At 69.2% G+C, this 43160-nt stretch carries 33 protein-coding genes and 1 pseudogene; 19 read left to right on the plus strand and 15 right to left on the minus strand.

Annotated elements, in window-relative coordinates; translation table 11 throughout:
- Positions 1-567 (minus strand): annotated as a pseudogene (locus tag RN743_RS15115) (hypothetical protein); the annotation flags it as partial.
- Between the two features lie 78 nt (positions 568-645).
- Entirely contained in the window at positions 646-4365 is a 3720-nt protein-coding gene (locus RN743_RS15120) for an FG-GAP-like repeat-containing protein (RefSeq protein WP_310781042.1), read from the minus strand.
- A gap of 135 nt (positions 4366-4500) precedes the next feature.
- Between RN743_RS15120 and RN743_RS15125 the strand changes: the two genes are divergently transcribed.
- From RN743_RS15125 to RN743_RS15135, 3 genes are read left to right on the plus strand one after another with little or no spacing between them, the layout of a single operon-like run.
- Positions 4501-4980, plus strand: a complete 480-nt coding sequence (locus tag RN743_RS15125) for a hypothetical protein (protein WP_310781043.1) — start codon at positions 4501-4503, stop codon at positions 4978-4980.
- Positions 4981-5026: 46 nt separating this feature from the next.
- Positions 5027-5383: a hypothetical protein gene (locus RN743_RS15130; protein ID WP_310781045.1), complete on the plus strand. Its 357-nt coding sequence runs from the start codon at positions 5027-5029 to the stop codon at positions 5381-5383.
- A 19-nt stretch (positions 5384-5402) separates the two neighbouring features.
- Positions 5403-6878: an SDR family oxidoreductase gene (locus tag RN743_RS15135; RefSeq protein ID WP_310781047.1), complete on the plus strand. Its 1476-nt coding sequence runs from the start codon at positions 5403-5405 to the stop codon at positions 6876-6878.
- Positions 6879-6900: 22 nt separating this feature from the next.
- Here the strand turns inward: RN743_RS15135 and RN743_RS15140 are convergent, their stop codons facing one another.
- Both RN743_RS15140 and RN743_RS15145 read right to left on the minus strand, forming a co-directional pair.
- Positions 6901-7287: a type II toxin-antitoxin system VapC family toxin gene (locus RN743_RS15140; protein WP_310781048.1), complete on the minus strand. Its 387-nt coding sequence runs from the start codon at positions 7285-7287 to the stop codon at positions 6901-6903.
- A gap of 2 nt (positions 7288-7289) precedes the next feature.
- Positions 7290-7526 carry a type II toxin-antitoxin system prevent-host-death family antitoxin gene (locus tag RN743_RS15145; protein WP_310781050.1) on the minus strand — a complete coding sequence of 79 codons (237 nt, stop codon included), beginning with the start codon at positions 7524-7526 and terminating at the stop codon, positions 7290-7292.
- Positions 7527-7734: 208 nt separating this feature from the next.
- On the opposite strand from RN743_RS15145, the gene RN743_RS15150 reads away from it, so the two are divergent.
- Complete coding sequence (locus tag RN743_RS15150; protein ID WP_310781052.1) at positions 7735-8241, plus strand: DinB family protein; 507 nt, start codon at positions 7735-7737, stop codon at positions 8239-8241.
- A gap of 21 nt (positions 8242-8262) precedes the next feature.
- Here the strand turns inward: RN743_RS15150 and RN743_RS15155 are convergent, their stop codons facing one another.
- The 3 genes from RN743_RS15155 to RN743_RS15165 are packed head-to-tail and all read right to left on the minus strand — an operon-like array spanning position 8263 to position 10568.
- Positions 8263-8619: a hypothetical protein gene (locus RN743_RS15155; RefSeq protein ID WP_310781053.1), complete on the minus strand. Its 357-nt coding sequence runs from the start codon at positions 8617-8619 to the stop codon at positions 8263-8265.
- Positions 8616-9764: an amidohydrolase family protein gene (locus tag RN743_RS15160; RefSeq protein ID WP_310781055.1), complete on the minus strand. Its 1149-nt coding sequence runs from the start codon at positions 9762-9764 to the stop codon at positions 8616-8618. The genes RN743_RS15155 and RN743_RS15160 overlap by 4 nt, the downstream gene beginning before the upstream one ends.
- Before the next feature lie 45 nt (positions 9765-9809).
- A complete protein-coding gene (locus RN743_RS15165) occupies positions 9810-10568 on the minus strand; it encodes a creatininase family protein (protein WP_310781057.1) in 759 nt (252 codons plus the stop codon).
- A gap of 377 nt (positions 10569-10945) precedes the next feature.
- Here RN743_RS15165 and RN743_RS15170 point away from each other — a divergent pair, with 377 nt between their 5' ends.
- From RN743_RS15170 to RN743_RS15180, 3 genes are all read left to right on the plus strand, one after another.
- Positions 10946-14197 carry a hypothetical protein gene (locus tag RN743_RS15170; RefSeq protein ID WP_310781058.1) on the plus strand — a complete coding sequence of 1084 codons (3252 nt, stop codon included), beginning with the start codon at positions 10946-10948 and terminating at the stop codon, positions 14195-14197.
- Between the two features lie 191 nt (positions 14198-14388).
- Entirely contained in the window at positions 14389-17199 is a 2811-nt protein-coding gene (locus RN743_RS15175) for a M14 family metallopeptidase (protein WP_310781060.1), read from the plus strand.
- A 29-nt stretch (positions 17200-17228) separates the two neighbouring features.
- On the plus strand, positions 17229-18086 hold the full coding sequence (locus RN743_RS15180; protein WP_310781061.1) for a glycosyltransferase family 2 protein: 858 nt from the start codon (positions 17229-17231) through the stop codon (positions 18084-18086).
- Here the strand turns inward: RN743_RS15180 and RN743_RS15185 are convergent.
- The 3 genes from RN743_RS15185 to RN743_RS15195 are packed head-to-tail and all read right to left on the minus strand — an operon-like array spanning position 18083 to position 21578.
- Positions 18083-18898 carry a glycosyltransferase gene (locus RN743_RS15185; RefSeq protein ID WP_310781062.1) on the minus strand — a complete coding sequence of 272 codons (816 nt, stop codon included), beginning with the start codon at positions 18896-18898 and terminating at the stop codon, positions 18083-18085. The genes RN743_RS15180 and RN743_RS15185 overlap by 4 nt on opposite strands.
- Positions 18895-19845 (minus strand): sulfotransferase domain-containing protein, encoded by a 951-nt coding sequence (locus RN743_RS15190; protein WP_310781064.1) that lies wholly within the window; start codon positions 19843-19845, stop codon positions 18895-18897. Before RN743_RS15190 ends, RN743_RS15185 begins: the two co-directional genes overlap by 4 nt.
- Positions 19842-21578 (minus strand): glycosyltransferase, encoded by a 1737-nt coding sequence (locus RN743_RS15195; RefSeq protein WP_310781065.1) that lies wholly within the window; start codon positions 21576-21578, stop codon positions 19842-19844. Before RN743_RS15195 ends, RN743_RS15190 begins: the two co-directional genes overlap by 4 nt.
- 85 nt (positions 21579-21663) lie before the next feature.
- Between RN743_RS15195 and RN743_RS15200 the strand changes: the two genes are divergently transcribed.
- The 5 genes from RN743_RS15200 to RN743_RS15220 all read left to right on the plus strand — a co-directional run bounded on the left by RN743_RS15200 (position 21664) and on the right by RN743_RS15220 (position 27213).
- A complete protein-coding gene (locus RN743_RS15200) occupies positions 21664-22578 on the plus strand; it encodes a rhodanese-like domain-containing protein (protein WP_310781067.1) in 915 nt (304 codons plus the stop codon).
- An 84-nt stretch (positions 22579-22662) separates the two neighbouring features.
- A complete protein-coding gene (locus RN743_RS15205; RefSeq protein ID WP_310781068.1) occupies positions 22663-24204 on the plus strand; it encodes a VCBS repeat-containing protein in 1542 nt (513 codons plus the stop codon).
- 24 nt (positions 24205-24228) lie between these two features.
- Positions 24229-24645, plus strand: coding sequence for a peptide-methionine (R)-S-oxide reductase MsrB (gene msrB / locus RN743_RS15210; protein WP_310781070.1), 417 nt, complete (start codon positions 24229-24231; stop codon positions 24643-24645).
- Positions 24646-24685: 40 nt separating this feature from the next.
- Entirely contained in the window at positions 24686-26968 is a 2283-nt protein-coding gene (locus RN743_RS15215) for a multicopper oxidase family protein (protein ID WP_310781071.1), read from the plus strand.
- 11 nt (positions 26969-26979) lie between these two features.
- Positions 26980-27213 carry a CopG family transcriptional regulator gene (locus RN743_RS15220; protein ID WP_310781072.1) on the plus strand — a complete coding sequence of 78 codons (234 nt, stop codon included), beginning with the start codon at positions 26980-26982 and terminating at the stop codon, positions 27211-27213.
- A gap of 219 nt (positions 27214-27432) precedes the next feature.
- Here the strand turns inward: RN743_RS15220 and RN743_RS15225 are convergent, their stop codons facing one another.
- A complete protein-coding gene (locus RN743_RS15225; RefSeq protein ID WP_310781074.1) occupies positions 27433-28902 on the minus strand; it encodes an ATP-binding protein in 1470 nt (489 codons plus the stop codon).
- A 504-nt stretch (positions 28903-29406) separates the two neighbouring features.
- Between RN743_RS15225 and RN743_RS15230 the strand changes: the two genes are divergently transcribed.
- From RN743_RS15230 to RN743_RS15240, 3 genes are read left to right on the plus strand one after another with little or no spacing between them, the layout of a single operon-like run.
- Positions 29407-30855 carry an amidohydrolase family protein gene (locus RN743_RS15230; RefSeq protein WP_310781075.1) on the plus strand — a complete coding sequence of 483 codons (1449 nt, stop codon included), beginning with the start codon at positions 29407-29409 and terminating at the stop codon, positions 30853-30855.
- A gap of 13 nt (positions 30856-30868) precedes the next feature.
- Positions 30869-32122, plus strand: a complete 1254-nt coding sequence (locus RN743_RS15235; RefSeq protein WP_310781076.1) for a hypothetical protein — start codon at positions 30869-30871, stop codon at positions 32120-32122.
- 5 nt (positions 32123-32127) lie between these two features.
- Positions 32128-33135 (plus strand): SDR family oxidoreductase, encoded by a 1008-nt coding sequence (locus RN743_RS15240; protein WP_310781078.1) that lies wholly within the window; start codon positions 32128-32130, stop codon positions 33133-33135.
- A gap of 55 nt (positions 33136-33190) precedes the next feature.
- On the opposite strand, the gene RN743_RS15245 is transcribed toward RN743_RS15240, so the two are convergent.
- The 4 genes from RN743_RS15245 to RN743_RS15260 form a co-directional block, all read right to left on the minus strand.
- Positions 33191-33598 (minus strand): type II toxin-antitoxin system VapC family toxin, encoded by a 408-nt coding sequence (locus RN743_RS15245; protein WP_310781092.1) that lies wholly within the window; start codon positions 33596-33598, stop codon positions 33191-33193.
- Positions 33599-33603: 5 nt separating this feature from the next.
- Complete coding sequence (locus RN743_RS15250) at positions 33604-33852, minus strand: type II toxin-antitoxin system prevent-host-death family antitoxin (protein WP_310781081.1); 249 nt, start codon at positions 33850-33852, stop codon at positions 33604-33606.
- Positions 33853-33968: 116 nt separating this feature from the next.
- The gene (locus RN743_RS15255; RefSeq protein WP_310781083.1) at positions 33969-36137 is read right to left on the minus strand and encodes a DUF5916 domain-containing protein; all 2169 of its coding nucleotides are present in this window, start codon (positions 36135-36137) and stop codon (positions 33969-33971) included.
- A 62-nt stretch (positions 36138-36199) separates the two neighbouring features.
- A complete protein-coding gene (locus tag RN743_RS15260) occupies positions 36200-37186 on the minus strand; it encodes a threonine/serine dehydratase (RefSeq protein ID WP_310781085.1) in 987 nt (328 codons plus the stop codon).
- A 203-nt stretch (positions 37187-37389) separates the two neighbouring features.
- Here RN743_RS15260 and RN743_RS15265 point away from each other — a divergent pair, with 203 nt between their 5' ends.
- From RN743_RS15265 to RN743_RS15280, 4 genes are all read left to right on the plus strand, one after another.
- Entirely contained in the window at positions 37390-38736 is a 1347-nt protein-coding gene (locus RN743_RS15265; protein WP_310781087.1) for a sodium-dependent transporter, read from the plus strand.
- 21 nt (positions 38737-38757) lie between these two features.
- Positions 38758-39843, plus strand: coding sequence for a prephenate dehydrogenase/arogenate dehydrogenase family protein (locus tag RN743_RS15270; RefSeq protein ID WP_310781088.1), 1086 nt, complete (start codon positions 38758-38760; stop codon positions 39841-39843).
- A gap of 146 nt (positions 39844-39989) precedes the next feature.
- Positions 39990-42419: a DUF1592 domain-containing protein gene (locus tag RN743_RS15275; RefSeq protein ID WP_310781090.1), complete on the plus strand. Its 2430-nt coding sequence runs from the start codon at positions 39990-39992 to the stop codon at positions 42417-42419.
- Between the two features lie 36 nt (positions 42420-42455).
- A partial coding sequence (locus RN743_RS15280; RefSeq protein ID WP_310781091.1) for a DUF1552 domain-containing protein occupies positions 42456-43160 on the plus strand: 705 nt, incomplete at its 3' end.

Consider the following 43160-nt stretch of genomic DNA (forward strand, 5'->3'; position numbering starts at 1 on the left):
GTGCTGGGTGTGCGTGAGGTCGGCCATGCGCGCGATCAGCACGTCGGGCCGGGCCGCCACCAGCGCGTCCAGCGTCGGCGGCATGTGCCAGCCGTAGCCGATCTGCTGGATCTCACCCGCGCGTGCCTTGCGGCGCAGGTCATCGTGGTAGCTGTTGTGCCCGCCGACGGCGACGATCCGGTCCTCGACCCCGAGTACGCGCAGCATGGCCTCCTGGGGTTGCTCGTTGACGGCGATCCGCCGGACGGGCGTTCGGATCAGCGAGGCGCCCGCCAGATCCCCCGTCAGGGCGGGCGGCTCCAGGCCTCTCGGGACGAGCACGAGCCGGGCGCGCTGCGGCGGCCCGCCGGCCGATCCGCCCCAGGTGACGACGGACGCTTCGATGTCGACGACGCGATAACCGTCCCGTTCGACGACGCTGAAGGTCTCCGCAAAGGGCGTTTCCAGCGGTTCTCCGTCGACGGTTCCCGGATCGTGGGACACGCCGGACGCGCACGCGGCGAAGCCGACGGACAGAAGAGGGGCCGTCAGGCGAAAGGGGGCGGGAATCCTCGGAGGGTCTCGCATCGGAGCGAGAACGTCGCGAACCTGGCACACAGCGTCAACATCGTCGGCGCCGGCGGAGGCAGGCGCGGAGGCAGGCCGTCAGCGGCGGGCGGTGAGCGCGCCCGTCGCGTCGATCGTGACCTCGAGCGGGGTCGGCGCGTCGAGCGGCGTGACGGTCTCCGAGCCGTCGGGCCAGCGGACGCGGACGGCAGCCGGTTCCGCCGCGAGTCCCATCACCTGAACCGGATCGTCCTGCGACCAGTAGCCGCCGCCGGCGCGCACCTCTCGCAGCGGACCGAGTGCTCCACCGGCGTACTCGAGACGGATGGCGGCGCCGATGGCGGCCGGGTTGCCGGGGGCGCCCCGCAGCCGGACGCGCAGCCCGGGCTTCGCGCCCGTGTTCCGGTACAGCTTCGTCCCGGCCGCGTTCTGGCTGACGAGCACGTCCACACGCCCATCTGCGTCGTAGTCCGCGAAGGCCGCCCCCCGCTGCTCGCCGTACACCGCGATGCCCGACCGCTGTCCCGGGACCGGCGTCACCGCCCCCGTTCCGTCGCCCCGCAGCCACAGGCCGCGCCCCCCGTCGTTCCGGTCCGCCTCGCCCCGCAGCGCGAACAGGTTCTGGCTCAGGAAGACATCCTCGTGCCCGTCCCCGTCCATGTCGGCCACCCCCGCGTGAAAGGCGGGCGCCAACTGCGCTTCGCGCGGCAGGTCGAACGCCTCGAACGATCCGCCCCGGTTGATGAACAGGGTATGCGCCAACGTCGTCGCCTCGACCGTCGGCAGGAGGTCCGCGGGCTGCTCCAGGATCTCGTTAACGCCCAACTGCCCGTAGTGCTCGAACCCCTGGATGCGGTTGCGAAGGAAGGGGAGGCCGCCGGCCAGCGTGAGAAGTCCCCGCACCGGCACCATTGAGCGCGTGAACTCGTCGTAACGCGCCTCGATCACGTCGCGGAAACCGTCGTTGTCGAGGTCGGCGTGATAGGCGGTGGCCGGATGCTCGGGGCTCGCCGTGAACTGCGAGTTGAGTCCCCGGTTGGAGGCGATGAGGTCGGGCAGCCCGTCTTCGTTGAGGTCTCCCGTCGTCACCCCGTTCCACCACCCGGTTCGCGAGTCGAGTCCGAAGGCGGCCGTCGCGTCCTCGAATCGTCCATCGCGATTGACGAGCAGCCGAACCGGTCCCCACTCGATGGCGAGCAGGAGGTCCGGGTCGCCATCCGCGTCCACATCGCTGAAGGCGGCGCCGGACACGAGGCCCACGCCGGCCAGCACCGCCGCGTTCGACGCGTCGAGGACGTACCGGCCGCCCTCGTTGAGGAAGAGGCGGGAGGTCGCCGCGGCCGGATACTGGCCGGGGACCACGCGGCCCCCCGCGAACAGATCGACATCGCCGTCCCCGTCGACGTCGGCCGCCGCGAGCGGGCCGGTGCTCGACTCGGCCGCCGGGAGCGTCTGCGCCTCGCGGAGCGCCGTGCCGGAGGCCCGCAGCACCGTGGCCGAGGGGGCCGCCCGGTCGGTGCCGTCGTACGTTGCGGTTCCGACGACCACCGAGGCGCCGGCCCGGCCGGGGACGATGACGAGGCCGGTCTGGTCGCCCGGGGATGGCGCCGGCCCGGCCGGACCGCCGCCTTGTGCTCCCCGATCCGGCACGAACCCGCCCCCGCCGTCGCCGCGGAAGACCGAGAGGCCGGCCCCGCCCCCGCCGCCAACCAGGGCGTCCGTGTCTCCGTCACCGTCGATGTCGCCCCACGCGACGCCCGGGCCGCCCTGTCCCAGGCGCCACGTGATGAGCGGCTGCTGCGCGAAGTCGTCGAACGAGTTCTCCCGGTGACGGTGCCCGAGCAGGTCGGACACATCGTCGAACAGGGGGGCCTCCGGATCCGCCGTCCCGGCAGCAGCCGCCCCTCCGGCCGCGGGCTCCCGGATCTCGTAGATGCGGTTCGTGCGGACGTTCTCCACGCGGCTCACCGTCCCGTCTCGCCACACGACCTCGATCGTCATCTCTCCGCCGGGCGCGGCGAAGCTGGCCATCGCCTCCGAACCCGAGAGGTACAGCCCTCCAGCGACGATCTCCTTCGTCTGCGCCGGCAACCCGCTCCCCGACAGACGGATCTGCGCGCCGACGCCCCCGGTGTTGAGCCCCCTGCCGACGAGCCGCACGGCCACCCGCGGCGCGCGCCCCACGTTCCGGTACACCCCCGCCGGCGCGAGCAGCCGGTTCGTCACGATATCCAGATCCCCGTCCCCGTCGAGATCCGCCGCCGCCATCCCGTGCGTGATGTCCTCGTCCCCCGCGAAACCCCACGCCTCCCCCACCTCCTCGAAGGTCAGGTCTCCGCGATTGCGGAAGGCGACGTTGGAGAGGCGTAGCGGCGGGAAGCCGAGGATCCGCTGACGCCAGTCCATCGAGCCCACCCTCTGCGCCGCGTCCTTGTCCATCGCGTCGTAGAAGTGCCCGGTCCCCAGGAGCAGGTCCTCGAACCCGTCGAGGTCGACATCCACGAAGGTGCTTCCCCACGACCAGCCGGACGCGTCGAGGCCCGCGAACTGCGCGGCCTCCGCGAAGGTCCCGTCCCCCCGGCTCACGTAGAGCGTGTTGCGCGGCTTCTGCGGCCGGTTGCGGATCCGTCCCGCGAACGGCCGATCGGGCTCGCCCCCCACCATCTGCTTCATGCGCAGCCGCTGCTCCCGGCTCAGCATTTCCGCCACGAAAAAATCCGCGACCCCGTCCCGATCCACGTCCGAAAAATCCACCGCCATGGAGGCGAAGCTCGTGTTCCGCATGGCGAGCGGCGCCAGCATCCGGAAGCGCCCCGCCCCATCGTTGATCCAGATGTGGTCGGGGCTGTGGAAGTCGTTGCAGACGTACAGGTCGGGATCCCCGTCCCCGTCCATGTCCTGGAAACGGGCCGCGAGTCCCCACTCCAGCGGATCCGTCGCCAGCGGCTGCCCCTCCTCGTCGAGGAACGCGCCTTCCGTCCACGGCACCGGCGTGAACCGTCCCGTCCCATCGTTCAGGTAGAGCCGGTCGGGTTCCGCGAGTTCGAGCCGGGGGACCATCCCGTCCTGCACCTCGCCGAGCGTGAAGTGTTCCCGCCACTCCGGGAGGATCTCGAACCCGTCCCCGGTTTGCCGGTAGAGGTTGCTCGGCTGAAGGACTTCGGGGGGGAAGAGGTCCTGTACCGTCGCGACCTTGTTGTTCACCACGTACAGGTCGAGGTCCCCGTCCCCGTCGATGTCGGCGAGCGCCATCGACATGCTCCCGAGCGTCGACGAGAGCCCCGCCTCTTCCGTGCCGTCCGTGAAGTGGCCGGTACCGTCGTTCAGGTAGAGCGCGTTCGGGCCGCCGAGCGCGTTGACGAGCAGGTCGAGGTCTCCGTCGCCGTCCACATCGGCGAACACGGCGCCCGTCGAGAAGCGGTCCGCCGCCGCGACCCCCGCCTCCTCGGCGATGTCCTCGAAGCGCCAGCCGCCCAGGTTGCGGTAGAGCCGGTTCGGCCCGTCCATCCCCGCGAGATAGAGGTCGACGCGCCCGTCGCGGTCCACGTCCCCCGCCGCGACGCCGGACCCGTTCAGGTAGTGGCTGTTCGCGATGTACTGCTCTTCGGTCACGACGTTCTCGAACGAGATCCCGGTCTCCGAAGGGTCGAGTCGCTCGAATCCCGGCTCGTCGTCCCCCGACACCCGAAGCTCGGCCCAGCGATACCCGTCCTCCTCGACCCAGTCGAGCGCCCCCGGCCCGCACCCGCCGCCGAGCGCCGCCGCCGCGAGCAACGTGACGCGGACGAATAGCCGGGAGTCCTGATGAATGTGGGGCATGCACCTCGTGCGGGTTCGGGATCGACTCGCTCCGTACACGAGACACAACGAGCGAGCGGGCTTTATCATATCACTTGGCAATGTCGCGGGAATTGCGCACCCGCGTTCCCCCGAACCGGGGGAGGAGGGCGTCACATGAAGCGGAGGTCTGCCATAGCCGGGGGAGCCGCGGTCCGAGCGATCCGCCGGGGTGCGGGAGCGGTTGTATTCTTCAGCCTTTGCGTCGGGGTTGCGGGGTGCGGATTCGCGACGGATCCGGCCGAGAGGCCGCTGGAGGGGAGCTGGCTCGGCGCGGTGAGTCGGATCGACGGTGGAGGCGTGTCCTGGCAGCTCTGGCTGCGGGAGGACGGGCAGGGCAGCGTCTCGGGCCGGGTCAGCCGCACGGACTTCCGCCGCCTCCCCCACCCCGCCGAGCAGGTGTCCTCCGGCACCGTGAGCGGCGTGCACGAGCCTTCGAGGGTCCTCCTGACGCTCGACTACGGCGAGTCTTCGGAGCGCTTCGACGGTCGCATCCGGTCCGATGATCATATCACCGGGCTTATCGAGAGCGGCACGACCGTGCTGAACATCGGCACGCTGGAATTCCGCCGGATCGGCACAGCCGTCGACCCCTGACCTTACAATCAGCCGACGCCAAAACCTGCAATCAGCCGATATCAGAATGGACCATCGTTCCGAAACGGACATCATGGAATTGATCGCTCGCGCCCCATGGCGCGAGGCGGTGACGTACCGCGAGACGTGGCCCCACGAGTACGTCGTTACCGGGAAGGACGGGCAGCAGGAACTCCTCGCCGCCTTCTGCGAACGCATCCGGCGGGGAGAGGGTGTCACCTGCCGCTTCTTCCACCAGACGCGCGAGTACCTGTTCCTCGGCGACTACAAGTACTGGACGATGACGGAGTGCGCGGACATGGACGTGGAGGGCGGCGACTACATCCTCAACCGCGCGCTCCTGTACCGGGACCGCCGCGACTTCGAGATCCGCCGCGGCGACACCGGCAAGCGCGACGACTGACCCGCGGCAGGCGCCACAATTGTCCCTCCCAGCGAGCCAGGATCGGCGGCCGCGTCGCGTTCTCGTCACCGGAGCGAGCGGGTACGTCGGTGGACGGCTCGTCCCGGCCCTCGAGGCGCGCGGAGAACGGGTCCGCTGTCTCGCTCGTAACCCCCGGTATCTCTCCAACCGGTTCTCGAGCCGGACGGAGATCCTCGCGGGCGACGTGCTGGATCCCGACTCGCTCTCTAAAGCGCTCCTCGGCGTGGACGCCGCCTACTACCTCGTCCATTCGATGGGATCGAAAGCCGACTTCGAGGAACAGGATCGCCTCGGTGCCGGCAATTTCGCCCGTGCCGCGCGAGTTCGGAGGGTGCGCCGCGTGATCTATCTCGGCGGTCTCATCGGCGACGGCGAGTTGTCGCCGCACCTCGCGAGTCGGCAGGAAGTCGGCCGCATCCTTGCCGCCGAAGGGCCGCCCACGCTGGAGTTCCGCGCCTCCATCATCATCGGATCGGGGTCGCTCTCCTTCGAACTCCTGCGGAGCCTGGTCAACAAACTGCCGTTCATGGTCACGCCGCGCTGGGTTCGTACGCCGGCCCAGCCGATCGCGATCGACGACGTCATCGCCTACCTGATCCACGGGCTCGATCTCGATCTGGAGCGCAGCGCGGTGTTCGAGATCGGCGGGCCAGGACGGGTTACCTACGGCGAATTGATGCACGAGTACGCCCGCCAAGCCGGCGTGCGGCGCGTAATGGTCCCCATCCCCCTCCTCAGTCCGCGACTCTCGAGCCTGTGGCTCGGTCTCGTCACGCCCGTGTATGCGCGGGTGGGCCGGAAGCTCGTGACCAGCCTGCGGACCCAGACGGTCGTGCGCGATGCCGCAGCCCTCGATCGCTTCCCGATCCGTCCCCTCGATGTGCGCGAGGCGATCGAGCGGGCGTTGAGTGAGGAAGACGGCGCCATGGCCCGGACGCGGTGGAGCGACGCCGTCTCGTCAAGCGGCGGGCAGCCGTTCTGGGGCGGGCAGCGCTTCGGCTCCCGGATCGTCGACCGGCAGCAGGCGGAGGTGAAAGTCAGTGCCGAGCGCGCCTTCGCGCCGATCGAGCGCATCGGCGGCACGAACGGCTGGTACTACGCCAACTGGCTTTGGGAGCTCCGCGGATCCGCCGATCTCCTCCTTGGCGGGGTCGGCACGCGTCGCGGGCGCCCGCATCCGACTGCGCTACGCGCCGGCGACCCGCTCGACTTCTGGCGCGTGGAGGCCGTCGAACCCGGCCGCCTGCTCCGCCTGCGGGCCGAGATGAAAGTCCCGGGCCGTGCCTGGCTGCAGTTCGAGGTCGAACCTCGGAAGGCAGGCAGCCGGATCACGCAGACCGCGATCTTCGATCCTCTGGGCCTTGGCGGCCTGCTGTACTGGCATCTCCTGTACCCCATCCACCGGCTGATCTTCCGGGGGATGCTCCGCGGCATCGCGCAGCGCAGCGATTCGCGGCCCCCGCAAGGGACCTGACGACACGAGCAAGCGCGAGTAGCTACCAGAGTCGGTCCAGACCGTAGCGATCGAATACTCCGTCGATCGAGATGATCGGAAGACCGCGCGCGAGAGCCTGCGCCGCGAGCATTCGGTCGAACGGGTCCCGATGCGGGCCGGGCAGGCGCCCGGCGCGTTCCCCGTCGCTGACGCTGATCGGAAGTTCGCTGAACCCCTGGTCGGATATGCGGCCCGCCACGTCCAGGGCCACTGCCTCGCCACCCGGCAGTCTGCCGATCCGGTGCTTCGTCGCGATCTCCCAGGCGGATGCCGCGCTGACGGCGATGTCGTTCGTCTCGTCCGCAACAAGACGGCGAGCCTTCCGGGACAGCCGCCCGCTGTCCGCGATCCACCAGAGAAACGCATGCGTGTCCAGCAACGCGCGCACCGCTATCTGCCTTCCCAGGCGGCCAGTTCCTCCTCCGGCAGCGGGTCGAAGAAGCTGTCCGGGATCACGATCCGGTCCTTCAGGACGTCCGGCTGGCGCTTGCCGGCCGGCTTGCAGGCCACCAGCCGTGCCACCGGCTCGCCGCGGCGAGCGATGACGATGTCCTCTCCAGCCTCCACCTGTGCCAGAAGGCGAGAGAGCTGTGTCTTGGCTTCATGAACGTTCACGACGTGCGACATCTCTCCTCCGGAACTCAATATCTAGCTAGAAACCTAGTCAAGTTGCGATGGCGAACAAGACGCCGGCGTTCCGGAAGAACCGGGCGAAGTCTCGGCACCGCGTCGGCCCGCAAGGTTCCCTCCACCGGGCGGGCAGTGCAGGTTACCGCGCCCGCTGGACCGTCACCGCCCGGAAGGCGGCGACCGCGCACCCACAACGGAGTCTCCCATGATCGCTCAACAGACCCTCATGCAGTTCGACCATATCGTCGCGGGCTGCCGCGCCACGCTGGAAGCCGTGCCCGACGACCGCCTCGACTGGCGGCCGCACGAGAAGTCGTGGACGCTCGGCGCGTTGGCGACCCACGTCGCGATGCTGCCCAACTGGACCGTGGCGACGCTGACCATGTCCGAGTTCGACGTCGCGCCGGACGGCGACGGACCGCCGCAGAATCCCGAACTCGAGTCTTCGGCCGAACTCGTCGCGGCGCTCGAAGAGAGCGCGGCCGCGGCGCGGGAGACCATCGAGGCGACCCCGGACGAGGTCTTCGCCGGCACGTGGACGCTCAAGGTGGCGGGCGAGGATCGCTTCTCGATGCCCAAGGCGGTCGTGTTGCGGAGCTTCGTCCTCGACCACCTGATCCACCACCGCGCGCAACTGGGCGTCTACCTGCGGCTCCTCGACGTGCCGGTGCCCCAGATGTTCGGGCCCACGGCGGACTATCCGGAGATGTGACGGGAAGGGGCGGCGCCGCGGTCAGTCCAGCAGCTTCAGCCAGCTCCGCAGTTCGCTCGCCTTGTCGGCCTGGCGGCTGATCGATTCGCGGTTCACGTCGTTCAACTCGGTGGGGCCCCGATCGCGAACGGCCCCCGCCTCCTCCGCGGCCGCGTACGCCTCCTCGGCGTGCCTGAGGGCATCGACGAAGGCCCCGGCCGTCCGGTGTACCAGCGCCGCGGCGTCCGTCTTCCCCTCGCGGGCCGTTTCCAGCCGTTCCTCCGCCCGCTTCACCGCGAGAGTGGCGTGGGACAGCGCCCGGTACGCCGCGTCGTACGCCTCTTCCTTCGACATCGCCTTCCTGTAGGCGTCGAGGGCTCGCCTCGCCGGATCCTTCATCCCCCGTCCCCTCCAACGGTGCCAAAGCGGCTTCGGTCGATGTCGGGGATGATCCGGAGCGCGTTCTCGAAGTAGACCTTCCGCAGGACCTCGTCCGGCAGGTCGAGGCCGTACATGCGCCAGAAAGCGTGGTACCTCCGGTAGTAGGGGAAGTACTCGTCGGAGGTCTCCAGCACCCGGAAGTACGTGGGATACTCGTCCGGCGCCCAGGAATCCTTCCCCATCAGGATCCGGTCCTGGTACTCGATGAAGAACCCGCGGGCGAAGCGGGGCTGCCGGCCCGGCTCGTAGATCACGGCGCCGAGTCCGACGTTCATGTTCGGGATCTCGTCCAGGAGCTGCCCGAGGCGGCCGAGGTCGTGGCCGAGCCACGCGAGGTGCGCGGCGATGAACGTCGTCCCCGGGTGCCGGCGGAACATGTTCAACTGCTCCTCCAGCACCAGCTCGAAGGAGGGCGGGCCGGTCTGCCGGCGGCCGGGCCGCACGCGAAGCTCGAGCCAGCGCTCGTTGCGCTCGTCCATCGGCTCCCAGAAGGACGCCGGGTCCCCCGAGTGGATGAGGACGGGGATGCCGAGTTCTCCCGCCTTCGCCCAGATCGGGTCGAGGCGGGGGTCGTCCACCGGGACGCGCCGGTCGGCGGCATCGGTGAGCCACAGTCCGAGGTTCTTGAAGATCTTGAGCCCGCGCGCGCCGGCTTCGACATCGGCCTCCAGCCGGGCCGCGGCGAGCGCCCCGAATTCGGGGTTCCCGATGTCGCTGAAGTCGACGTTCGCGAACACGACGAAACGGCCGGGATACGCGGCCTCGAAGGCCTCGATCTGGTGCGCGAGCCGGGGGCCGGTGCCGCCGCTCAGGTTGACGCCGACGGCGAGGTTGAGCGCGTCCATGTCGCGCACGAGCTGGTCGAGTTGCGGGCGCGGCATCGTCCCGTTGAGGTGCAGGTGGACATCCACGAAGGGGAAGGCCGCGCGCGAGACCGGGTTCTCGGGCACGACCAGCGTCGAGCGGGGCTCGTACGCCTCGACCGTCATCGGCGGCGAGGTGTCCGGGGGCGTGGGTGGTGGGCCGCGCCGCACCTGAGCCGCGGCCGGCGTCGCCGCCGCCAGCACGATCGCGATCGCCATCCCCGTCCGCGCGTCCCTCATCCCGTCGTCTCCATCTTCAGGTCCGTACCAGCCTCCGAGCCGAACCTATGCCCCAAAGTGCGCGGCCATGCGATCCGCCAGCGCCGCGATCATCTTCTCGCCGAGTTCGGCGCTCGCCCCGCGCGCGTCGCCGAGGATCCCGTTCGGCGTCACGCTCGCGAACCCCTCGCTGAGCACGCGCCGGATGAGTTCCGGTTCCTCTTCGGGCGTCGTAAGGCGTCCGCACTCGGCCAGTTCCTCGCGGACGATCCCGTCGTGCATGGCCATCATGATTGACGTCTCGGCGATGTCCGCGTGGCCGCCTACGCGGCCCCCGAGCCCCGCCTCCGCCTCCGCGACACCGCGCCAGACGCCGATGACCTCGCCCAGGTCCGCGTATACGTCCACGGAACAGTCGGGCCCCGCCGCTTCGTTGAACGCGTCACGCGCCTCGGCGAGCGGAGCGAAGTTCCCTCCGTGGGATGGGACGAAGCAGACGCGCCGGAAGCCGTGGTGCGCGAGGCTGACGGCGTAGTCCCGGCACACGGCGAGGAAGGTCGCCTTCTCGAGGGACACGGTGCCGGGGAACGCCATGTGGTGCGCGGACCAGCCGACCCGGATCGTCGGCGCCACGAGCGCCCCGCCGAGCCGCCGGGCGATCTCGACCGCGAGCCGGTCCCCGTGCTCGGCGTCCACGAACAGCGGCAGGTGCGGCCCGTGCTGCTCCACCGCCCCCGCCGCGACGACGACGGTCGTGACCCCCGCCTCGATCGCCGCCCCGATCTCGGGCGAGGTCATCCGCTCCATCCGTATTTCGGCAGTCATTCGGGTGACGCTCCGGCTCGCTGGGCTGGAAGGGCGGCTGGGACACCAGGTCCCGCAGCCTGTCGCCAGCCGAAGATCCCCCGACCCGCGCGGGCGCGCTACCCTCGGCCGGTCATCCTTCCTCCAGGATCTCGCGCAGGCGCTCGATCTCCTCGGGTTCGAGCTTCCGCTCTTCCATCACCGCGGAGCCACGCGGCGGGAGGCGAAGACAAGGCGGAGGGCAGGGCCCGGGAGCCGGATTCGCGGGACCCTGTTTCAGATTTTGATGGGTTCATCTATTCTATACGGGCTATGTGGTCGGGTGGGGTGGCCGGTACCGGTTCCTTACCCGGGCCCGCTCCCTCCCGCGGAACCCCTGCCGAAACGAGGTAAGCGAGATGCGTACGCGCTCAGGGCTCCCGGTGTCTCTGTCTCTCCTCGCGGTGCTTGCCCTCGCCGCAGCCCCTCTTCCCGCGCTGGCCCAGGACGCCGATCTGCAGGCGGCCGTCCAGGCGCTCGAATGGCGCGAAATCGGACCCACGATCATGGGCGGCCGGGTCGCCGACCTCGCGGTCGACGAATCCGATCCGTCCACCTTCTACGTCGGCGTCGCGACAGGCGGCGTGTGGAAGACGATCAACGGCGGGACGACGTTCGAGTCCCTGTTCGACGATCAGCCGATGCTGTCCGTCGGGGACATCACCCTCGCCCCGTCGAACCCCAACGTCGTGTGGGTCGGGTCGGGAGAGCCGCAGAACCGCCAGTCCTCCCCGTGGGGGATGGGCGTGTTCCGGTCGACGGACGCCGGCCGCACGTGGACCCACCTCGGACTCGAGGCGACGCACCACATCTCCCGCATCCAGGTCCACCCGCGGGATCCGGACGTGGCCTACGTGGCGGCGATGGGCCGCCTGTGGGGCGCGAACCCGGAGCGCGGCGTGTACCGGACGATGGACGGGGGCGAGACGTGGGAACTCGTCCTCTACGTCGACGAGCACACGGGCGCGATCGACCTCGCCATGGATCCGGGCGATCCGATGACCCTGTTCGCCGCCATGTACCAGCGGCAGCGGACGCTGTGGGGCTTCAACGGAGGCGGGCCGGGCGGCGGCATCTACCGGACGATGGACGGCGGCGACAACTGGACGAAGCTCGCCGGCGGCCTGCCGGAGGGTGACGTGGGCCGCATCGGGCTCGACATCTACCGCCGGGACGGGAACCTCGTCTGGGCGATCGTCGAAGCCGACGCGCGCGCCCCGGGACAGGGCTTCGGTGCCCAGGAAGACGCCGACCGCAAGACGGGCACCTACAAGTCGACCGACCGCGGCGAGACGTGGGTGCAGACGAGCACGACGAACAACCGTCCCATGTACTACAGCCAGATCCGCATCGATCCGAACGATCCGGAGCGGCTCTACCTGGGCGGCGCGAACCTGTACCGCTCCTCCGACGGCGGAATCAACTTCACGCCGGACGCGGCCTCCGAGGTCCACTCCGACCACCACGCGCTGTGGATCAACCCGGCGAACTCCGACCACCTGATCCTGGGTGGGGACGGCGGCGTCTCGATCAGCTGGGACCGCTCGGACAACTGGCGCCAGCTGACGAACCTGCCGCTCGCGCAGTTCTACGAGATCGGCGTCGACAACCGCGAACCGTACCACGTGTGCGGCGGCCTCCAGGACAACGGCTCCTGGTGCGGTCCGTCGGACACCTGGTCCAACCAGGGGATCCGGCCCCGCGACTGGTATAACGTGGGAAGCGGCGACGGCTACTTCACCGTCCTCCACCCCAACGGCGAGGTGATGCTCGCGGAGTCCCAGAACGGGAACCTGATGCGGACGAACCTCAAGACGGGCGAACGGCTGCGGAAGCGCCCGCTGGGACGCCCCGGTGAGGACGAGGAGGATCCGCCCGACTACCGCTGGAACTGGGACACGCCCGTCGAGGTGTCGCCCAGCGACCCGAACACGGTCTACTACGGCGGGAACGTCCTGTTCAAGTCGACGGACTACGGGCAGACGTGGGAGCAGATCTCCCCCGACCTGACGAAGGCCATCGACCGGACGACGCTGGAGATCATGGGCGTCCTCGGCTCCGAGCCGATGATGTCGGCCAACGACGGGACATCGACCTTCGGCAACATGATCTCGATCGAGGAATCGCCCCTCGATCCGATGGTGGTCTACGTCGGCACGGACGACGGCAACCTGCAGGTCACGCGGGACGGCGGCGCGACGTGGACGAACACGGGGCCGAACATGCCGGGCGTGCCCGACCAGCTCTACATGACGCGGATCGTCGCCTCGCACGCCGACCCCGGCACCGTGTGGGTGGCGGGGGACAACCACCGCAACAACGACATGGCCCCGTATCTGTACGTGTCGAACGACTACGGCGAGTCGTGGCGGGCCGTCAGGGACGGGATCCCGGACGGGTGGTCGCTGAACGCGCTCAAGCAGCACCCTCGCGCCGCGAACCTCCTCTTCGCCGGCAACGAGATCGGGACCTACTTCTCGATCGACGCGGGCAACTCGTGGCACCCGCTGCTGCGGAACATGCCGCCGGCGCCTGTGGACGACATCCAGATCCAGGAGCGCGAGAACGACCTCGTGATCGGCACGCACGGGCGCGGGATCTGGATCATGGAGGACGTCACGCCGCTCGAGGAGCTGAGCCAGCAGGTGCTCGCCTCTGAGGTCCACCTCTTCTCGACGCAGTCGGCGGTCGCCTACAACCCTTACACGCCGCAGGGCTGGACGCCGGGCGTGTGGGAGGCGGACAACCCGCCGCAGGGCGCCCGCATCCGCTACTGGCTGGGCAGCGACCTGCCGGATGCCCCGACGGCCGACGAGGAAGGCGGCGACAGCGGCGAGCGGATCGTCACCAGCGGTCCCTCGGCCAACGGCGACGCCGCGATGCCCGCGGTCGCGATGGCGGGCAACGCGACGATCACGATCCTCGACTCCGACGGCTCCGTCATCCGCGAACTCGAAGGCGGCGGCGACCGCGGCCTCAACGAGGTGATCTGGGATCTGCGTTACGAGCCCCCACCGGCGCCTCCGGGCGGGGGCGGGTTCTTCTTCCGCGCCGGCGCCACGGCGCCCAAGGTCCTCCCGGGGACGTACACGGCCCGGCTGGACGCGGCGGGACAGACGCTCGAGACGGCGGTCACGGTGCGGCTCGACCCGCGCGTGAACATCAGCCAGGGCGACCTCATGGCGCGACAGGAGGCACTCATGAGCGCCTACGCGCTCGCGAAGCCGACGAACGAGGGGCTGCAGGCCGCGGCCCGGCTGCGCGGCCACCTGTCCGACGTCGAGGCGCAGCTCGAGGGCCACGACGTGGCCGAGTCGCTGACGGCGGAAGTCGAGGCCATCGGCGAGGAGCTGGACGAGATCGGCGAGGAGCTGGGACGGGCGCGCGGCGGGGCCGGCGTGTCCGGCTCCTTGTCCGGCTACCACACGGCGCCGACGGCGGACATGCTCTACCAGCTTGAGCGCGGCTGGGAGGCGATGCCCGGCGCCATCGACCGTCTGAACGCCCTCATCGAGGACCGCATGCCGGCACTCTTCTCGGCCGTGCAGGCGGCCGGGGTCGGCCCCGACCTCGGCGATCCGGTACAGGTCCCGGTGCCGCCGATGCGCTGACGAAGCTCACGGACCGTAAGAGTCGGGAGTTGACCCGGCTCCAGTCCGAGCCGCCCGCCGCGAGCCCGGAAGATCGGGCGCGCCGGCGGGCGGCGGCGCTTCGAGGCCGACGTGCTTTGTCTTCCCGGGCACGCCGTCGCCATAATGGGCGCCGAAACTCCGCACACGATCTGCGTAAGGAGAGTCCGCACATGTCGTTCTTCGCCCCCCACCGGGTGGCCCGGGCTTCGGCCTGCGGCCTTCTGCCCGCCGCCGCGACCGTCCTCGGCGTGCTGGCCGCGCGACCGGCCCTCGCGCAGGAGCTGACGTCCCCGGAGGCTTTCTTCGGGCATGAGATCGGCGCTGACTACGAACTGCCGGACTACGGCGACCTCTCCCGCTACTGGGAGACGCTGGCCGCCGAGTCCCCGCGCATGACGCTGCAGTCGATCGGGACGACGGCCGAGGGCCGCGACCAGCTCATGGCGATCGTCACCTCGCCCGAGAACCACGCGAACCTCGACGAATACCGGGAGATCTCCGCCCGCCTCGCGCTCGCCAGGGGCGTGACCGAGGAGGAAGCGCGAGCACTCGCCCGCCGCGGCAAGGCCATCGTGTGGATCGATGGCGGCCTCCACGCCACGGAGGTCCTGGGCGCGCAGCAGCTCATGGAGACGCTGTGGCAGTTCGTGAGCGGGACCGACGACGAGACGATGCGGATCCTCGACGACGTCATCATCCTCTTCGTCCACGCGAACCCCGACGGGATGGACCTCGTCTCGAACTGGTACACGCGGGTCGCGGAGAAGACGGAGCGCTCCACGCGCGGGATTCCCGTCCTCTACCAGAAGTATGTGGGGCACGACAACAACCGGGACTTCTACACGTCCTTCCAGCCGGAATCCGAGAACATGAACCGGCAGATGTACCGGACGTGGTATCCGCAGATCGTCTACAACCACCACCAGACGGGACCCACCGGGACCGTGCTGTTCGCGCCCCCGTTCCGCGATCCGTTCAACTACAACATCGACCCGATGGTCATCACGGGGATCGATCTCGTCGGGTCCGCCATGCACTCGCGCTTCACGGAGGAGGGGAAGCCCGGTGCGACGCGGCGGCGCGGGGCGAACTACTCGACGTGGTGGAACGGAGGCCTGCGCACGACGCCCTACTTCAAGAACATGATCGGGCTCCTCACGGAAACGATCGGGCACCCGACCCCGATGGAAATCCCGCTGATTCTCGAGCGGGTGCTGCCCAACGACAATCTGCCCGCCCCGATCGAGCCGCAGCCGTGGCACTTCCGCCAGTCGGTCGACTATTCGGTGACCGCGAACAAGGCGGTGCTCGACGTCGCCTCCCGCTACCGCGAGACGTTCCTGTACCGCATCTGGCGCATGGGGATGAACTCGATCGAACGCGGCAGCAAGGACAGCTGGACGATTCTTCCGAGGCGCGTGGAGTGGCTGCGCGAGGAGATGCGGGCCGGAGCGGCGGAGACCGACTTCGCGCGCAACGTCGGCGGCTTCGGCGGCAGCCTCGGCACGCGCGCGGAATACGACAAGCTGCTCGAGCCCGATCTGCGCGATCCCCGGGGGTACATCCTCCCGTCCGACCAGGCCGACTTCCCGACCGCGACGAAGTTTGTCAACGCGCTCCTTGAGGGCGGCGTGATCGTGGAGCGGGCGACATCCGACTTCGGCGTCGAAGGGAAGGAGTATCCCGCGGGCTCCTACGTGGTGCGGGCCGCGCAGGCCTTCCGGCCGCACGTCCTCGACATGTTCGAGCCGCAGGACCACCCGGACGACTTCCTCTTTCCCGGGGCATCTCCAACGCCGCCGTACGACAACGCCGGGTGGACGCTGGCGATCCAGATGGGGGTGGAGTTCGACCGCATCCTGGAGGGCTTCGACGGGCCGTTCGAGGAAATCAGTGAGTGGAACGCGAGCCCCATGCCGGGAATGGTCGCGGACGCGGACGGGGCGGACGGTTTCCTGTTCGGTCACGAGGCGAACGACGCCTTCACGGCCATCAACCGGCTGCAGGCCTCGGGACACGAGGTGTATTGGCTCACCGCCCCGCTGCGGGAGGGCGGGCGGATGCACCCGGTCGGCACGTTCTACGTGAAAAACCGCCGCGGAACGGCCGACGCGGTCGCGTCGCTGGCGGCCGAACTGGGGATCGACTTCCGGGGTCTGGCGAACGATCCGGACGTGGACGCACTGCGTCTGCGGGCGCCCCGCGTCGCGCTCTGGGACACGTACGGGGGCTCCATGCCGTCGGGCTGGATCCGCTGGGTCCTCGAGCAGTTCGAGTACGCGGATTTCGAACTCGTCTTCCCGCAGCGGCTCGACGCGGGAGCGCTGAGCGACGACTACGACGTCATCATCTTCCCGCAGGGCGCCATCGGCTCGCGGTTCCAGTTCGGCGGGGGCGGCGCGCCGGCTCCGGAGACGATTCCCGAGGAGTACCGTGACCGGCTCGGCCGGGTCACCTCCGATGCGACGACGCCGGCGCTGATCGAGTTCCTCGAGGACGGCGGTTCGATCGTCACCATCGGCGGCTCGACGGCCCTCGGAAATGAGCTCGGGCTTCCGCTGGAGGACCACCTGATCAAGGACGGCGAGCCGCTGGGCCGGGAGGAGTACTACGTGCCCGGGTCGATTCTGGAGGTCACGGTGGACAACTCGCGGCTCGTCGCCACGGGAGTTCCGTCGACGCTCCGGGTGTCGTTCAACAACAGCCCCGTGTTCGGCGCCTCGGCGCTGGCGGCCAGGAACGACGGGGCGAGCGGGGTGACGCCGCTCGCCTGGTTCGACACTGACACGCCGCTCGTCAGCGGTTGGGCGTGGGGTCAGGAGCACCTGCAGGGCGGCGTGACGATGGCGGAAGCGAAGGTGGGCAACGGGCACCTGTACCTGTTCGGCCCGCTCATCACGCGGCGCGCGCAGCCGCACGGCACCTTCAAGTTCCTGTTCAACGCGATCGCCCTCTCGACGGCGGAGCCCGCACGGCCGTAAGCGCGGCTGGACCCGACGGAAGGGGCCGCATGAGCGGCGAGCCGCCGGCCCTTTCCGTCATCCTGAGCACGTACAATGCGCCGGACGAACTGGAACGCACGCTCTGGGGCTATTCGGTACAGACGTGCCCCGGGTTCGACGTGGTCGTCGCTGACGACGGCTCGGGGCCGGAGACACGCGACCGGATCGAGCATCTGCGGATCTCCACCGGCCTCGCGATCTCCCACGTGTGGCAGGAGGACGACGGTTTCAGAAAGTGCCGGATCCTGAACCGCGCGATCGTCGAGGCCCGTGGGGACTATCTCATCCTCAGCGACGGCGACTGCATCCCCCGGAACGACTTCGTGGATGCCCACGCCCGGCTCGCCGAGCCCGGGTGCTTCGTTTCGGGCGGGAGAGTCCGCCTCTCAAGCGCGGCAGGGTCCCGGATCGAGAGAGACGATGTGCTCGGCGGTTCGCTGTTCGAGCCGCCGTGGCTCGATGAGATGGGAGCGCTGAGCCGGAGGCGGGACCGGGGAAAGCTCATCCGCTCCCCGCTCCGCGCGGAGTGGCTCGATCGTCTGACCACTACGCGCGCCACGTGGAACGGTCACAACGCATCGGCCTGGAAGACAGACCTCCTGCGCGTGAACGGCTTCGACGAGCGCATGACGTATCCCGTCGAGGACCGCGAACTCGGCGAGCGTCTCCGCAACGCCGGGATTCGCCCCATCCAGGCTCGGCACCGGGCGGTGTGCGCGCACGTCGAGCACGCCCGGCCCTGGCTCGATCCCGAAGCGCAGGCGACGAACGAAAGGTTGCGCGCCGAAACCCGCGGCGGGCGCGACTGGACGGAACACGGGATTCGGAAGGGTCCGCGACCGCGGGGTTTTCCCACGGGCTGCTAGCCGTCGATTCCCCGTTCGGCGCGGATCGTGTCGGAGCGGAGCCGACGTTCGAAGCGTTCCCGGCTGGCGGGGTCAGGGGGGCGCGACTTGTGCCAGAGGTGCAGCACCGGGACGGCGTACCGTCCCTCCTTTCGTCGCACCCCGTTCCGGATGAGGCGGACGACGAGATCGTTGTCCTCGAACCCCCACCCCTCGAAGCCTTCGTCGAACCCGTTCACCGCCAGGAAATCCGAACGCCACAGGGCGAGATTGCATCCCTTGACCCCGTGCCATCGCCGCGGCGTCATGCGGCGCAGAGGTCCCAGCGGCACGCGCAGCAGCGGCGTAAACCGGTCCGCGCGTCCACGGAGCCACTCGGCGAGCCAGCGGATGGCGCCCCGGCGCTCGATTCCGGGCCCCTGCTCGATCGCGGTCCGCGAGAGCCCCGGGTCGAGCCTCACCCGGCTGCCATGGACGAAATGCCCCGGCTCGGCGAGCCCCGCGTGTCTTTCGACATAGTCCGGCCGCACGAGGCAGTCGCCGTCGAGAAAGATGAGGTACGGCTGTCCGGTCGCCGCGGCCGCGCGGTTCCGGATCGCGGCCAGTCGATACCCGCGGTCCTCCTGCCGGACGTGCCGCAGGTCGAGGCCCGATGTCTTCGCGTGCCCCGCAACGAGTTCGCGCGTGTCCGGGCCGGAACCGTCGTCCGCCACGACGACCTCGAAGGCGCGGTACGTCTGTTCGGCGAGACTTCGCAGGACCGCGTCGAGGGCGTCGGGCCGCTCGTAGGTCGAGACGATGACCGCGATGCCGGGGCCGCCGCGCGCCTTCACAGCGGGTATCCCGCGCGCTCCATGACGGGGCCGAACGCGGCTTCGATCCGGGCCGCGTCCGCGGGGTCCATCTCCTCCTTCCAGCCCTCCGCCTGTCCCCGGCGAACGAACCGCCCCTCGCCGCGGGCGCGCCCGGCGTAGGCCTCCGCGCCGTGGCGCCGCTCCAGGTCCCGCATGGCGCCGAACGACCCGCGCGCCGCCGCCCGGGAAAGCCGCTCGGACGTTCCCGCGGGAACGTCTCGCGCGGGAACTTCTCCCGCAGGAAACGCTCCGATGAAATCCGCCACGCGGCGGAGGGCCGCCTCGCGGTGGGCGACGAGATCCTCGTAGCGCACGATGCAGACCCTCTCGCCGTTCCCCGCGCGTTGGAGCGCGGCCGCGACCTGCCGGTCCCATCGCACGAGGTGCCGGTGCCAGGCGTCGAACGGGGCGCCGCCGGAAAGGTAGCCATCCACGAACCGTGAGAGCGTCATGTCACGGTCGTCGAACATCGTCGTGAACATGTGCCAGAAGGAGACGAGGACCGCCCGCGGGTCGCGCACGAGATGGAGGGTGCCGGGATAGCGTTGCGGATAGCGGGGATACTCGTTCCGGAACACTCTCGGGTCCGGGAGGTGGTCCCAGGCGGCGATCTCGTGGTCGCGGCCGTGCACGAACGGCACGTAGTCGCCGACGTTGTACAGGTTCACGTCGCGCTCTCGATCGTCCGACAGGAACACGGCCAGCATGTAGGCGAGCCAGGTGTTCCCCGACTTCGGGTGTCCCACGAGAAACACATCCGTGGGCCGCAGAGACCGGAGGAACCGGGGCTCCCGCAGCCGGTTCCGAAATCCATCACGCAGCCGGTAGTAGCCGATCCGCCGCTTGCCGCGACCGAACCATCGCTTGAAGGCCGGGATCGGGCGCCGCCGGACCCGGGGCGGGTCGAGCCGCGGCGGCAGGTTCACCGGGACCACGGGACCTGCCGCCCGATGAGTTCCGAGACTTCGTCCGCGTCGAACGCGTACTCCCGCTCGAGGTGGTCGCGCACCCAGTCCGGCATGGGGACCGGAGCCGCCGCGTTCACCGGCTTCCTCAACGCCGCCGTGTCCCCCACCACGACCTCTGCCTCGAGGAATCCCAGGAGGTCGCGCATCAGGTCTTCGGGCCGCTCCCGGATCTCGTCCAGGAAGCCGAAGAAGAAATGCTCGCGCGGAAAGTGCGCGAGCCACGCGCGAAGGCAGGTCGGGTAGTCGCTGCGCCGCCGGACCGGGTCGCTGTCGAAGTAGGAGATGAGTTCCTCGCGGCTCACGGATTCCAACGGCTTGCCGCGCCACCTGGGAAACCCGTTCCGCGCCTGCGACCAGGCGCGCTCGATCGGGTCGCGCATCATGAAGATGAGTCTTGCGTCGGGCATCCAATCCGCAACGCGGCGGATGACCTCCGGCTCAAGAATCGCGTAGGCAGGCGTGATCTCGCCCCGGATCCGGCCGCCACTCCGGCCGCCTCCCCTGGCGTCCCCCCGGCCGCCTCCTCTGGCGCGGACGAAGCGGGCAAGGTAGCGGAGCCGATCGATTCGATCCCGCACGGATCCGCTCGGGGCCGGCGCCCCGAGCTTGCGGTCGAAGAAGTGGATCTCCTTGCGGTCCATCCGAATCTGCGGATGGCTCGAGAGCTGCGCCGCCACCCAACTCGTGCCCGCGCGCGTGGCGCCGATCCCCAGGAAACGAGGCATCCAGCGCGACAGGGTGCGCCTGTGCGCCGGACGCCTGTCAGCCAGACGCTCGTCGGCCGGACGCTCGTCGCCAGGATGCCGGCTGCGCGGGGATCTGCCTGACCGCGCCCCGCCCGATTCGCGTCGCCCCGCCGCATCGACCTGCTCATCGAGTAGGGTCGCCGGCAGGCGATGGACCGCGCCCATGTCGGCGTCGCCCGCTTCCCCGCCGCGCAGCCGCTGGAACGTCGCCCATTCGCGTCGCTTGCGGGGCGAGGGAAACTCCGTCGTCGACCAGTGATCGAACTCCTCCTCGTACAGGAACTTCAACTCATGGAAGCAGACGGGCGCGAAGTGGTGCGTACGCAGCCAGCGGGGTCGGATGAGCTGCTCCCAGTGTTCTCGCTTGTGGAACCTGGCGGCGTAACCGCAGGGGGCGATCCGCACCTCCCGGTTCACCTCCCCGCGAGGGGCCAGAAAGGACCCCTCGGACGTCCGGTACACCGTCTGTCCGGCAAGCGACCACGCGGCCGGCCACCCGCGTCCGAGCCCGGACAGCAGGTCGGTGACGGCGTCCCGCCGCTCGCGGGCAAGCACCATGTCCGCGTCCCATTTGCAGGCGTAACGCCGGGTGCAGCGGGACAGCGCCCAGTTCGTGAAGTAGACGAGAGAGTGCAACGAGTCGGCCGGGGTCTCGTCGTGCTCCGGTCCGAACCGCGCCACGCGGAAGGGATACGAGTGAAGCCGAATCCTGCTTCCATCCGTGGCGGACTCGCGCAGGCGCCGCACGATCTCGGCCGTGTCGTCCCGGCTCCCGTTGTCGATCACGTGGATCTCGTCGAAGACGGGGAGGATCGAGCGCAGACAGTACTCGATCTTCGACGCCTCATCCTTCGCCCGCACGAAGGCGCTCGTCCCCGGCGCGCGATTCCGGCGCGGGAGGGAAAACGCGTACGCCTCGTTCCCTTCCCGGTTTCGAAACTCCATCCGGCTGAGATATGCTCACTCCGAGCAGAAAGCGAGTCGAATGCGACGGAAGAGACAACCAATGCAGAGTTTCGGAGATATCCCCATGCGACGAGTTCCCATGCGACCGGCGGCGGTCCTCACGATTTGGCTGGCAGCGCTGGCGGTTTCAGCTCAGGCCGTCGCCGCGCAGGCGAATCCGGACATCCTCGTGAGCGGCGACTGGCTCGTGGAACACCGCGACGACCCTGAGGTCGTCGTGCTGCACGTCGGGATGGGCCGCATGGCGCCCCTCGAGGAGTACGTACGGGGAGCGCGCTTCCTCGAGTACCACGACATCGCCGTCGAGCGGAACGACCTCATCACCGAACTGGCGCCGGTCGAGGACCTCGTCGAGGCCTTCCGCGCCGCGGGCGTCTCCAACGACAGCCACGTGGTCGTGGTCGGGGACCCCGGCCTCCACGCGGCCCGCGTCTTCATGACGCTGGATTACCTGGGTCACGGCGACCGCACCTCGGTGCTCGATGGAGGGTTGGCGGCGTGGAAGGCGGCGGGAGGCGAAGTCGCCGCCGAGCCGGCGACGCCCGCCCGCGGCGACTTCGAGGCGGCCGTCCGGGAAGACATGATCGTGACGGCGGAGTGGATCCACGACCGTCTCGACGACCCGGACGTGACGCTGATCGACGCACGGCCCGAGGACGAGTACACGGGAGAACGTCCCGGTCGGGACTTCCTGCGGGGCGGGCACATTCCGGGCGCCTACAACCTCTACTGGCAGGATCTCACGGGTGACGACATCCCCACGCTGATCGACCTCGCCGAGGTGGAGGCGCGCTTCGAGGAGGCGGGGGCGAAGGAGGACGGCGTCGTCGTCAGCTACTGCCTCATTGGCATGCGCGCGAGCTACACCTACATGATTTCGAGATATCTCGGCTATGACACGAAGTTCTACGACGCCTCGTGGAACGACTGGGGCCGGCGGGAGGACCTCCCGCTCGTCACCGGCCGTGAACGCCGGTAGCTTGCGAAGGCTGGTGCAGCGTCGCACCAGGCCGGGTTCGCGTGCGGCGGGCCCCGTTGGTTTGAAGCTGTTGGAGGTTGCGAGATGAAGACCCTCTCCGGAGTACTCGGTGCACTCGTCGTCGCCGCGGCGGCGGTGCTCGTTCTGGTCGGCACGGACCGCAGCGAGGCGGCCGCCACGGAAGCCCCGCCCCCGGCCGCCGCCGTCGGATCTTCGTCCGCCGCCGTGTCTCTCGTCTCGCCGGCCCCGCACTCGATCGAAGCCGGTCCGGAGTCGCCGGTCGAACTCGTGCTCGCGCAGCCGCTCGATCCCGGCGATTTCGATCCGGCGGCGCTGTCCGTGTTCGGCCGCTGGAGCGGCGTGATGACGGGCTCCGTGCAGCTCTCGGACGATGGCCGGCGCATCCGCTTCGATCCCGGCGAGCCCTTCCACGCCGGCGAATCGGTCACCGCGTCGCTGCGCGCCGGAGAGAAGCTCGCGGCCGGCGGCGCCATGGAGACGGGCTTCGCGTGGAACTTCTGGATCCGGCCTCAGGCGGGCTCGCTCGACATGATCGACCGCGGCGCGCGCACGGTCCTCGACGACGGGGAGAAGCACGTCCAGCCCTACGGGGCCTACGCCGGCGACTTCAACGGCGACGGCTATCCCGACATCGCGATCCCCAACGAGGTCTCCGCGGACGTCCGCGTGATGTTCAACGACGGCAAGGGGGACTACAACGAGTTCCGCGTCCTCGACATCCCGGGCGGAAGCTGGCCGAGCCCCAACGAAGGGGCGGACTTCAACGGCGACGGCCTCACCGACTTCGTGGTCGGGAACGCGGGGAACGACCTCGTGTCCGTCTTCCTCGCCGACGGCGAAGGCTGGTTCGAGCTGGGGAGCAACATCGAGTCCGGACAGAACGTCCGCGGCGTGTGCATCGGCGACTTCGACCAGGACGGGTGGCCGGACGTGGCGGCCGTGAACATGTCCGTCGGACCCGAGGAGTCGCGCGGCAACGTGGCCATGCTGCTCAACAACGCCGACGGGACGGGCGATCTGCGGCGCGCCTCCGAGATCGCTTCGCCGGGGCAGGGCGAGAAGACGTGCGCGACGGCGGACGTGAACAACGACGGCCTGCCCGACCTGCTCGTCGGAGCCTACTTCACGGACGAGGTGCTCACCTACCTGGGGGACGGGCGCGGCAACCTGGAGCTGGGCACGCGCGTGCGCGCCGGCGGCAAGCCGTGGATGATCGTGGCGGGCGATGTGAACGGCGACGGGAACGTCGACGTGATGTCCGCGAACCGTGAAGGGAACAACGTGGGCGTCCTCCTCGGCGATGGCGCGGGCGGCTTCGCGGATCCCGTCGAATACGAGACGGGCGAGTCGCCGCTGGCGGTCGACGTGGGCGACATCGACGGCGACGGCGACCTCGACGTGGTCACCAGCGACTTCGAGGGCAACAGCTTCACGGTGCACGAGAACGCGGGCGACGGAACGCTGGTGAACCCGCGTTCGTACGCGGCGAGCACGAACGGCTCGTGCGTCGTCATTCACGACCGCGACCTGGATGGCGATCTCGATCTCACCGGCGTGGATGAGACCGACGACAAGATCTTTCTCCTGGAGAACCCCGGGGGATGACCCGGTAGACGGGAAGATGGGAAGATGGGGAAGGTAGACCGGAAGGCGAAGCAGGAGTGGCGGGAGAAGCTCCCCGAGCCGGCCTACAAGGTGCTGTTCGAGGAAGCGACCGAACGCGCGGGGACGAGTCCGCTCAACGATGAGCAGCGTCCCGGGACGTTCGCGTGCGCGGCGTGCGGGGAGGCGCTGTTCACCACCGACATGAAGTACGACAGCGGCACGGGGTGGCCGAGCTTCTTCGAGACGCTTCCCGACGTCCTCGAGACGAAACGCGACTTCAAGCTCATCCTGCCGCGGACCGAATACCACTGCGCCCGCTGCGGCGGACACCAAGGTCACGTCTTCAACGACGGGCCCGAGCCCACGGGCAAGCGCTTCTGCAACAACGGCGTGGCCCTCCGGTTTATCCCTGACGAGGCTGACGAGGCTGACGAGGACTGAACCGGGCATCCCGGCGGTGCGCGAGGACGTGCGAGGCGAGGTGCGTGCGCTGATCCGGGGGGCCGGGGTCGTGGCCGGGGTCCTCGCCCTGTTGGCGACCCCGACCGGAGCGGCAGGCCAGCTTCCGGGCTCCAGCGGCGCCTGTGAAGCGCGGGCCGCGGAGACGCGCGCGGCCGGGGCGGCGGGCGCGCTCACGGACACGCCGACGGGCCGGGTGGCCGCCGACCTCCATTGCATCAGTCTCTTCTCGACCGCGCGGGGCGGCGACGCGCAGGGATTCGTTGAACTCGGGCGGGTGCCGTCGCCGTTCGGCGTGACGGTGACGCCGTCCGGCCACCATGTCCGCGCGTTGACCGCGCACATCGAGGGCCTCCCGCCGCCCTCCAGCCTGGGGCCGTACACGGTCTACATGGCGTGGGCGACGCCGCTCGAACTGGCTCCGGTCGTGCCGCTGGGGCCGGTCGGGAACGGCGAGCACGCGCTGGGGCGCGTCGCGTTCAACAAGTTCCTCGTGATGGTCAGCGCGGAGGCGTCGGCCGACGTCGCGACGCGCGAGGGGCCGCTCGTGCTGCGCGGGCGCTCGCCGTCCGCGCTCATGGAGGCGCACGACCTCCTGGCCCTGGCGCCGTCGGCGACGCGGCGGGTGGCCGACCGGGCCCCGAGTCGCTGGGACGCACCGCCCGCGTACCCCGGCATCGCCATGCTGCCCGGCGTGATGGACCTCGAACCGCGCGCCCGCCCCGCGAGCCTCGAGAGCGCGGCCGACGTACCCCCGTGGGAGACGCTCCCCGAGGCAGCCGCGCGCCGGGTCGTCGACCTCCCCGACGGCGGCACGCTCGACCTCGAGGCGACCATCGTCCGCCGCGAAATCGAAGGCCGCCGCCTCGCGATGCTCGCCTTCAACGGCCAGCACCCCGGGCCACTCATCCGCGTCCCCGAGCAGTCCACCATCTTCGTGAACTTCACGAACCGGACCCCGTATCCGACGGCGGTGCACTGGCACGGCATCCGGCTCGAAAACGCGTTCGACGGCGTCCCCGGCCTCACCCAGGATCCCGTCGCCCCCGGGGAGTCCTTCCAGTACCGGATCTTCTTCCGGGACGCGGGCATCTACTGGTACCACCCGCACCACCGTGAGGACGTCCAGCAGGAACTGGGCCTGTACGGGAACCTCCTCGTCGACCCCGCCGACCCGGACTACTACGGGCCCGCGAACCGCGAGGAAGTCCTCATGCTCGACGACATCCTCCTCGACGACGACGGACTCGTGGACTTCGGGGAGGAATCGGCGAACTACGTGCTCATGGGCCGGTTCGGGAACCGTCCTTTGGTGAACGGGGAGCCGAGCTACGAACTGGAAGTCGACCGGGGCGAGGTCGTCCGCTTCCACCTCACGAACGCCTCGAACACGCGCACCTTCAACCTCTCCTTCGTGGACACGGAACGCGGCGGACTTCCCGATCCCGACCAGCGCGTCGCGAACCCCGATGTCGATGATCCCCATCGTCTTCCGATGAAGGTCATCGCCTCCGACGTGGGCCGCTTCGAGCGCGAGGAACGGGTCCGAAGCGTGGTCCTGGCTCCCGCGGAGCGCTACGTGGTCGACGTGCGCTTCGACCGTCCGGGAACGCACGCGCTCGTCAACCACGTACAGGGGATCAACCACCGGCAGGGCGTCTTCCGGGCCGAACTTCGGACTCTGGGGACCGTCACCGTGGCGCCACGGGCCGCGGCCCACGACCACGGGCCCTCCTTCGAGACCCTGCGCGAACATGCGGACGTCATCGCGGACATCGACCGCTATCGGCCGCGCTTCGACGACGATCCCGATCACGAACTCGTAATGACGCTCGAGACCGAGGATCTCCCGCTCCCCATCGAACGCTCGATGGCCTACGACTGGGTCTACTTCAACCCGGTGGAATGGACCGGGACGATGCCCCGCATGAACTGGGCCACGACCGGCCGCGAGATCCGCTGGGTTCTGAGGGAGACGGCCACCGGGCGGGAGAACGAGGAGATCGAGTGGAACTTCGCCGTCGGGGATGTGGTGAAGATCCGCGTCGTCAACGACCGCGGCGCCTTTCACGCCATGCAGCACCCACTGCACATCCACGGCCAGCGCTTCCTTGTCTTGTCGCAGAACGGGGTGCCGAACCCGAACCTGGTGTGGAAGGACACGGTCCTGTTGCCCGCCGCATCGACGACGGACATCCTGCTGGAACTGTCGAACCCCGGCCGCTGGATGATCCACTGCCACATCGCGGAACACCTCGAAGCCGGCATGAAGATGACGATGAACGTCGCCGACGCCCCGCCGTGACCGGAAATAGCATGAAGACAGCGATTTACCTGCCTGACGATCTATTCGCCGCAGCCGACTCGCTCGCGAAACGGATGGGTATCTCGCGAAGCGAACTCTACGCGACGGCGGTGGCCGAGTATGTGGCGAAGCACTGCAGCGAGGACATCACTGCGAGCCTGAACGCCGTCTACGCAGACCGTTCCGGTGAAGTCGACCCTGCTCACCGTCGCGCGCAGGCCCGCTCGATCGCCGAAGAGTGGTAGAATCAGGTCGGAGCCGGGGCGGAAGCTCCTCCTGATCTGCAGAGACGGAAACAACCGTCAAATAAATATCTCTTGACATACCAACGAATTACGAAGCTTGCGCCTGATCTGACGGGTTCCCGATCAAATAAACGGCGGTCTCTTGGAGCCTGCCGCAAATCCCTGAAAAGATCGAGCCCGACGGGCATGGGGACCGTCGAGTGGAAGGATGGGTCTCGCTCAGGACCCTGCCCAGAACGGCAGATACCGCCGTGCCCGGGGACCCGTCTCGGGATCCGCCACCGCGATTAGCCCCTTGTTCACCGCATCGGCGAGGATGCGGGATGCCATCGAGGCATTCCTGTCGGCAATCCCGAAACGTGCCCGGAGGGAGGAGTTCGTCATGGGCTGCTGGGTCACGTAACGAAGGCATGCATGCATGTAGCACGCGTGAAGCCGCTCCTGGCGGTCCATCTCGCGCAGCGGTTTGTGAGCGAACAGGATGGCACGCGTGAATCCTGGCGGTCTCTCGAACACAGGGGCCGGCAGCGCGTAGCTCTCCACGGCGTGAACGACCTTGTCGATGCCGGAACCTCGCTCCTCGCAGATGTTCAGGCGGCGCATGAGCGACGCGAGCCTCTCGTTACGGGAGTGGGGCTGCGTGTCGAGGAGGCGACTCGTGTCCATCAGCGGCTCACCGGGATTGCTGATCTCGAGGCGGCGGTCGAAGATCTCGATCATCGGCCCGGCGCCGGTCATCGAGAAGTCCTGGTGGATGAGGGCGTTAGCTACGAGTTCCCGGATCGCAATCGGCGGGAACATCGGCACCTCGCGGCGGAACGCCGGTCCCAACTCCTCGTTCGATGGCGTCCAGGCGCGGATGTGGCTTACGAGTCCCCCGAAACCGGTCGCGTACCCCTTGCCCCCTTCCTGCTCCCGCTCCACGTCCATGCGCCCGGAGCCGCGGTAGTGAATCAGGCGGACGGCTTTCCGCTTGAGTTCGGGGAAGTCCGCGAGTCGGCGGGCAAACAGAATGGCGCCCAGGTTGGTGATATCGTAGCCGCCGGCTTGGCTTGGCCTGATGAGCCGGTCGTGGGTCAGCGCTTGGAGGATGGCTTCGCGCCCATCAGCCGGCGGGACTTCAAGCAATTGAAAGTACGCCGGATAATCCAGCGCTTGGAGGACATCCGGCCCATCAAGGTGCTCCGCGGAAACGCCGTCCTCGAAGACGGAATCCAGGAAGAGGCGCCAGAGCTCCGTCTCTTTCGCCGGGTGGTCGCGCAGCCTCCGCGTCGGGCTGCCGAGGCGAATGAACTCGGTGCGCTTGAAGGCTACGGGGCGACTCGTCGCGCGGGGAACCCGAAGCAGGACAATCCGCGCTCCATCCACCTCGACTTCCTCGAAGCGGAAATCCACCTGCGGTTCCAGCGACCGTGCCAGCCAAGGCTCGATGAGCTCGTTCCCCTTCTTCGTTGAACCGGGAACGAAGTCGGTTCCCACCAGATCGTGGGTGCTGTTTCTCACACCCCAGAACACGTAGCCGAATGGTTCGCCGTGAAGCGCCGCCGAGTTGGCCAGAGCCGAGATGTACTCGCCGACGGCTTCGGGACGGCTGTAGTTCCGCTTGAATTCCACCCACTCCGTCTCGTGGGCAAGGGCGCAGCACCGGCGCACCAAGTCCGCGAGGTACGAGGATGAGCGAGGCGTCACCGGGTGCGTCCTTTCGCGAAGCGAGTCATCGTCATGTTCGATGTCCATTCTAGCGTCACAAGGGGTTCGGTGTTCGATGATGCCGCCGCACGAGCTTGGGCGTCGGCGAGACCATCGCTCTCACGATAGCCTCCACCACGCTCGAAATGGAAACAACCGTCAAATAAATATCTCATTATTTTTCAACGCGTTACGATGGTTTGTCCCAATCTGGCGGGTTCCCGGTCAACTAAAACCCACCATGAATTGAAGCCCCGTACGCCCCTCCTCGTCCATGCAGCCCCCCCCCGAACGGCGTCTCCGCGGGGCCTGCCGTGCCGCGGACTGCTGCCACCTGCACGGGCTGCGGCAACACCCCTGACGAGCGATCCCGGCCGGCTCAGATGCGGCATGGCAGGCAGGACGCGGTGCTGTTGCCCGCCGTATGGAAGGGGAGCATGATGCTGGAGCCGTCAGAATCCGGCCAACGAGTAATCCACGGCCACGTCGCGAAAGGACACCTCGATGACTGCCGCCCGTCTCCGCCGCACTCCGCTCCTCGTGCTCGTCGCGACCATCCTGTGCCTCGCGGTCGGCGTACCCTCCGCTGCGCGAGCGCAGGAAGCGATGGAGGACTTCATCGCGGTGCAGGCGCCCACCGTGGCGCTCACGAACGTGAAGGTCATCGACGGCACCGGCGGCCCGGCGCGCGAGGGGCAGACCATCGTCATCCGGGACGGCCGCATCGCCGACGTCGGCCCCGCTGACGAGGTGGCGGGCCGGATCCGGAACGCGCAGGTGCTCGACCTCTCCGGGCACACCGTCATCCCCGGTCTCATCGGGCTTCACAACCACAGCTACTACACGGGCGGGAACGGCCGCGCGGCGCAGCTCTCCTTCTCCGGGTCGCGGCTCTATCTCGCCTCCGGCGTGACGACGATCCGGACGACGGGGGCGCGCGCGCCGTACGAGGAGATCAACCTCAAGCGGGCCATCGACGAGGGGCGCACCATCGGCCCGAACATGTTCACGACCGGTCCCTACCTCACGGGGCAGGAGGGTTCGCAGTCCATGGCCCAGCTCGAGGGGCCGGAGCAGGCCCGACGTCTCGTCCGCTACTGGGCCGAGGAGGGCGTGCCCTGGTTCAAGGCCTACACCTGGATCAGCCGCGAGGAACTCGGCGCGGCGATCGACGAGGCGCACCGGCACGGCGTGAAGGTGACGGCCCACCTCTGCTCCGTCGGATACAGGGAGGCGGTGGCGCTCGGGATCGACAACCTGGAGCATGGCCTGCTCGCGAACAGCGAGTACTTCCCCGGCAAGGAGCCGGACGACTGTCCGTCGGGGTTCCGGAACGGCTACGGCGACCTCGATGTGGATTCCGAGGAGGTGCAGGAGACGTTCCGCATGATGATCGAGAACGACGTCGCGATGACCTCCACGCTGGCCGTGTACGAAATCTCCGTGCCTGGCCGGGGTCCGATCGACGAGCGCGTCTACGACATCCTAGCCCCGGAAATCGCCGCGGAAGTGAGGGAAATCGCGGACCTGCGGCGGAACGCGACCCTCGATTCCGGGATCGGCATCCACCCCGACGTCTACCAAAAGGCGCTCGAGTACGAATACGCCTTCGTGCAGGCCGGGGGCACGCTCGCGGCCGGGGTCGATCCGACGGGGTACGGCGCGGCGCCTCCGGGCTACGGCGACCAGAAGAACTACGAACTGCTGCTCGAGGCCGGCTTCACGCCCGCCGAAGTCGTGCGGATCATGACCGCGAACGGTGCCAGAGTGCTGGGAATCGACGACGAGACGGGAACGATCGAGGTCGGCAAGGTCGCGGATCTGGTCGTGCTGGAGGGCGACCCCGAGGCGGACGGCCACATCCGCGAGACCCGCATCGTCTTCAAGGGCGGCGTGGGCTGGGACGCGCCCAAACTCATCGAGTCCGTCCGCGGCATCGTCGGCATCCGCTGACCGGCCGTCCCCGGTGAACTCGCGACTGGCGGCGAACTCGCGACTGGCGGCCTCGCGAGGAGAGGTGTCGGTCCGCCTCTCGGGCCTGACGATCATCGCTCTCCTGGCCGGTGTCCTCGGCGGCCCGCGGCCCGCCGCCGCGCAGGTGACCGCTGCGGACTCCGCCGCGGTGCTCGTCGCGACCGCAGGCGACTTCGAGGAGCGCGGCGAACTCGAGGTTGCCCGGGCTCTGTATGAGGAGATCGTCCGCCGCTACCCCGACACCCCGGGTGCGGCGCTGGCCCGGGCTCGGCTGGGAGGGTTGGGGGCGCCGGCGGGGGCTGTACCGGCGGGGCTGGGGCAGGGCGGCGTCCTCCAGGACCAGCGCGGCGATACGGAGTTCCGGGTCTGGTCCACGCTCTACGGTCTGTGGCTGGGGGGCGTCGCCGTACCCATGCTGGCCGATGCGACCAGTTCGGAGTCCCACGGCGTCGGACTTCTGCTCGGCGGGCCCGTGGGCTACCTCGCCGGCCGCGTGTTCTCGCGTTCCCTTTCGGTGGGGCGATCGCGCACGATCAGTTGGGCCGGCACGTGGGGCACCTGGCAGGGCGCGGGCTGGGCGCACGCGCTGAATCTCGGCGCCGATCCGGACTGCGAGTATTGCGATCCGGACGAGCAGGACGCGGTCACCGCGGCGGTGGCCGGCGGACTGACCGGCATCGTCACGGCCGCACTGCTCGCGCGGGACACCTCGGAAGGCACGGCCGCGGCGACGTACCTGGGCAGCCTTTGGGGGACGTGGTTCGGCCTCGGGGGAGCGGTTACGCTGGACCTGGACGACGACGCGATGTGGGCGAGCACGCTCCTCGTGGGCAACGCGGGCCTGATCGCCGGCGCGCTGGCCGGGAGCCGGTTCGACCTGTCCTCCCGTCGCGCGCACATGATCAGCCTCGGGGGCCTGATCGGCGGTTTCGGCGGGGTCGGCATTGCGCTCATCACGAAACCGGACAGCGACAGCGGCGCCTTCGCGATTCCGCTCGCGGCGAGCCTCGCGGGTCTGGGCCTGGGGGTCCTGCTGACCCCGGAGGACGACGGCGCTCCGGAGGGAGAGTCGAGCGCGGCCGGCGCGGCGTCCGGTTCGTTGTCGCCGGCCCTTCTGAACTGGTCGGACGGAGGGCGGCTCGAGGTCGGCCTCCCGCTGCCGTTCGCCACGACCGTCGTCGACCCGCGGCGGAACGGGCAGCGGCACACCGCCTGGAACGTCCCGCTCGTCAGCCTGCGCTTCTGAGCCGTATGCCGGACCGTCCGCTGAGAGACCGGGTGGCCGTCGTCGCCGGCGCGACGCGCGGCGCCGGGCGCGGCATCGCCCGCATGCTCGGCGAGGCGGGCGCCACCGTCTACTGCACCGGCCGCAGCGTCCGGGGCCATCCCGCCACGCCGGGACGCCCCGAGACGCTGGAGGAGACGGCGGAAATGGTGACGGCGGAGGGCGGCCGGGGGATCGCCGTCCGCACCGACCACACGGTCGAACCCGAGGTCGAGCGGCTCTTCGCCCGCGTCCGCGACGAGGCGGGCCGCCTCGACGTCCTCGTGAACGACATCTGGGGCGGCGACGCGCTGACCGAGTGGGGGAAGCCCTTCTGGGAACTCTCCGTCGCGCAGGGAGCGCAACTGCTGGAGCGCGCCGTCCACACCCACATCATCACGAGCCGGCACGGCGCCCCGCTGATGGTCGAGCGCAACGCCGGCCTCATCGTCGAAGTCACCGACGGCGACACGTTCGGCTACCGCGGCAACCTCATCTACGACCTGGCGAAGAACGCGGTCGTCCGGCTCGCCTACGCCATGGCCGCCGACCTCCGTCCGCACGGCGTCACCGCGCTCGCGATCACCCCCGGCTTCCTGCGCTCCGAGGCGGTGCTCGACCACTTCGGCGTCACCGAGGTGAACTGGCGCGACGCGGTCGAGAAAGACGAGTACTTCGCCGAGTCCGAGACGCCGTGCTACGTCGGCCGCGCGATCGCCGCCCTCGCGGCCGACCCGAACGTCGCGTCCAAGGCGGGCGGACTGTTCTCGAGCTGGACCCTGGCGAAAGAGTACGGCTTCACCGACATCGACGGCCGCCAGCCCGACTGGGGCACGTTCTTCCTGAAGAAGGTGGGAGAAACCCTCGAACGGGACGCGTCGCCAGACGAGATGGATGTTTTCGTCATCCGCAGCCGGCTCTACCAGGCGGAACTCGACCCGTCCGCCAGTGACGAGGCCGACCGCCTCCGCGCCTGGCTCGCCCGCCACGAGTAGCGGATCTTCCGACCACGTTCCCGCGGGAACGCGCCGGAGCCCCTTCCGAGTCCAGCTACGAGACGGTCGGCACCTCGAGTCCCGCCGCTCGTGCCGCGTCCCCGAGCGTCCGATCCAGCGTGGCAAGCGGCAATCGCATCCGGACGGCCAGTTCCAGGTACATGGCATCGTAGACGGAGAGCCCGTGCGCGTGGGCGACTTCGAGCACTGGTCCACGGATGCGGGATGTGGAAGCGGGATCGATCGTGAGCGGCAGCGCTTCCAGGTTTCCCCAGATCCGCGGCCAGTCGGTTTCGGCGATCCGCCCCCGGCGCGTAGCGACGAGCAGCACGTTCGCGACCTCGACCGGCCACAGGGACGGAACGAACGCCCGTCTCTCCCTCAACGCATCGCGGAGCCGAGCGGTCTCCTCCGTCGCCTCGTCCGGGAACACCCAGGCCATCGTGACGGAACAGTCGAGCACGAACGTCAACGCCGGCGACCCTCCTCGATCATGTCCCGAACGGAGAGCCCGCCGAGACTGTGCGTCTCCTGGAACGCCTTCAGGTCGTCGATCGCGGCCTGAACCTTGTCGGGGTCGGTCGTACGGAAGGGGATCAACTCCGCAACCGGACGGCCGTGCCTCGTGATGACGAAGCGCTCCCCCGTCTGCACGCGCCGCAGGAGGCGGGGCAGGTGCGTCTTGGCTTCAAAGGCGCCGATGTCCGGCATGTTCATGCTCCTCCTCGGATCGAATCCGGAGGATTTCAACTAGACTGATACTAGTCTGACTTGGCGGAGCCACGCAACGCTGTCGTCTGGCGCAGGCACCCCGGCTATCGGGGGAGAACGGGTCAGAAGCCGATGGACCTGGACACCTTCGCGGCGAAGACGCGCTCGACGGTCATGCCGGCGGCCAGGTCCCGGCGCTCGGTGTAGACGAGGAAGATGTCGCTGAGCGGCGAATACAGGTAGTTGAAGCGCACGTTCGTCACGAACTGGTCCTCGGCCGCATTGTACTGGACGAAGGCGCTCGCGAAGACCTTCGTCGAGAAGCCGTAGTCGACCCGCCCGCCGAACACGTCCGCCGTGAACGCCCCGTCCGGGAGCGAGATGTCGTTGTGGTTCGCCGAGAGATCGACGGAGAGGTGATGGTTCGGCCGCCACATGAGGCCGCCCGACAGCGACGTCAGCGTCCCGTCGAAGAACCCGCCGCGCTCGACCCGGACGAATCCCGTCAACGCCCGGCCCGGCGCCGACCGGTACTGTACCGACCCCGAGCCGAAGTCGTAGCGGCCCGTCGGAATCGTCGCGTCCCTCGAGACCCGGAAGGGTTCCCGCAGCAGTTCGAACCGGTCCGTGTAGTTCAGCGTGAGCCCGCTGCCGTTCACGAACGAGACCCCGAACCCCGCCGTCCGGCTCCGGGTCACGAGAACGGACTCGAGATCCTGGATATAGTCGATCTCGATGTACGGATTGACCTCCTGCACGCCGGGCACCGGAGGCCGCGGGTGCAGTCCCACCGTCGCGTAGCTCTGCCGGATGTCGCGCCGGCGCACGAAGCCCACCGTCGGGTTGAAGTCCTCTCCCACATGGCGCCACAGTGCCGACACGTCCCACAGTTCGTCGCGCCAGCCGGCCCACATCCGGCCCGCAACGGCGTTCCCGTCCGCATCCGGCGAGTCCGTCCAGGCGAGGAACGGGGCGAGGAGCAGCGACGGGAGCGGCCTCAGGTTCGCATCGAAACCGACGTTGCGGTTGAAGTCGGGGTGTCCTCCGATGTCCGAGCCGGTCGCCTCCCGGTTGATGAAGATCGCCCCCACGTCCGACGTCCCGAACACGCTCCGGCGCGCCCGCATGACCGAGAAGTTCTCGGCCGGGAGGCCGCGGCCGGACCGGGTCTGGAGGTTCATGAGGCCGACCTCGAACCCGGCCGTCCGGCCCGTGAGCCGCGCGCCGCCGAGGATGGGGATCGGCTCGCCCCTCCCCGTGAGCCCGATGCGGCGCGAGTGGAAGAGGGTGAGGTCGCGCAGCGAGACGCCGGTCCGGTAGCTGCGCTCCGACTGGTCGCCGAAGGCGAACGTGCCGGAGTTCTCGACGAAGAAGTCCCGTTTCTCGGGGAAGAAGAGCGGGAAGCGGGTCAGGTTGACCTGCTCCTGGTCGACCTCCACCTGGGCGAAGTCCGTGTTGTAGGTGAGGTCGAGCGTGAGCCCCGGCGTGACTCCGAACTTCACGTCGAACCCGAGGTCGGCCTGGCTGCCGGCGCGCCCTTCGTCGACGAGCGTCCCCGTCTGGTCCTGCGCGAGGGCGTAGGGCTTCACCCGCAGGTTGAGTCCCGGCCCCACGCCCCGGAATCCCGTCAGCGTACCCGCCTTCGACATCTTGTGGATCTGGTCGCGCCGGTCGAGCGGCGCCCAGAACGTGTCCTCCGCCTTGCGCCGGATGCGGCGCAGGATCTGGAGTCCCCACGTCTGGTCCTCCTCCGAGGGATTGAAGCGGAGGGTGGAGAAGGGGATCTCGATCTCCACCGACCAGCCCTCGTCGTCACGGGCCGTTTCGACGCGGATAGGGCCTTCCCACGCCTGGTTCTCGGAACGGCTGTCGTCGAAGAGCTGGACGTCCTTGAGCGCCCCGCCGGGATTCACGAGGAACATGAACCCGTTGCGGCGGTCGAGGTACGTATCGAGCGCCACGCCGAAGACGTCCGACGACCCGCTGTTGAAGTCCTGCTTCAGGCTGGAGATGAAGTAGCGGTCAGGCTCGGAGTCCTGGCAGATCGCCCCAATGTAGAGGGCCCGGTCGTCGTACGCGAAGTAGACGACGGTGTTTTCGGTGGCGGGCGCCCCGGTGTCGGGACGGGACTGGACGAAGCCTGTGAGAGGTTGAGCCTGCCGCCAGACCGGGTCGTCGAGGCGGCCGTCCACGGTGGGCGGCGCGTCCGTGCGCAGGGCCGAGGCGGTGGGGCGGGGCGCGGACTCGACCGCGATCCGGGCCGGTCCCTCCTGGCCCGGTTCCTGTGCCATGGCGCCGGCGGGCGCCAGCCAGCCGAGCAGGAGGATGGCCGCAGAGAGGCGGAGGCCGCGGTTCAGTTCCAGCTCAGCCCCCGCAACTGTTCCACGTCAAGGTTCCCGCCGCTGAGGACGCACGCGACCTTCGTCCCCGGCGGCGCGTCGATGAGCCCGTGCAGGACGGCGGCGACGGACGCCGCGGCCGCGCCCTCGGTCACGAGCTTGGCGCGCGTCATCAGCCACAGCATGGCGTCGAAGATCTCTTCGTCCGGGAGGGTGACGACGCGCTCCACGAACCGGCTCACGACGGACGCGGTGTTGTCGCCCACCCGCATCACCTTGAGCCCGTCGATCGCGCAGTCCACGGTCTCCAGGGTCACCATCTCTCCGGACTCGACCGTGCGCTTCATGGCGGGCGCCCCGGAGGATTCCACGCCGAACACGCGGATGGCGGAGTTCACGCTCTTCAGCGCCATCGAATTGCCGGAGATGAGACCGCCTCCGCCGATCGGGATCACGACGACCTCGACCTCCGGCCAGTCCTCGAGGATCTCGAGGGCCAGCGTGCCTTGGCCCGCGATCAGGCGCGGGTTGTCGAAGGGGTGGACGTACGTGAGCCCGCGCTCCTCGACGAGCTCGAGCGCCCGCTCGTTCGCCTCGTCCCAGATCGAGCCGTGGAGGACGACCTCGGCGCCGTACCCCTCGGTGGCCGCGATCTTGGCCGGCGTCGCGTTCTCGGCCATGACCACGACGGCGGGAATTCCGTACAGGCGGGCGGCGAGCGCGACGCCCTGCGCATGATTCCCCGCGGAGGAGCAGACGATGCCCCGCGCCTTCTCCTCCTCGCTCATGTGGGCCAGCACGTTGAGGGGTCCGCGCACCTTGTAGGAACCGCCCCTCTGGAAGAGTTCGGCTTTGAGCCTGATATCGAACCCGGAAACGTCGCTGAGCGAGCGCGACGTGAGCAGGGGCGTGTGATATACGTGCGGCGCGACGTGTTTCCGCGCGCGCTCGAAGTCCTCGCGGGTCAGCGTGAGTCCGGGGATCTCGACATGTGGCGTCACTCGGCCGTCTCTCTCGGCTGGGCGGTGGGCTGGCGGCCGGGTCCGGGTCGGGGTCCGGCGGGGCATCGTCGAAAATCCCCCGGCGGAACCCGAACGCGCAACGGCACGGACTGCCGGAGACGTGCCACCTTGCGGCGTGAGGCATCCGTCGGCGACACTCACACGCACCCGCCCGCAAGGACATCCGGTCGAGGACCCGCCACTTGAACCAGGCACGCGACACTCCCCCATCCGCCCGCGAAAGCTTCGGCAGCCGGGTCGGTTTCGTGCTCGCCGCAGTGGGATCCGCGGTCGGGTTGGGGAATATGTGGCGCTTCCCCTACCAGACAGCCGAGGGCGGCGGCGCGGCTTTCCTCGTGGCCTACGTTTGCATGGCGTTCCTCATCGGAGTGCCGATGATGCTGGCGGAGTTCGCCGTGGGTCGGCGCGCGCGCCGCTCCGCGATCGGCGCTCTGCGGGCGGCCGGCGGCAGGCGCTGGGCGGCGGCGGGGCTCCTCTTCCTCGTGACGTCGACCGTGATCATGGCCTACCTGTCGGTCATCACGGGCTGGGCCCTCCGCTACGCCCTCGACGGGCTCGCCACCGGGTTCCACGCCGACGCCGCGGGGCGCTACGCGTCGGTCGCGTCCGGCCCCTCGGCGGTCATCTTCCACCTGGCCTCGATCGGCGCGACGGTCGGGATCGTGGCGTTCGGCGTCCGCAGGGGGATCGAGCGGGCGAGCATGCTGCTCATGCCGCTCCTCTTCCTCCTCCTCATCGGCCTCGCGATCTGGGCCGCGACGCTGCCGGGCGCCGCGGAGGGCTACCGCTTCTACCTCTCCCCGTCGCTGAGCGAGCTGCTGGACCCCGTCGTGCTGCAGGGCGCGGCCGCCCACGCCTTCTATTCGCTGAGCGTGGGGATGGGGATCATGGTCACCTATTCCTCCTACCTCTCGAAGCGCACGAACCTCGGGCGCGAAAGCGCCGTGATCGCGCTCTCGGATTTCTCCGTCGCCTTCGTGGCGGGGCTCGTCGTGTTCCCGATCGTGTTCGGGCTCGGGCTGTCGGAGGACGTGGGAGAGAGCACGCTGGGCGTCCTCTTCATCTCGCTCCCGAGCGCGTTCGCGCAGATGGAGGCGATGGGCCGGATCGTCGGCACCCTGTTCTTCAGCGCCGTGATCGTGGCGGCGGTCACCTCCGCGGTCTCCCTGCTGGAGGTGGCGACCTCGATCCTCATCGACGAATGGAGCTGGACGCGCCGGCGGGCGACGCTCGCCGCGGGCGTTCTCATCGCCGCGATCGGGGTCGCGCCGGCGCTTTCCCTCGGCGCGCTCGGGATCATGGATCAGGTGGCGGCGGAACTCCTCACGGTGCTGGGCGTACTCGCCATCGCGGTGCTCGTGGGCTGGGTGATGAAACACCCGGAGGAGGAGCTCCGGATCGGAGCGTCGCCCCGGTTCGAGCGCCTGATTCCGGCGGCGCGCTTCCTGATTCGCTATGTGGCGCCGCCTCTGCTGGCCTACGTGAGCTGGATCGCGCTGCGGCAGACGATCCGCGTCATCGCCGGATAGACTGAACGCCCGGAGCGGGACGTGTCGAACCTCCAAGGACTCAGAGACGAACTCGCCCGCATCGACCGCGAGTTGCTCGAACTCGTCGCCCGGCGGCAGGCGGTCTCGGCGAGGATCGGGGAGCGGAAGCGCGCCTCGCAGACGGCTCCGCGCGACTACCGGCAGGAGAAGGTCGTCATCGAGCGGGCCCGCGCCGCCGCGGACAAACTCGGACTCCCGCGGCGGCTGGCCGAGGATCTCGTCCTGTCGCTGATCCGTTCGTCGCTCGCCGTGCAGGAGCGGGGCAGTGTGGTAGCGGCCGCGAGGGGAGGCGGGAAGCGCGCCCTCGTCATCGGCGGTTCCGGGAAGATGGGCGGGTGGTTCGTCCGCTTCCTCTCGTCCCAGGGGTTCGAGGTGGAGAACGCCGACCCCGATGGGGGGGATCGCGCGGACTGGACGACGGCGTCGCTGGACCACGACCTGATCGTGGTGGCGACGCCCATGGTCATCGCCAACGAGATCCTCGAACGCCTGGCGGAGATCGGACCGCCGGGCCTCGTGTTCGACATCGGTTCGCTCAAGAGTCCGCTGCGCTCCGGCTTGACGGCGCTGGCGGAGGCCGGGGTCCGCGTCGCGTCCATCCACCCCATGTTCGGTCCCGATACCGAACTCCTTTCCGGGGAACATGTGATCTTCGTGGACGTGGGCTGTCCCGGCGCGACGGAAGGGGCGGAGGCCCTCTTCGCCTCGACCATGGCCACGCGCGTGCGCATGGACCTGGAGAGCCACGACCGCGTAATGGGGTTCGTGCTGGGGCTCTCGCACGCGCTCAACATCGCCTTCTTCACTGCGCTCGCCCGCTCCGGCGAAACGACGCCGCGCCTGGCGGATGTATCGAGCACGACGTTCGAGGCCCAGTTGGACGTGGCGCGTGCGCTGGCCGGCGAGAACCCGCACATGTACTTCGAGATCCAGTCGCTGAACGCGTACGGAGACGTCGCCCTGAAGGAACTCGTGGCGGCGGTGGAACGGGTCCGTGACGCGGTGGAAGCGGGGGATGAAGACGCCTTCGTCGCCCTGATGTCCGCCGGTCGCGACTACCTGGAGTCCCGCGTTTCCGCGGAGTAGACCCGGCCCCGTTCGACTGGCGTTCAGAGGTCGATAATCCCTATCTTGCACAGGCTGGATGCGGGGAGGGGTTATTGCGTCCAAACGCCGCGCCGGGTCGCGGTGTTTGCCCTGTTGTATCGGGCGACAGGCCAGTGAGGGACCATATGAAGAAGTTCGCCATCGCGGCGCTGGGAACGGCGGCGCTGTATCTCGTCGTCACGGGCGAGGATGCACCGCTTGGCGGGGCCCCCCATGCCCTTGCGGTCGCCCCCGCGCCGGACACGCTGGCGAACTCGGTCATCCAGACGGTGTGCACCCGCTGCCACAACGACTCGCGCCGGGCGGGCAACCGCTCCTTCCTCGAGTTCGATGCCACCGAGCCGCAGGCCGAACCCGAGGCCGCCGAGCAGATGATCCGCAGGCTCCGCGCCGGCATGATGCCGCCGCCCGGCGTCCGGCGTCCGGACGAGGCCACGCTCACCGCCGTGGTCGAGGAACTCGAGACGCGCATGGATGCGGCGGCGCTTGCGAACCCGAACCCGGGGACGCGGACCTTCCAACGCCTCAACCGCGCGGAGTACCAGCGCGCGGTCCAGGATCTGCTCGACCTGGACGTCGACATGGAGGCCTTCCTCCCGGCCGAGACGATCAGCGACAACTTCGACAACATCGCCGACGTCCAGATGATGTCCGCGACGCTGATGGAGGGCTACCTGCGGGCGGCGAGCGAGATCAGCCGCATGGCGGTCGGCGACCCCGAAGCAGGCCCACGCCAGGTCACCTACAAGGTGCCGAAGACGGCGTCGCAGGCGGTGCGGGCCGAGGGCGCGCCCTTCGGGACGCGGGGCGGGATCTCCGTCATCCACGTCTTCCCGGCGGATGGGGAGTACGTGTTCAAGATGGACATGCACCCCGGTCCGACAGGGTTCCTGTACGGGATGACGGCTCCGGATGAGAAGATCGAAGTTTCGATCGACGGCGCGCGCGTGGCGCTGCTCGAGATCGACCCGTTCATGTCGGAGTCCGACCCGCAGGGGATGGTGATCGAGACCGAGCCGATCCACGTGCGGGCGGGTCCGCAGCGGGTCACGGCGGCCTTCCTCCTCAACGCCGAGGGTCCCGACAACGACCTCATCAAGCCCATCGACTACAAGCTGGCCGACTCGAACATCGGCAGCGCCTACGGCGTGACGACGCTCCCGCACCTGCGCGACTTCCTCGTCACGGGGCCGTTCACGGTCACCGGCATCTCGGAGACCGCGAGCCGCCAGCGGCTCTTCTCCTGCCGGCCCACGGCGCCCGACGAGGAGCGGCCCTGCGCGCGGCAGATCATCAGGTCGCTCGCGGCCAAGGCCTACCGCCGGCCGCTGGAGGCCGAAGACGTCGAGGACCTGCTGGTGTTCTTCGATCTCGGCGTCGAGGAGGGCGGGTTCGAGGTCGGCATTCGCACGGCGCTCCAGGCGGTCCTCGCGAGCCCGCACTTCGTCTTCCGGCTCGAGGAGATGCCGGCGGACGTGGCGCCCGGGGACATCTACCGTCTGAGCGACGTCGACCTCGCCACCCGGCTCTCCTACTTCCTGTGGGGCACGCACCCGGACGACGACCTCGTGGCGCTCGCCGACGCGGGCCGCCTCTCGGACCCGGCGGTGCTGGAGGCCCAGGCGCGACGCATGCTCGACGACCCGCGGTCGGAGGCCATGGCGACGCGCTTTGCCTACCAGTGGTTCCGCCTGCAGGACCTGGAGAAGATCCACCCGGACGCGCTGCTCTACCCGTACTGGGACCACCGGCTCGTCGAGGCGATGCTGGAGGAGACGCAACTCTTCTTCGAGCATCTCCTGCGTTCGGACGCGTCTTTCTTCGAACTGCTCACCGCGGACTACACGTTCGTGAACGAGCGTCTCGCCCGGCACTACGGCATTCCGGACGTGACGGGGGAGGAGTTCCGCCGGGTCGAGATCCCGGACGAGGCGCGCCGCGGACTGCTGGGCCACGGGAGCATCCTCACGCTGACCTCGCACGCGGACCGCACCTCGCCGGTCCTGCGCGGGAAGTGGGTGATGGAGGTCCTGCTCGGGACGCCGCCCCCGCCGCCCCCGCCGGACGTGCCCGACCTCGAGGCGACGGACGAGGCGGAGGATGGGCGCTTCCTGACCGTGCGCGAGCGGCTTGAGATGCACCGCTCGAATCCCGCCTGCCGGTCGTGCCACCGCGTGATCGACCCGATCGGCCTCGCGCTGGAGAACTTCGACGTCACGGGCGCGTGGCGGATCAAGGACCAGGGCCGGACGGTGGACACGTCGGGCGAACTCTACGACGGCACCCCGATCCTGAGCGCGATCGATCTCAGGGCGGCGCTGCTCGAGCGCGAGGATTCGCTCGTCCGGACGTTCATCGAGAATCTCATGGCCTACGCCCTGGGCCGGCGGATCGAGTACTACGACATGCCCACGGTGCGCGAGATTGCACGCGTGGCGGAGGCCGATGACTATCGGATAACGACGTTCATCATGGAGGTCGTGAAGAGCGCGCCCTTCCAGACGAGCGCCGTGGAGATGGTCGCCGACGAAGATATCGACGCAGGCGGGCACTGAAGGAGCCGCCCGGCGAAAAAATCAGGAGGAGTGAGCATGGAACTCATCACGGGTAAGCACATCTCCCGCCGTATGGCTCTGAGAGGCCTGGGGGCGACGGTGGCGCTGCCGTTCCTGGATGCGATGCTGCCGGCCGGCCGGCTGTGGGCCTCCACGAAGTCGCTCACGGATGTGAAACGGTTCGTGGCCATCGAGATGGTGCACGGCGCCGCCGGCTGCAACGAGTGGGGCGCTTCGCAGTTCATGTGGTCGCCCGAAAAGGTGGGGCGCGACTTCGACCTCTCGCCGAGCAGCCTGAGCCCGCTCGAGCCGTGGCGCGACTACCTGACGATCATCTCGAACACGGATGTCGAGAACGCCGAGGCGAAGACGGCGAAGGAGATCGGCGGCGACCACTTCCGTTCCAGCGCCACCTTCCTCACACAGGCGCACGCGAAGCAGACCGAGGGCTCCGACGTGTTCGTCGGCACCTCGATGGACCAGTACTACGCGCAGCGCTTCGGGCAGGACACGCCGATTCCCTCCATGCAGCTCTGCATCGAGAACGTGGACCAGGCCGGCGGCTGCGCCTACGGCTATGCATGCGTGTACACCGACACGATCAGCTGGGCCTCGCCGACGGAGCCGCTGCCCATGATCCGCGATCCGCGGGCGGCGTTCGACCAGTTGTTCGGAGCAGGCGGCACGGTCGAGGACCGGGCCCGGCGCCGGCGCACCGATCGCAGCATCCTCGACTGGATC

It is taken from the genome of Candidatus Palauibacter scopulicola (genome assembly GCF_947581915.1).
GTDB lineage: Bacteria > Gemmatimonadota > Gemmatimonadetes > Palauibacterales > Palauibacteraceae > Palauibacter > Palauibacter scopulicola.

What these genes read in the sequence shown, in the direction of transcription:
- RN743_RS15180 (WP_310781061.1), top strand. Translation starts at nt 17,229, where the DNA reads ATGAGCGGCGAGCCGCCGGCCCTTTCCGTCATCCTGAGCACGTACAAT.
- RN743_RS15125 (WP_310781043.1), top strand. Translation starts at nt 4,501, where the DNA reads ATGAAGCGGAGGTCTGCCATAGCCGGGGGAGCCGCGGTCCGAGCGATC.
- RN743_RS15250 (WP_310781081.1), bottom strand. Translation starts at nt 33,852, where the DNA reads ATGAACATGCCGGACATCGGCGCCTTTGAAGCCAAGACGCACCTGCCC.
- RN743_RS15130 (WP_310781045.1), top strand. Translation starts at nt 5,027, where the DNA reads ATGGACCATCGTTCCGAAACGGACATCATGGAATTGATCGCTCGCGCC.
- RN743_RS15230 (WP_310781075.1), top strand. Translation starts at nt 29,407, where the DNA reads ATGACTGCCGCCCGTCTCCGCCGCACTCCGCTCCTCGTGCTCGTCGCG.
- RN743_RS15275 (WP_310781090.1), top strand. Translation starts at nt 39,990, where the DNA reads ATGAAGAAGTTCGCCATCGCGGCGCTGGGAACGGCGGCGCTGTATCTC.
- RN743_RS15220 (WP_310781072.1), top strand. Translation starts at nt 26,980, where the DNA reads ATGAAGACAGCGATTTACCTGCCTGACGATCTATTCGCCGCAGCCGAC.
- RN743_RS15165 (WP_310781057.1), bottom strand. Translation starts at nt 10,568, where the DNA reads ATGACTGCCGAAATACGGATGGAGCGGATGACCTCGCCCGAGATCGGG.
- RN743_RS15145 (WP_310781050.1), bottom strand. Translation starts at nt 7,526, where the DNA reads ATGTCGCACGTCGTGAACGTTCATGAAGCCAAGACACAGCTCTCTCGC.
- RN743_RS15175 (WP_310781060.1), top strand. Translation starts at nt 14,389, where the DNA reads ATGTCGTTCTTCGCCCCCCACCGGGTGGCCCGGGCTTCGGCCTGCGGC.
- RN743_RS15150 (WP_310781052.1), top strand. Translation starts at nt 7,735, where the DNA reads ATGATCGCTCAACAGACCCTCATGCAGTTCGACCATATCGTCGCGGGC.
- RN743_RS15255 (WP_310781083.1), bottom strand. Translation starts at nt 36,137, where the DNA reads ATGGCACAGGAACCGGGCCAGGAGGGACCGGCCCGGATCGCGGTCGAG.
- RN743_RS15160 (WP_310781055.1), bottom strand. Translation starts at nt 9,764, where the DNA reads ATGAGGGACGCGCGGACGGGGATGGCGATCGCGATCGTGCTGGCGGCG.
- RN743_RS15195 (WP_310781065.1), bottom strand. Translation starts at nt 21,578, where the DNA reads ATGGAGTTTCGAAACCGGGAAGGGAACGAGGCGTACGCGTTTTCCCTC.
- RN743_RS15240 (WP_310781078.1), top strand. Translation starts at nt 32,128, where the DNA reads ATGCCGGACCGTCCGCTGAGAGACCGGGTGGCCGTCGTCGCCGGCGCG.
- RN743_RS15120 (WP_310781042.1), bottom strand. Translation starts at nt 4,365, where the DNA reads ATGCCCCACATTCATCAGGACTCCCGGCTATTCGTCCGCGTCACGTTG.
- RN743_RS15170 (WP_310781058.1), top strand. Translation starts at nt 10,946, where the DNA reads ATGCGTACGCGCTCAGGGCTCCCGGTGTCTCTGTCTCTCCTCGCGGTG.
- RN743_RS15155 (WP_310781053.1), bottom strand. Translation starts at nt 8,619, where the DNA reads ATGAAGGATCCGGCGAGGCGAGCCCTCGACGCCTACAGGAAGGCGATG.
- RN743_RS15205 (WP_310781068.1), top strand. Translation starts at nt 22,663, where the DNA reads ATGAAGACCCTCTCCGGAGTACTCGGTGCACTCGTCGTCGCCGCGGCG.
- msrB (WP_310781070.1), top strand. Translation starts at nt 24,229, where the DNA reads ATGGGGAAGGTAGACCGGAAGGCGAAGCAGGAGTGGCGGGAGAAGCTC.
- RN743_RS15200 (WP_310781067.1), top strand. Translation starts at nt 21,664, where the DNA reads ATGCGACGAGTTCCCATGCGACCGGCGGCGGTCCTCACGATTTGGCTG.